Origin of the sequence: Thermococcus sp. ES12 (assembly GCF_012027515.1) — an archaeon.
Classification (GTDB): Archaea; Methanobacteriota_B; Thermococci; order Thermococcales; family Thermococcaceae; genus Thermococcus; species Thermococcus barossii.
In genome coordinates this window covers 1-57,513 of the sequence record NZ_SNUP01000003.1, presented here as the reverse complement: position 1 = coordinate 57,513, position 57,513 = coordinate 1, and the positions used below count along the sequence as shown (strand labels likewise).

At 55.1% G+C, this 57,513-nt stretch carries 49 protein-coding genes and 1 pseudogene (1 of these 50 only partly in view); 16 read left to right on the top strand and 34 right to left on the bottom strand.

Features of this window, described 5'->3' with window-relative positions; genetic code table 11:
- The 3 genes from E3E37_RS08175 to E3E37_RS08165 all read right to left on the bottom strand — a co-directional run.
- Positions 1-2,947: the 5' end (the start) of a right-handed parallel beta-helix repeat-containing protein gene (locus E3E37_RS08175; protein ID WP_167716510.1), read on the bottom strand. 9,230 nt of this gene lie to the left of the window's left edge; only the first 2,947 of its 12,177 coding nucleotides appear in the window; it begins with the start codon at positions 2,945-2,947; the stop codon falls past the left edge of the window.
- 223 nt (positions 2,948-3,170) lie between these two features.
- A complete protein-coding gene (locus E3E37_RS08170; protein WP_088864842.1) occupies positions 3,171-3,467 on the bottom strand; it encodes a DUF3216 domain-containing protein in 297 nt (98 codons plus the stop codon).
- Between the two features lie 11 nt (positions 3,468-3,478).
- Positions 3,479-4,237, bottom strand: coding sequence for a YchF/TatD family DNA exonuclease (locus tag E3E37_RS08165; protein WP_167716508.1), 759 nt, complete (start codon positions 4,235-4,237; stop codon positions 3,479-3,481).
- Positions 4,238-4,310: 73 nt separating this feature from the next.
- Here E3E37_RS08165 and E3E37_RS08160 point away from each other — a divergent pair, with 73 nt between their 5' ends.
- On the top strand, positions 4,311-5,285 hold the full coding sequence (locus E3E37_RS08160; protein WP_167716506.1) for a DUF835 domain-containing protein: 975 nt from the start codon (positions 4,311-4,313) through the stop codon (positions 5,283-5,285).
- Here E3E37_RS08160 and E3E37_RS08155 read toward each other — a convergent pair whose 3' ends face one another.
- The 5 genes from E3E37_RS08155 to E3E37_RS08135 form a co-directional block, all read right to left on the bottom strand.
- On the bottom strand, positions 5,286-5,531 hold the full coding sequence (locus E3E37_RS08155; RefSeq protein ID WP_088864839.1) for a DUF504 domain-containing protein: 246 nt from the start codon (positions 5,529-5,531) through the stop codon (positions 5,286-5,288).
- Complete coding sequence (locus E3E37_RS08150; RefSeq protein WP_167716504.1) at positions 5,531-6,250, bottom strand: MBL fold metallo-hydrolase; 720 nt, start codon at positions 6,248-6,250, stop codon at positions 5,531-5,533. Before E3E37_RS08150 ends, E3E37_RS08155 begins: the two co-directional genes overlap by 1 nt.
- A 99-nt stretch (positions 6,251-6,349) precedes the next feature.
- Positions 6,350-8,629 carry an ArsR family transcriptional regulator gene (locus E3E37_RS08145; RefSeq protein WP_371731706.1) on the bottom strand — a complete coding sequence of 760 codons (2,280 nt, stop codon included), beginning with the start codon at positions 8,627-8,629 and terminating at the stop codon, positions 6,350-6,352.
- A 53-nt stretch (positions 8,630-8,682) separates the two neighbouring features.
- Entirely contained in the window at positions 8,683-22,179 is a 13,497-nt protein-coding gene (locus E3E37_RS08140; RefSeq protein ID WP_240921956.1) for a CARDB domain-containing protein, read from the bottom strand.
- Complete coding sequence (locus E3E37_RS08135) at positions 22,176-22,355, bottom strand: hypothetical protein (protein WP_157723231.1); 180 nt, start codon at positions 22,353-22,355, stop codon at positions 22,176-22,178. The genes E3E37_RS08140 and E3E37_RS08135 overlap by 4 nt, the downstream gene beginning before the upstream one ends.
- Positions 22,356-22,472: 117 nt before the next feature.
- Between E3E37_RS08135 and E3E37_RS08130 the strand changes: the two genes are divergently transcribed.
- Positions 22,473-23,528, top strand: a complete 1,056-nt coding sequence (locus E3E37_RS08130) for a M20/M25/M40 family metallo-hydrolase (RefSeq protein ID WP_167716815.1) — start codon at positions 22,473-22,475, stop codon at positions 23,526-23,528.
- A 238-nt stretch (positions 23,529-23,766) separates the two neighbouring features.
- Here E3E37_RS08130 and E3E37_RS08125 read toward each other — a convergent pair whose 3' ends face one another.
- On the bottom strand, positions 23,767-26,544 hold the full coding sequence (locus E3E37_RS08125; protein WP_167716500.1) for a DEAD/DEAH box helicase: 2,778 nt from the start codon (positions 26,542-26,544) through the stop codon (positions 23,767-23,769).
- Between the two features lie 85 nt (positions 26,545-26,629).
- Here E3E37_RS08125 and E3E37_RS08120 point away from each other — a divergent pair, with 85 nt between their 5' ends.
- Entirely contained in the window at positions 26,630-28,108 is a 1,479-nt protein-coding gene (locus E3E37_RS08120; RefSeq protein ID WP_371731705.1) for an MFS transporter, read from the top strand.
- A 13-nt stretch (positions 28,109-28,121) separates the two neighbouring features.
- Here E3E37_RS08120 and E3E37_RS08115 read toward each other — a convergent pair whose 3' ends face one another.
- Positions 28,122-29,258: an iron-containing alcohol dehydrogenase gene (locus E3E37_RS08115; RefSeq protein ID WP_167716811.1), complete on the bottom strand. Its 1,137-nt coding sequence runs from the start codon at positions 29,256-29,258 to the stop codon at positions 28,122-28,124.
- 119 nt (positions 29,259-29,377) lie between these two features.
- On the opposite strand from E3E37_RS08115, the gene E3E37_RS08110 reads away from it, so the two are divergent.
- Positions 29,378-29,671: a hypothetical protein gene (locus E3E37_RS08110; protein ID WP_167716498.1), complete on the top strand. Its 294-nt coding sequence runs from the start codon at positions 29,378-29,380 to the stop codon at positions 29,669-29,671.
- Here E3E37_RS08110 and mtnA read toward each other — a convergent pair.
- On the bottom strand, positions 29,623-30,687 hold the full coding sequence (mtnA, locus tag E3E37_RS08105) for an S-methyl-5-thioribose-1-phosphate isomerase (protein WP_206204085.1): 1,065 nt from the start codon (positions 30,685-30,687) through the stop codon (positions 29,623-29,625). The genes E3E37_RS08110 and mtnA overlap by 49 nt on opposite strands.
- A 61-nt stretch (positions 30,688-30,748) precedes the next feature.
- On the opposite strand from mtnA, the gene E3E37_RS08100 reads away from it, so the two are divergent.
- A complete protein-coding gene (locus E3E37_RS08100; RefSeq protein WP_167716809.1) occupies positions 30,749-31,291 on the top strand; it encodes an NTPase in 543 nt (180 codons plus the stop codon).
- On the opposite strand, the gene E3E37_RS08095 is transcribed toward E3E37_RS08100, so the two are convergent.
- From E3E37_RS08095 to albA, 3 genes are all read right to left on the bottom strand, one after another.
- Positions 31,281-31,814: a cyclic nucleotide-binding/CBS domain-containing protein gene (locus E3E37_RS08095; protein ID WP_088864831.1), complete on the bottom strand. Its 534-nt coding sequence runs from the start codon at positions 31,812-31,814 to the stop codon at positions 31,281-31,283. The two genes, E3E37_RS08100 and E3E37_RS08095, sit on opposite strands and share 11 nt — an antisense overlap.
- 50 nt (positions 31,815-31,864) lie before the next feature.
- Positions 31,865-32,521, bottom strand: coding sequence for a transcriptional regulator (locus E3E37_RS08090; protein WP_167716494.1), 657 nt, complete (start codon positions 32,519-32,521; stop codon positions 31,865-31,867).
- Between the two features lie 110 nt (positions 32,522-32,631).
- Entirely contained in the window at positions 32,632-32,907 is a 276-nt protein-coding gene (gene albA, locus E3E37_RS08085; RefSeq protein WP_012571890.1) for a DNA-binding protein Alba, read from the bottom strand.
- Positions 32,908-33,099: 192 nt separating this feature from the next.
- Here albA and purB point away from each other — a divergent pair, with 192 nt between their 5' ends.
- Positions 33,100-34,455 (top strand): adenylosuccinate lyase, encoded by a 1,356-nt coding sequence (purB, locus tag E3E37_RS08080; protein WP_167716492.1) that lies wholly within the window; start codon positions 33,100-33,102, stop codon positions 34,453-34,455.
- A gap of 1,390 nt (positions 34,456-35,845) precedes the next feature.
- Here purB and E3E37_RS08075 read toward each other — a convergent pair.
- Positions 35,846-36,202, bottom strand: coding sequence for a DUF134 domain-containing protein (locus tag E3E37_RS08075; RefSeq protein WP_167716490.1), 357 nt, complete (start codon positions 36,200-36,202; stop codon positions 35,846-35,848).
- Between the two features lie 101 nt (positions 36,203-36,303).
- On the opposite strand from E3E37_RS08075, the gene E3E37_RS08070 reads away from it, so the two are divergent.
- A complete protein-coding gene (locus tag E3E37_RS08070; protein ID WP_167716807.1) occupies positions 36,304-36,762 on the top strand; it encodes a 6-carboxytetrahydropterin synthase in 459 nt (152 codons plus the stop codon).
- 69 nt (positions 36,763-36,831) lie between these two features.
- Positions 36,832-37,263 carry a chromate resistance protein ChrB domain-containing protein gene (locus E3E37_RS08065; protein ID WP_167716488.1) on the top strand — a complete coding sequence of 144 codons (432 nt, stop codon included), beginning with the start codon at positions 36,832-36,834 and terminating at the stop codon, positions 37,261-37,263.
- On the opposite strand, the gene E3E37_RS08060 is transcribed toward E3E37_RS08065, so the two are convergent.
- Positions 37,260-37,832 carry a hypothetical protein gene (locus E3E37_RS08060; RefSeq protein WP_167716486.1) on the bottom strand — a complete coding sequence of 191 codons (573 nt, stop codon included), beginning with the start codon at positions 37,830-37,832 and terminating at the stop codon, positions 37,260-37,262. The two genes, E3E37_RS08065 and E3E37_RS08060, sit on opposite strands and share 4 nt — an antisense overlap.
- A gap of 57 nt (positions 37,833-37,889) precedes the next feature.
- On the opposite strand from E3E37_RS08060, the gene E3E37_RS08055 reads away from it, so the two are divergent.
- Entirely contained in the window at positions 37,890-38,312 is a 423-nt protein-coding gene (locus E3E37_RS08055) for a PPC domain-containing DNA-binding protein (RefSeq protein ID WP_167716805.1), read from the top strand.
- Between the two features lie 10 nt (positions 38,313-38,322).
- On the opposite strand, the gene E3E37_RS08050 is transcribed toward E3E37_RS08055, so the two are convergent.
- The 5 genes from E3E37_RS08050 to E3E37_RS08030 all read right to left on the bottom strand — a co-directional run bounded on the left by E3E37_RS08050 (position 38,323) and on the right by E3E37_RS08030 (position 41,601).
- Positions 38,323-38,889, bottom strand: coding sequence for a DUF998 domain-containing protein (locus E3E37_RS08050; RefSeq protein WP_167716484.1), 567 nt, complete (start codon positions 38,887-38,889; stop codon positions 38,323-38,325).
- Between the two features lie 66 nt (positions 38,890-38,955).
- Positions 38,956-39,927 carry a hypothetical protein gene (locus tag E3E37_RS08045; RefSeq protein WP_240921955.1) on the bottom strand — a complete coding sequence of 324 codons (972 nt, stop codon included), beginning with the start codon at positions 39,925-39,927 and terminating at the stop codon, positions 38,956-38,958.
- Between the two features lie 256 nt (positions 39,928-40,183).
- The gene (locus E3E37_RS08040; RefSeq protein ID WP_167716480.1) at positions 40,184-40,645 is read right to left on the bottom strand and encodes a NifB/NifX family molybdenum-iron cluster-binding protein; all 462 of its coding nucleotides are present in this window, start codon (positions 40,643-40,645) and stop codon (positions 40,184-40,186) included.
- A 57-nt stretch (positions 40,646-40,702) separates the two neighbouring features.
- Positions 40,703-40,936, bottom strand: a complete 234-nt coding sequence (locus E3E37_RS08035; protein WP_167716478.1) for a hypothetical protein — start codon at positions 40,934-40,936, stop codon at positions 40,703-40,705.
- A gap of 53 nt (positions 40,937-40,989) precedes the next feature.
- Positions 40,990-41,601 (bottom strand): NifB/NifX family molybdenum-iron cluster-binding protein, encoded by a 612-nt coding sequence (locus E3E37_RS08030; RefSeq protein WP_167716476.1) that lies wholly within the window; start codon positions 41,599-41,601, stop codon positions 40,990-40,992.
- Positions 41,602-42,134: 533 nt separating this feature from the next.
- Between E3E37_RS08030 and E3E37_RS08025 the strand changes: the two genes are divergently transcribed.
- Positions 42,135-43,613, top strand: coding sequence for a sodium/proline symporter (locus E3E37_RS08025; RefSeq protein WP_167716474.1), 1,479 nt, complete (start codon positions 42,135-42,137; stop codon positions 43,611-43,613).
- A 14-nt stretch (positions 43,614-43,627) separates the two neighbouring features.
- On the opposite strand, the gene tsaA is transcribed toward E3E37_RS08025, so the two are convergent.
- Positions 43,628-44,116, bottom strand: a complete 489-nt coding sequence (gene tsaA / locus E3E37_RS08020) for a tRNA (N6-threonylcarbamoyladenosine(37)-N6)-methyltransferase TrmO (RefSeq protein WP_167716472.1) — start codon at positions 44,114-44,116, stop codon at positions 43,628-43,630.
- Positions 44,117-44,204: 88 nt separating this feature from the next.
- On the opposite strand from tsaA, the gene E3E37_RS08015 reads away from it, so the two are divergent.
- Positions 44,205-44,867 carry an MBL fold metallo-hydrolase gene (locus E3E37_RS08015; RefSeq protein WP_167716470.1) on the top strand — a complete coding sequence of 221 codons (663 nt, stop codon included), beginning with the start codon at positions 44,205-44,207 and terminating at the stop codon, positions 44,865-44,867.
- 276 nt (positions 44,868-45,143) lie between these two features.
- Here the strand turns inward: E3E37_RS08015 and E3E37_RS11770 are convergent.
- The 3 genes and pseudogenes from E3E37_RS11770 to E3E37_RS08000 form a co-directional block, all read right to left on the bottom strand.
- A pseudogene (locus tag E3E37_RS11770) lies at positions 45,144-45,281 on the bottom strand (DUF2250 domain-containing protein); the annotation flags it as partial.
- Positions 45,282-45,345: 64 nt separating this feature from the next.
- Complete coding sequence (locus tag E3E37_RS08005) at positions 45,346-45,582, bottom strand: hypothetical protein (protein WP_240921953.1); 237 nt, start codon at positions 45,580-45,582, stop codon at positions 45,346-45,348.
- Positions 45,583-45,703: 121 nt separating this feature from the next.
- A complete protein-coding gene (locus tag E3E37_RS08000) occupies positions 45,704-46,111 on the bottom strand; it encodes a NifB/NifX family molybdenum-iron cluster-binding protein (protein ID WP_167716803.1) in 408 nt (135 codons plus the stop codon).
- Between the two features lie 72 nt (positions 46,112-46,183).
- Here E3E37_RS08000 and E3E37_RS07995 point away from each other — a divergent pair, with 72 nt between their 5' ends.
- Both E3E37_RS07995 and E3E37_RS07990 read left to right on the top strand, forming a co-directional pair.
- Complete coding sequence (locus E3E37_RS07995; protein ID WP_167716468.1) at positions 46,184-47,053, top strand: P-loop NTPase; 870 nt, start codon at positions 46,184-46,186, stop codon at positions 47,051-47,053.
- A complete protein-coding gene (locus E3E37_RS07990; protein ID WP_167716466.1) occupies positions 47,053-47,940 on the top strand; it encodes a P-loop NTPase in 888 nt (295 codons plus the stop codon). Before E3E37_RS07995 ends, E3E37_RS07990 begins: the two co-directional genes overlap by 1 nt.
- On the opposite strand, the gene E3E37_RS07985 is transcribed toward E3E37_RS07990, so the two are convergent.
- Positions 47,918-48,802 carry a hypothetical protein gene (locus E3E37_RS07985; protein WP_167716464.1) on the bottom strand — a complete coding sequence of 295 codons (885 nt, stop codon included), beginning with the start codon at positions 48,800-48,802 and terminating at the stop codon, positions 47,918-47,920. The genes E3E37_RS07990 and E3E37_RS07985 overlap by 23 nt on opposite strands.
- Positions 48,803-48,911: 109 nt before the next feature.
- Here E3E37_RS07985 and pfdA point away from each other — a divergent pair, with 109 nt between their 5' ends.
- Together pfdA and E3E37_RS07975 are read left to right on the top strand one after the other, a co-directional pair.
- Positions 48,912-49,355 (top strand): prefoldin subunit alpha, encoded by a 444-nt coding sequence (gene pfdA, locus E3E37_RS07980; protein WP_167716462.1) that lies wholly within the window; start codon positions 48,912-48,914, stop codon positions 49,353-49,355.
- A 124-nt stretch (positions 49,356-49,479) separates the two neighbouring features.
- Complete coding sequence (locus E3E37_RS07975; RefSeq protein ID WP_167716460.1) at positions 49,480-50,331, top strand: hypothetical protein; 852 nt, start codon at positions 49,480-49,482, stop codon at positions 50,329-50,331.
- On the opposite strand, the gene E3E37_RS07970 is transcribed toward E3E37_RS07975, so the two are convergent.
- On the bottom strand, positions 50,326-51,252 hold the full coding sequence (locus tag E3E37_RS07970) for an SDR family oxidoreductase (RefSeq protein WP_167716459.1): 927 nt from the start codon (positions 51,250-51,252) through the stop codon (positions 50,326-50,328). The genes E3E37_RS07975 and E3E37_RS07970 overlap by 6 nt on opposite strands.
- Before the next feature lie 132 nt (positions 51,253-51,384).
- Here E3E37_RS07970 and E3E37_RS07965 point away from each other — a divergent pair, with 132 nt between their 5' ends.
- On the top strand, positions 51,385-52,404 hold the full coding sequence (locus tag E3E37_RS07965; RefSeq protein WP_167716457.1) for an adenylosuccinate synthetase: 1,020 nt from the start codon (positions 51,385-51,387) through the stop codon (positions 52,402-52,404).
- On the opposite strand, the gene E3E37_RS07960 is transcribed toward E3E37_RS07965, so the two are convergent.
- The 7 genes from E3E37_RS07960 to E3E37_RS07930 form a co-directional block, all read right to left on the bottom strand.
- Positions 52,352-53,191: an alpha/beta hydrolase gene (locus E3E37_RS07960; RefSeq protein WP_167716455.1), complete on the bottom strand. Its 840-nt coding sequence runs from the start codon at positions 53,189-53,191 to the stop codon at positions 52,352-52,354. The genes E3E37_RS07965 and E3E37_RS07960 overlap by 53 nt on opposite strands.
- Positions 53,192-53,256: 65 nt before the next feature.
- Complete coding sequence (locus E3E37_RS07955) at positions 53,257-53,913, bottom strand: hypothetical protein (protein ID WP_167716453.1); 657 nt, start codon at positions 53,911-53,913, stop codon at positions 53,257-53,259.
- Between the two features lie 2 nt (positions 53,914-53,915).
- Positions 53,916-54,209, bottom strand: coding sequence for an iron-sulfur cluster assembly protein (locus tag E3E37_RS07950; RefSeq protein WP_167716451.1), 294 nt, complete (start codon positions 54,207-54,209; stop codon positions 53,916-53,918).
- Positions 54,199-55,191, bottom strand: coding sequence for an ArsA family ATPase (locus tag E3E37_RS07945; RefSeq protein ID WP_167716449.1), 993 nt, complete (start codon positions 55,189-55,191; stop codon positions 54,199-54,201). Before E3E37_RS07945 ends, E3E37_RS07950 begins: the two co-directional genes overlap by 11 nt.
- Positions 55,192-55,201: 10 nt before the next feature.
- On the bottom strand, positions 55,202-55,435 hold the full coding sequence (locus E3E37_RS07940) for a hypothetical protein (protein WP_088865777.1): 234 nt from the start codon (positions 55,433-55,435) through the stop codon (positions 55,202-55,204).
- 72 nt (positions 55,436-55,507) lie between these two features.
- On the bottom strand, positions 55,508-57,208 hold the full coding sequence (locus tag E3E37_RS07935; protein WP_167716447.1) for a carbon starvation protein A: 1,701 nt from the start codon (positions 57,206-57,208) through the stop codon (positions 55,508-55,510).
- Positions 57,209-57,384: 176 nt separating this feature from the next.
- The coding region (locus E3E37_RS07930; RefSeq protein WP_167716445.1) for a biotin/lipoyl-containing protein at positions 57,385-57,513 on the bottom strand (129 nt) is incomplete at its 5' end.

Below are 57,513 nucleotides of genomic sequence, written 5' to 3'. Positions count from 1 at the left end.
TCACAATCTGACTCGCGGTTATGCTGAAAGTCACGGTATCGCCGACGTAGCTCTCGACAGGGCTTTCGGGGGAGTGGGAAACTATCTCCGGCGGCTCATAAAGCCGGAAGCACTCGGTTGGGGTCGAGTTCCAGTGCTCCAGGGAGTCCGATGCTTCTATGAACCAGCAGTAGAGACCCGGATCAAGCCCCTCGGTTGAAATCGTGAAGTTGCTCCATCCCTCGCTCCCCTCGAAGAAGGTATCGTCTATCCAGTCCCATGCCCCTCCCTCGGTTGCGTTCGTGACGAGCCTCGCGTAGCTGAGATGCGGGTCGCTCCAGAAGGCGTGAACGTGAAGCTCCCCTCCGGGCGGGATTCCAGCTTTGTCCTGCCCGACATCCGAGTATTCGGGTGCCTTCGTGTCAACCTCGAAGCTCCGTCCCTCGCTCGTTCCGTTGTTGCCAGCTAAGTCAGTTCCGTAGGCTTTGAAAGTGTGAATCCCGTCCAAAACGTCGGCCTCGTAGTACCAGCTCCTTCCGGAGCCGAGCATGGTGTGGTTTGCTCCATCGAACTCGATTATGGCCCCGCTCAGGTTCTCGTTCGAGGTGACGTTGATGACCACGTGGGAGTACCCGATGAGGGCACCATTCTCTGGAGTCGGCTCAACGAAGGTCAGAACCGGAGGCGTAACGTCGTTCTCCTCCTGGGCCAGCGGGGCAAAGATGCTGAACTGTGTCAGGTTCGCTTCGACAAGGTTCTTCGATGTGTCCAGGCTCCCTCCGCTCGTCCCATCGAGCGTCCAGCCCTCGTTGAAGCGCCATATCTGCAGGGTGTCCTCTCTGAGGCCTCCCAGCGATGAATCGTCGTAGTAAAGGCCCAGATGGAGCCAGGAATCGGCGTCTATCTCCAGGTACTCTCCAACGTCCCCGTAGCCCTCCGGGGGAGCGGGTCTGTTCTCCGGCGAAACACCCCTCAGGAGACAGTTTTCAGGGCAGACTATCTCGGTCTGTACTCCGTTTATCCTGTTTCCGCTCAGCGAGCCTTTGAACTCCCCGATAACGAGTATCGCCCACGCGTTCTCCTCCGACAGGTTGGTCGTCAGCCCGTTGTTGTCTATCGAGGAATCTTCCGCCAGATACAGGTAGAGCGCGTAGCCGGGGGTTTCTCCCACGCCGCTTATCGAGATCGTGTTGTCGTAAACCCATGCCGAGGAGTAGAACACCTCTATCCCATCGGCGCTGTCGCCCTCGGTTACAACGGTGTTCCCGTAAACGTCGCTTTCGCCGTCCGTCTCGTAGACGTAGATTCCGACCCCCTGGAAGCCCGAGACGCTCACCTCGTTGTTCCTGACCACGTGATTTCCACCGTAGCTGAGGTAGATTCCGTAGCGCTCGCTCTCTCCGGCCTCCCTTATGATGATATTGTTGTTCTCGACCGTGCAGTTCCCCACGTCATCGAGCCAGACCCCGATGTTGGAAACCGACGAGTCTATCTCAAACCCCCTCAGCGTGACGTTGTCCGAGCTCACGTAGAAGACCGGCTTTTTCCCGTTCTCCCATTCGGAGCCGTCGCCGGTTATGCGGGCATTTTCGCCCGTTTCCACCGTCAGGGGCTTGTCCACCTCGACGCTCTCCGGGTACGTCCCGGCGAGGACTATCACCGTCCCACCCTTGACGGCCCCGTCTATGCCGTCCTGGAGCGGGGTCTCGCTGGGGTTTAGCTCGCCTCCCTCGTACCACCAGCCGCTCTCGTTTACGTAGACGGTTTCGGCCGGTGTGAGCGTCGTTGCCGTGTCGTTCACCCAGGTGGTGTTCACGTTCCCGGAATAATCCCTCGTGAGGATTCCAATCGTATGGGTCTCCCCCGGTGACAGCTCGTCGAGCCACCACTCACCCTCGTCGGTCTCGCCCTGAAACTCCCCGTCGATGTAAACGAGGGCAGTCTCAAAGTCCTCATCCTCCGGGTTGTCCCACGTCCAGTGGATGTAGTCGGCCCCAACCTCGTGGGTAAGATTCCTAACCGTTCCCGGCGGGGTCGTGTCTTCCTCCTCCGCGTTCACGTAGAAGTTCACCTGAGCCATTCCTCTCTCGTCGCCGGCCAGGGCGTATACCACGAGGCGGTTCTCCCCGTTCGGCGCCGTTATGGTGGTGTTCGGGGTGAACGTCACGTTCTCTCCCCCGTTGAGCGAGTAGCGCCACTCATCAACCGGCTTGTTGGCGGTGACGTTCAGGTCTATCACGGACGTGTCGTACTCCCTTTCCTCCGGGGAAACGATGGTCACCTCAAGGGGCTCGTCCTCCGGAAGGGCCGGCTCGTACTCAACCGCGGCGTTGTCAAAGTACATGTGGGAGTAAAGGGGAGAACTCTCCCAGCCGCCAAGCACGAACTGGAACCTCGTCGTCCCGCTCATGCTGGTTGTGGAGATTGTTTTCACAAGAATCCCGCTTTCCCAGAACTCGAAGCGGTCCCTGTAAATTACGATTTTGAACGGAACGTAGTTCGTTGGAATCTCACGCGGTTCATCCTGGGAGGTGCCGTCGTACCGGTAGGATACCTTCGGCCCGTTCCAGCTTATGTAATGCACTCCCACGTATTTCCCTGTGTCAAGGTCCACGACGTGGACGAGCATCTCGGCGGTGTTGGGGTCGGTGAACTTCCAGTCCGCCTCGAAGGTTACCGAGCTCCAGTTATCCACGTCGATTTCCCTGCTTTTCAGGAGAGCGTGTCCCGAGTCCCAGCCCCCGTGGCCGTAGGTTACGACCTGAATCTCGCCGCTTGTCTCGGTGACGCTGTTCCCATCGCCCACCACCTCCGTGCTCCATCTCGCCGGATCGAGGCTGTTGTCGTTGAAGTCGTCCTGAAAAACGTACGTCCCCTGGGCCTGGACAACGTGGGAAACGCCGACGAAGCCCACGTTTAGGTAAGACGCTAAGAGGAGATATATCAAAAAGACCGTGAGTTTTCTCATGTCTTTTCCCTCCCGCGAAGAAGAGCCGGGGGCTGCGAGCGGGGGTGAAAATCCTAAAATCTTATTTGAGCCTGCAGTCCGAGGCTCTCCTTACATTATCGTATCATAGGCCTAACTACGCTCCCAAAGTATAATAAGCTTTTGGTGAATCTCCAAAATGTTAAAAAAGCTACAATAGGCGTCTTTTCCCCAGCAATGGCCAATAATGTGTATTTTGACGCAGTTACGTTTCATCCAAGATAGGAGCTCTCGGTTTCCTGAAGAGGACATCGAGCTCCTCTCTTCTCTGCCTGACCTTTTCAAGGAGGCTTCTCACCCTTTCGTCATCTGGATACTTTCTCATCAGGCTCACAAGGATGCCCTCGGCGAAGCCCAGGAGCGAGACCTCTATGAACTCCTTCCCCTTCTTGCTTTCGAGCCCCTCGTTGAGAGCCACGAACGAATCTATCCTTCCGACAAGGCCCGTCTCCCCGAGTTCTCCACACAGTTCCTTCAATTCTTCAATCTCAGGGACGTTCACACCGGCACCCCCTACAGCTTCAAACTGAAGAACCTCACGGTGTTTCCTTCGGTTATCCTTTCGACTTCCTCAAACTCCATGCCCTTAAGCTTTGCCACCTCCTCGATGGCAACGCGGACGTTGCATGGGATGTTCCTCCGCCCCCTTACGGGGCTCATGTAGGGGCTGTCAGTCTCGACGAGGAGGTGATCGACCTCGATGGCCTTCGCAACGGCCTTCACCTCTGGGATGAAAACTATTCCAGTGTTTATACCGATGGGGTGTCCGTTCTCGGCTATCTCCCTTGCCAGTTCAATGCTCCCTGCGAAGGAGTGGAAGTACGCCCTGGCCCCAACTTTCTGAACGAGCTCGAAGGCCTCTCTTTCCGCCTCCCTCGCGTGTATCACCACGGGCAATTCAAGTTCAACCGCCAGTTCGAGAAAGTGCCTGAAGATTGCCCTCTGGTTCTCTCTCTGCCTTTCGTTTTCAGCATAGTGGTAGTCGAGGCCTATCTCTCCCACCGCCACTATCTCATCCTTGTGTTCGAGGATGAAGTTCTCGACCTTTTCCACCTTCTCCCAGTTGCCCCTTCTGGCCTCGTTTGGGTGGTAGCCGAGCGTTGGAAAGACGAAGCCGAAGTGGGGCTTTAACAGCTCCCAGCTCTTCCAGACGTGGGCTTTGCGGTACTCTGTGATGGAATCCACGACTGCCCTGAGCTCCTTCCGACACTCTTCTATCACCTGTGGCGCGTCCTTTTTGTAGAACTCGAAATGAGCGTGTGCGTCAAGCATGTTTTTTCGCTTCATGGGATTATAGAAAAGCTTTTCCGTTGTTTGGATGACTATTTATCGGAGGTTAAAGCACATGGAAAACAAGGAGGGTTCTGCCATCAGCATGGACGGGATAGTGGAGGCGCTTAGGGATAAGTCTCCAAAGGAGCTTTTGAGCTATGCCATCTTCAATGAGGAAGAGGAGGCAAAATACTACGCCAAACTGGCTGAAAAGGCCAAGAGGGCCAGTATCAAAGCTCTGTTCATCAAAATGAGTGAAGACAGTAAGGGACACCGTGACTGGCTGTACAGGCTCTTCAAAAAGCTCTATCCTGATGAGGAACCCGTGAAGGTTGAGGCTCCCCCTGTGGAGGTTGCCCCTTTTTACCCGGAGTTTGAGAGCGTTGAGGACTACCTATCTGCCCTCAAGTACTGCATGGAAAGCGAGCTGTTTGCCAAGAAAACCTACGAGCTTCTGGCCAAGGTTGCAAGGGACGAGGATACGAAGGCATTCGCACTCAATCTGGCCGCGATGGAGGAGGACCATTATAACTCGATAAGAAAGATGTACGAACTCATGCTCTCCCTTGAGGAGAAGGAGATAACCCCCGAGAAACTTGAGCCTGGGGGATACCTCTTCACTGACGAGCTGAAGGCGAAGTACTTCCTAATAGACCTCCTGGAGAGCGGTGTTGAGCTGTCGGCGGTCATAAGAGAGAAGCCCGAGAAGTTCCTTGAAATGCTGGACGGCAGCAAGGTTAGCGTGGTGTGGATAACCAGGACCGAAGTTGACGGTTCCATACGCCCCGATAAGATACCTATGCTCAAGAAGATGTTCTGCAGATTCTTGGGCAAGACCTCAGAGGGCAGAGGTAAGGGCGCAGTTTTCCTCCAGAATCTCAGCTATCTCGCGCTTGAGCTCGGGTTCAAGAGCATGATGGACGTTGTGCTTTACCTGAAGGACTGTGCACTCTTGTACGATGGCTACATCCTGGCCACGGCAGTCAAAGAGGCCTTCAGCCCCCGCGAATGGGCCCTACTTACCTCGGAACTCAAGGAGGTCTCCTGATCAGAGCTTTCTGGTTTCCCACACTACCCTTCCATCCTTTCTGACCACCTTCAGAATACGGTGGTAGGGTATCTGGGCATCGCCGACGAAGAAGTAACCGTGCCCCAGTTCTATCATTCCCACGGGAATCTTCTTTATATCCCCGTAGGCCCCGCGATGTTCGATTACGATGTAGTAGTCCCCTTCGTCCTCCCTCGGGTCGTACTTTATCTTGGCCAGAACCTCCTTCACAGTCCCCTTTCGCATCAGAGCCACCCCAGTATCGAGTTGATATTCCCCCGCCAGTCCTTGATGACCCACCCGTGTCCGGGAAGTCCAAAGTCAACCTCGTATTCGAGGAGCTTTTCGAGGCTCTCCTGAAGTTTCCAGCCGTTTCCGGTCGGTAGATCCACCCTGCCCACGGTTCCCTTGAAGACCGTGTCGCCGGTGAACATAACCCTCGTCTCCCCGTCGTCCAGATAAAGGCACGCACTTCCCGCGGTGTGACCTGGGGTGTGAACCAGCTCAAGCTCCAGGGAACCCACTTTGAGCCTTTCTCCATCCCCCATGTGAAGGTCAACCCTCTGCGGCTCAAACTTTCTACCGTAGGAATAGGCCAGAATCACGTAGTCGTCTCCCTTCTCCAGCGTTTTTGCAGTAACCTCGTGGGCGGCGAAGAGAACCTCAATGCCCTTCCCCTTCAGCCAGTCCGCCAGGGTAGAGTTTCCGCCCACGTGGTCGAAGTGCTCGTGGGTGTTAAAGATTATCGCCCTCTTCACCTCCCTTAGATAGCCTTCTCTCTCCCAGATTTCAGCGTAGACGTGCCAGTTAACGCCGGTGCCAGTGTCTATGATGAGGGCCTCATCCCCATCCCTCACGAGGTAAACGTTGGAGTCCCAGCCGATTCCCCGGAGCATAACGATGTGGGGAGGAATCTCAACCGGCACTATCTCGCGGGGGAACTCCTCGATTGAGCTTATCCTCACGCTTTCACCTCCAGAAGGGGCTCGAGGGGGGACCGCCTCCTCATACGGGCGACCCGTCAGGAGGGGTTAAACTCTTCATCGCCCCAGAACAATTTCGCATCATTCTCTACTTAAGTTTAGCTCCTTAGGGAACTCAAAAACCCTTCCGAGTTCTTGAATGACGGCCTCAAAAAGCCAGGGATAATCCTGGAGGTGTTTTCTCCCCTCCTCCACGTAACCGGACCCGTCCTCTCCCTTCAAAAACTTTGCCGCTCCCATGAAGATGTAGCCCGCCCAAGCAAGGGGATAGCCAGTGCTGTGGGCAATTCTAATGAGCTCTCTGGCATCTTCCTCTGCCATATCTGCCTCACCGAGCCCTATCCATGATACGCATCTGTAGGCCAGAGCATCCACCGCCCTGCGGTAGTTCTTGATTCTCAGGAAGTACTCCACGGCCCGGTTTCCATAGGAAACGGCCTTCCAGTAGTTTCCAAGTATGTAGTGAGTCTTAGATAGCTCCATGTACGTAACGTGTTCGATAAAGGTCAGCCCGTAGGCTTTTGCTACCCTCAGGCCCTCCTCGTAGTATTTTATTCCCTCCTCAGGTTGCTCCAGGTCGAGGTATATGTCCCCTATGTGAAGGAGCACCAGCCCCTCGTCTTCCGGGCTTCTCCAGTGCTCCCGTGACACCTCTAGCTCCTTAAACGCACTCTTCAAAGCTTCTTCAAGGTTTCGGCGGTAGTACTCGTACTTCGTTTTCTCCATGTAATACCAGAGCCACACCTCTGGTTCCTGAAGGTTTTCGGCCAGCTCTCTCGTCTTCTGCAGGTACCTTCCCGCCATCTCCAGGTTCTCAAGCATGAGGAAGACGTCTGCCAAGGTGCTCACGACCTCGGCCTTGAAGAGGCCCTCGATTTTGTCCTCCACCTCCAGGAGGGTATCCCTGGCCTTCTGGAAGAATCCCGTGTTGAAGTAGATTATGCCCAGCTCTCCTCGGGCGTAGGGGTTATCCCCTGCCTGGGATAGTATCCTCCTGTATGTCTTCGGAAAGTCCCCCGGCAGGTGTTTGAACCTCCGGATTCGAAGCTCCACCAGTTCCCTTATCCTCCCGGTGGTCCCGGCCCTGAGGATGTATTCGAAGGCCTTCAGGAAGTCTCTGGGCGTGTTTTTTCGGAGGAGATACTCCGCATACTCCAGATAGTAGGTTCTGCTTTCGGGAGTTTCCTTCTCCCGGAGAAATCCCTTCAGCATGTCGTGGATGAAGTACTGCCTGCCCCGCCTCTCCACCAGCCCCTTTCTCAGCAGGGAGTGGAGAACGGAAAATGTGTTCCTTCCACCGTAAAGGGCTTTAATGGCCTCATATTCCAGGGGTCCTTCGAAGATGGAAAGCATCAGGAGCATCCTCTTTTCCTCTTCGGTCAGAGAGCGGTAAATCTCCGTGAAAAGAAACTCGAAGAGGTTCTCCCTGGCCTCTTCCGAGCTTTCCCCCGGACTTTCGAGCAGAAGGATAAGCGCCAGAGGATGCCCTCTGGTTATGCGGTAGATCTCGGCAAATTCGTCCACGGGGATTCCTTTTTTAATCTTTTTTGCCAGTTCGTAGGCCTCCTCGGGCTTTAGGCCGCCCAGGTTTATGTAGACTATCCCCTCGATGCCGAGGGGAGGTTTGACTCTCGATGCAACCGCGATGGTGCCCTTCTTCAGCCTTCCTGCCAGATAGGAGAGCATTCTCATGAGTGTCTCGTCCCGGCACTTGTGGAGGTCGTCTATTACGACAACACTTTCTGTCTCGTCAATTCCTTCGAGAATCAGCTCAAACAGCTCCTTTTCCTCTTTTCCACCGCCTCGAAGATACTCCATGAGGGCCCGATATCCCAGGGAGTTTAGGTAGAGGCTGAGCTGCCAGGCGAAGTATTCGAAGCTCTCCGAGCCGTTCATTGAGTACCAGAACGCTTCAGGAAAAGCCCTTGCAAGGAGGCTGGTCTTTCCGATTCCCGCAATTCCGTGAACAACCACCACCCTACCCCTTGCCCTTCTGAGAATCTCAACCTCATCGTGTCTCCCCACGAAAAAGCCCGTTTTTGGCACGTCTTCAAATGTTATGGGAAGCCTGTAGGATTCGGCCTCCTCAATCCCCACCCGAACTTCTCCCGGCAGGAAGTTGACCTTTACCTCGTTCACCCTGAGGGAGTAGATTCTAACGTTTCTGCCCCCCAGTCTGATCCACCTTCCCTCCACAAGTCCCAGCTTCTCCAGTTTTTTCAGTCTTCTCGACACGTCGCTCTCGCTCCTCTGGAGGAGCCTTGCCAGCTCCCTCGGATGGAATGACCCCGACCTCAGGAGGGAGAGTATCTGGAGATTCGTTTCGTTGGAGAGGGCCTTGAGCAGGGCAAGTGTATCCACACGCACCCCTCGCTGGGTTTTGTAAAAAAAGAAGTATAAATCCCTTCCGGGAATCAGGTGCAGCGCCTCACGATTTCGACCGCCTGTTTTTCAAGCAGATATGCCTTTCTCATGTATATGGCGTACCATATTGGGTTGTTTGGATAGTGACTTATTCCTCTGAGGTAATACTCCTCCGCCCGGGTATGGAGCTCATCGGCCTCCTCTAAGAAGGTTTCATTACACGTCTTTTCCCTAAGCTCGGTGAACTCTTCCCTGAGTTTCAGGTACCATCTCTGCCATGCAAAGCCTAGGAGTAGCCATGAATCGGTGGAGGCTCTCTGTACCACTACTCTTTCGAGCTCCACCTCGATGATGGGGTCGGAGTGTATGACAACGTAGAGGTATCCCCCGAGGATTCCGTAGTGGCCGGGTTTGCCCTCGTCGGCGGTGCCGAGTTCATAAGTTGTCCCGTTTTTCTCGATGGTAACCCTCACGACATCCATCCCGTTCAGCGGAAGCATCAGTACAGCGTAGCCCTGCCCCGTTGCCTCCACCCTGAACGTTCTTCTCTCATAAAGCCTGCCCGCTCTTCTGATGGTCTCCTCCCGGACTGAAATCTCCCCCCTGGTCATTCCGCTTCTTACCGCGAGCCAGGGCGTTTCCCAGAGACGTTCGTCTATGAGCACCCGCTTCCTGAGGGAGAATCCCAGGGAGACGGTCTCTCCTCCCAGTCCGAGTGTTATCCTCAGCAGTCCGTTCTGAACGATGGCCGCGCTTTCAAGTTCGCCAGGAATTGTGACTATCTCCGTCCCGTTGATTTCGGTAATCCTAACTGTGGTGTTGACGGTGAAGTTTACCCATTCAACGGCGGTGTTGTTCCATATGTCCCTTGCGATAACCACGAGCCGGTGCCTCCCGTCTCCTGCCGTTATCTCTGCCCGCCATGAGCCTTTGGCCTGGGTTAGGGCAACCGCTTCCCCGTCGAGCTCCGCCACCACCGACGCCACTGCCGTGGAGTCGTTGACGAACACAATCAGCTCGGTAACGTTGTGGTCGTAGGTTCTGTTCTCGGGATAGACTATTTTCACGAACGGAGGCTCCACGTCCCTCACGTTGGTTGCACTGCCGAAGAGGACAGCCCTCTGAATTACGAGCATGGTCGTCTCGTTGTGGTCAATCAGGCCCTTCACGATAGTCAAGCGGCGATAGGTGGCGTTTATCCAGCCGTTGCCGGAGCCGGGCAGGAGGTTCTCGGTGTGGTTGACGAGGCTCCAGTTGCCAGCTTTTACGCTCCACACCTCGTCGAGCCCGGTCTCTGGAACTTCAATCCCGCGAAGGGTCCTGTTGACCCATTCCTCGAAGTCCCTCTTAAAGGACTCCCACGATGTTGAGTTGTAGAATCCGAAGTCCCTTGTGTACTCAAGGGTCTCGTTTCTACGCAGGCTCACATTGGCGAAGACCTCTATCGTTTTAGTACTGCTTGAGCTGAGGTTGTAGGCGTCCCAGACAATTAACGTGACGTTGTAAACTCCTCCGTTGGCATAGACATGGGTAACGTTTGCTCCCCGACCAGTTGAGCCATCTCCAAAGTCCCAGAGATACTCGATTATGCCGTCAGGATCACTTGAATTGGCCTGGAAGCTCACCTCTAGATACTTGGCGCTCCACGTGAAGTTCACTGTAGGGGGCTCGTTTATTCTGAAGGTGACCGTCTCCGTGACGTTGTTGCTGACGTCCCACGCCTCGACGGTGAGGTTGTGGGTTCCGTAGTCGAGCACCAGCTCGGCGCTCCACGAGGAGTTGGTCGAGACGAGCCTCCCGTCAAGGTAGGCTTTCACCCCAACGAGGTCGTCATCGATTACGGTGTAGTTTATCCAGACCTGTCTGGAGTTGTAAACCCTCTCCTCCGGGCTCTCTATCGTAACTATGGGTGCTTTGGGGTTGAGGTAAATCCAGAGCGTTTCATTGGCCTGATTTCCGAAGTAATCCTCCGCATAGACAATAACCGTGTTGTTCCCCGGCCCAAGGGGTGGCATACCGCTCCAGACCGACACGTTGCCGTCCTTTAACAGGAGTGTCAGGTTTTCCCTGCCCCTGTCCGTCTCAACCCAGACCGTGACGTTGGTTTCGTCAATGACTGTAACGTTGAGAACCGGTATTCTCTCATAGACGCCGCTTTCAGGGGTTACCCGTATCGTCGGTGGCTCCTCATCGAGCCTGTGGCTTGCGTTCGCGAAGACCACTACCCTCTGAGTTACCCTTACGGTCGTGTAGTTCCATCCGGATATTCCTCTGATGGTGGCGTTTCTGGAGTAGATGGCTCTAATATCGCCCTCCCTTTCCCGAGGATTAAGGTTCTCGGAGCGGTTCGCGAGTGCCCAGTTGGAGACCTTTTCGTCGAGTATCCTTTCGAGCGTCAGCTCCGGGAGGGAGACGTTTTCCAGCACTTGTGTGGTCCAGTTATCGAAGTCCCTCACGAAGGGTTCCCAGGTTAGGGAATCGTAGAATCCAAAGTCCCTGCTGTACTCAAGGGTCTCGTTTTTACTCAGGCTCACGTTCCAGTAGGCCAACACCGTTGAGTTCTTTCCATCAACGGAGATTACGTGCTCACCCGCGCTAGTTATCTCGACCTGGAACGTTAGATTTCTCATTCCCCCTGCCTGAAGTGTTACCTCCTCAAACACCTCCGGCTGACCGTCGATGGAGATGCTGAGGTTGTAGGTGCCTGGGGCATCCCCAGCGTTGGCAACGCTGACGTTAACGGTGACGTTGAAGGGCACTATTCCCCACTCCGGAATAGTTCCCACTTCAACGACGAACCTCGGGCCCAGGTATACCCTGACGTTTCTTGTCATGGAGGAGCTGGAGTTTTCTCCGTCCCAGACGGTCAGAATGATCGTGTAGTTTCCAGCTTCTCTGAAAGTATAGCTCACCACCGGGCCTTCTAAGGTATCGTCGCCAATCCGCCAGAGGTACCTAACGATTCTGCCATCCGGGTCGTAGCTCAACGATGCGTCGAGGGTCACCGTTCTGTTGACGATGACGGGTTCGCTGAGACTCATCACCGGAACCGGCGGGCGATTGGCCTTCAGAACGTAGAATTCCGCTGTTCCAAGGTCCAGCAGGTGGAGGGTTCCGTTGTCAATCCACTGGGCCACTGGTTCTTTTCCATCGCTCCTCGTTGCCCTCGTGAACCCGCTGACTGGTATCGCCATGTAAATCCAGCCTGGGGACTTTACCAGAGGAATTACCTTTCTGAAGCCCCTTCCATACTCCTCCGTGAAGTTGACCTTCAGGACGGGATAGTCCTCCCCGTTGGAGTCGATTATCCTCTCTGGAACGGCGTCCCCATCATCGTCCACCAGGAAGTCCATCATCCCATCGTCGTTGGCGGTGTCGTTGAAAGCCCTGAAGAGGAAGTGTGTTCTCAGGGCCCTTATCAGGGACGTTTCGTTTCCACCCAGCTCGTCGCTGTGCTGGAAGGTGGCATTGTAGTAGACGAAATCTCCCGTTACCTCCGCGCTCATTATCCATGCCGCCGTTGAGCTTTCTCCGGGCTTTAGGTCTCCAAAGTTCACCGTTAGGCTGTTGGGGGCCACATTTCCATTGACGATGGTTCCGAGTAGCTTGAAGTCTATGTACACTCCCGGATAGTTGGAACGTTCTATCCTGGGCTGGGCCGATGCTATCCTCAGATTCTTGGCCTCTCCATACCCAACGTTTTTCACCCTTAACCCGAAGATGAAAGGCACCGGCTGCTCTATCTCCGGGGTGTACGGGTCATCGCCGTAGACCTTTCTTGGAATCATGTAGTCGAGCTCCAGCTGGGGAACCGGCTTAACCTCTATCACGGCCGGCCATGTCTCGAAGACAAGTCTGGAGTCGCCGAGCCTGGCGGTAACATTGGCCATGACGTAGTATCTCGTTCTGAACTCTCTCGCCGCCCCCACCTTGGGCACTATGAGCCACCTGAAGCTTGCCTCTCCCTTTGGTTTCAGCACTCCGTTGTTCAAACCGCTCCTCTCGTCGAGCCTCACGAAGAACCTCTCGCCTGCATCGTTGGCGTTATCGTCGAGGAAGACCAGGCTAACGTTGACGTCCTCCAGACTGTAGTTGGCGTTGGTGTTGGTGAACCTCAGTGAGGCTCTGAATGCCTGTCTCTCGAAGGTAAGTCTCTGTTCTATGGTTATGACCAGATCAACGCACATGTGAAGCGTGTTCTGCGCTTCCCCATCCCCGTCCTCCTGGAGGGGCTGGGATGGAAGGTCCCTCAGCGGGAGATTAACGCAGATTTTCCTCTCTCCCGTGTCGGAGAGCTTGGTTTCAATACCACAAGCCGGACATGACTGGGCCGTTGGTTGTGATGTCTGCGACGTGGAATTCTCTGGTCTCGGAAGACCCTCGCACGTGAACCTTCCAACGCTGGTCTCCCCTAGGACACCGCCTCTTGAAACGCCCCCGGCTCCGCCTCCGTCGTATCCGGTGAAGTAGGCCGTGCGTATGAGCTGGATTGGCTTCATCTCCCCGACGTTCGGCGGACTGCAGTTGTTGCGAAGCAGGCAGATGGCGCAGTTCATTCCGGCCTCGGCTATCATCGGCGTGTAATCATCGACGAGCTTCACTATCAGGTTGATCATCTCGACTATCCACAGGTTCTCGGCCTTCTCCTTGAGTTCCGATATGAGCCCGCCGGTTAGCTTGTCCGCAAGTTTCTCCGCTTCCTCCCAGCTCACTTGAACGTTTCCGTTCTGCACGTTGACGGTGCTCATGACCTCAGGGTACATCGGAGCGACGTCTGAGGGCATCACAAACCCGACGACCTGGCCCTTCTCGTCGAGTATCAAGTCGAACTCAATCCCCTTGGTGGAGAGATAGTTCTCAAGGTACTTCTCACCGTACTTTGCCAGGGCGGTCTTTCCAATCTCCAGAAGAGTTCCTTTGAACTTCTGGAGGGTTTTCTCGTAGTTCTTTATGTTCTCATCGGTGGGGTTCATGCTCATCTGGTAGTATGCCTCATATAGCTCCTTCAAAGCTTCAAGCGCCTTGTCCCCGGAGTCTTTGGCTATCTCGTTGTTCTCAAGCAGGTCTCCCAGCTTGTCGCTCAGCTTCTCAAAGAGTATGTGCGCACCTATGTTTAGCAGGCTCTTCCAGCAACCGTCGCAGGTTGGCTTGACTATCAACCTGTGCACTTTCTGCGCCCTTAAGGTTATCTTTCCAGCTTCCTCAACGCAAACAACGCCCGCTTTGAGGGTAAAGACCTTGGTCTCGTGGAGGCACGGGTTTATGGGCGGCGAGCGCTGGTAGTAAACCCTCACCACGTAGGGCACTGTCACGGTTTCTCCAGGCTTCAGCTCGTCTATCCTGTCCACCATAAACTCTACATCTATGTAGTGGCTTCCACCGCTCTCGAAGGTGATGTTGAAGACCGATACGTAGCGGTGGGTGTTCCTGATGATCAGTTGCCCCCGGAACTCTACCATCCCCAGCTCCGCCAGCTTTTCATAGTCTATGTAAACCTCAAGATCTCCGCCGTATGTTTTTATCTCCGGGGCGGGGACGTAGGTGGTGTAGCCAATCTCGTGCTTTATGATGTAGACGTCCTCTATGGTTACAGGCACGACCTCCCATTCAACCTCCAGCACCGAGGGCATGAGCACCACGGTTAGGTTCCTCTCCAGCCCTGCCTCTATGATAACCTTCCTGCTTGAGGTGTAGTGGCTCTCCTCACCCACTATGAGCGTGTATTCTCCGATTGGAACGTCGGTGAAGAGCACCGTTCCGTTTTCGTCCGTCTTCCCCTCAAAATGGGCGTATCCGTTGTAGAGTGTAACCTCGGCTTTTTCCAGCTTTGTGGCATTGGGATCCATGACGACGACCCTGAGGGAGCCCCTGGCGTTTGGAGTCACAGTTATCCTGATCGGAACATAAACGTCCCTGTAATTTGAGGAAGATATCCTTATGCTTCCCTCGAACGTCCCGGTTAGGTTCTCAGGGGGAGCTATGTAAAGGCCTATGACCCCTGATTTTCCGGCTTCAAGCCCGGTGAATGCCGAAACAATCTTTACCCATTCTATGGACGAGACGACGCTGACGTTCCTGAGCTCTTCGAACCCCGTGTTCTTTACCGTTATCGTCCTGCTCACACTCTCGTTGGTCAAAAGCCCCACATCGAGGCTGAGGGGTTCGAGTTCTATCCTCGGAGTGGGTGGAAGGACGTTAACCCTCACGGTGAGGTTCTTCTCCACCTCAATCCCCAGCTGGACGGCTCTGAAGGTTATCACCATGGTTCCGTTAACCGCGCTCTGGCTGGAAAGACCGATCTTCAGGCGGTTGCGACCGCTTTTCAGCTCTATCCTCCGTGGAACGGTAACGTTGTAGGCCTCCGGGGCGCTGACATCAACCGAGACGTTCGAGTCGAGCCAGTGGTTGATTATCTCCACCTCAATTTCCCCGCTGAACTCCCGGGTAACCGTGAGGTCATATACATCGGGAACCAGGGTTAGGCCGACTATGTCAAACTCCCCGTCCCTCTCCGGGGCAACGACAGCCGGATGGGTCGCACTCACGATGAAGTGCCCGTATTCTCCTCCCAACGGCCGGAACGTGAGGTTGAAGCGTCCCGTTCCATCGGTGACCACATAGTATTCCCTCACGAAGTCGCCGCGGAGGACGCTGACCTTGACCGGAACGTTGGCAAGGGGGCCGCTTGAATTGTAGGCAAAGCCCTCGATGAGAACATCCTCTCCGACCTTGAAGACCGGCTTAACCGTGACGTTGGCGTTGTAGGTTGGCTCCGTGGTTTCTGCCACGATGCTCCTTCCGAACGTTCCCACATCGGTAAAGACGGTGGCGTTTATGAGAACCCGCGAGGCGTTCTGGGGCACCGTGTACTCGAAGGGGAGCTCCACCGAGAGGTTTGGTGGGAGGAGAAGCCCGACACTCCGCCTCATCCCGAGCACTTCAACATCCAAAACCCTCAGCGGTGCCGTGCCGGTGTTCCTGAAGGTGACGTAAACCTTTGCCCTGGCCCCACGTACGAAGTTCTCCGTGGACACCATAACCGGACTCGTTACCGGGTCTCTGATCTCAACCTCCATCGCTGCTGACAGGTATCCCAGACGGAAGGTCAGATTTTGAAGCCCTCTCCCCCGCGGAACGACACGGTAGCGGAGAATTGCCTCCTCACCTGGAGGAATGGCTGGGAGAGCTCCAATGGCTTCGCCTGTAATGTTTCCCAGCCTCAGAGTGGCCTTGGAGGTGTCGAGCGGTCTGGAACCGTGGTTCTTCAACCTGACCTCCACGAGCCCGGGAAGGCCAGTTTCAAGCTTTTGGGGGAGGATTACTGGGGCCTCGGCCTCTTCAGGAATCACCGGAAGGACGGCCAAAGTTGCGGACCCGTTGATGGTCAGGGAAGCCCTAAGCGAGCCGAGGCCCTGTGGAACTACGACCTCAAAGTTCTCGGTGCCGTTCCCAGGGATGAGACCAACGTTTCTGATGATACCCTCGATGATGTTTCCAAAGACGTCCACCAGCTCAAGCCTCAGCGTTCCGTTGGCTGGTCCATCCAGGTTCTCGATATTCACCCTGACCTCAGTTGGATACCCCACGACCATCCTCTCGGTCTCTATTCCAAGCCTCACGGGGAACGCCTGAACCGGTTCGCTCTCGAAGCCCATGAAATCAACCGCCGTTACGCTGTAGTTGAGGCTTCCCCTGAGGACGTCCCTGAAGGCCGTAACCTCCACCGGTTCCTCGTTGAGCCTCTTCCCGTCCACGTAAACGTAGTGCCCGGCGATGTCCGAATCCCCGCTTGGGAGCCAGCTCAGCTCCACGTACTTTCCTTCCATCCTCAGCGTAAGGCCCGACGGCGGATGGGGAACGCCGTTGACCATGAACCAGGCTGAATATCTCGCCTTGTTACCTGCCCTGTCCACCGCAAAGACCTCAAGGAGATAACTCCCGTCGGCTTTTATTTCCCCACCATGGAACTCTCTCCCGTTAACGGTTACCCTGTAATCCAGCAGGTTCTCGTCGGAGACGTTGATCGCCGGCACCACGCTCCCGTTGTAGAGGGTGCCGTTGGTGATGTTGCTGGAAATCACCGGTGCCTTCCTGTCAAGGACGAAGTTCCACGAGTACTCCATCGAGTTGCCGGCCCTGTCCGCGGCGGTGAGAATTACCGTGTAGTTCCCGTCTAGAAGGGGTGTTGAGTTCCTGAAGACCAACCATCCCCACGAGGCCTCGCTTGAGCCCTCAACTGGAACGCCCTCGCGGTAAATACTCAACCGGCTTCTTTCAAGGTCAACTCCAGAGCCTTCATCGCTCAGAAGGACACCGATGAGTGCCTCGTTGGTGAAGCTTCCGTTGGCTGGGTAGGGGGTAACCACTGACGGGGGAGTCTCATCGTCTATGAAGACCGAAACGTTGGCCTCGTTGTTGTCCTCCCTCAACTCGGTTATCCTGTTGTAGGGGTCAACCACAGCTCTGAGAACGTAGCTCCCGTAGCGGGCTTTCCAGGAATTCTCGAAGTAAATGGTCCTCACTCCCTCCGATGGGAGCCCGTTGAGCCTTTTGACGCCAATAACGGTGGGGTTGGCATAGACGACCACGTAGAACGGCAACAGGGTGGTGTTCCCCCTGTTTGCAACCGTTACGGTGAAGCTCATGCTCTCCCCCGCTATCCTCCCGCCGGAGTAGCTGAAGCTTAAGACGCTCAAATCCGGCGCCGGAACGACGACCGGAACGCTCAGGGCATTGTTGCCCTCGTCCCATTCCCGTATGACGTTGTACGGATCAGCGACCGCGGTAACGTTGTATCTCCCCGGTTCTGCCTTCCAAGGTACCGTGGCGTTTAGCTCCTCCCCCGGCATAAGGCTTTCAACGTACACGCTTCCGAGGTTTCTCCCGTTTTCGCGGATTACCACCTGGAACGCTCCCGTCTCGTGGTCTCCCTCGTTCCTTATGAGAACCGTCGCGTTTGCAGTCTCTCCGGAGTACCTTGGGTTTCCGGGGAAGAAGGAGATAACCCTCAGGTCCGGGGCGCTGACGTGAACGGCCACCGAGAGTTCGTTGTTGTCCTCGCTGGCCTCGACAACGGTGTTGTGCTGATCCGCCACGGCCGTTATGATGGAATCACCCGGGTAGGGCCTGACTGCTATTCCAACCCTCTTTGAATCCCCCGCAGGAAGAGAATCAACCCATGCTCCCCCGAGGTATTTATCGTCCTGGTACACCGCCACGAAGAAGGGCCTTTCGATGTCCTGGATGCCGGAGTTCCGCAGGGTAACGTTGACCGTGAAGAGTGCATTGGCGTGCATCTCGGGAACCGACAGCCCTTCGACCTCAATGTCTGGGAGCTCAATGGTGACGTTGGTCTTCACGATGTTGTTGTCCTCGTCAGTTTCTGGAATCAAGTTGCCGTCGTCAACCACCAGCCAGACTTCGTGCATTCCCCCTGTATCAAGGCGCCATCTCAGGGCTTTCTCCGAGGTCTCACCCGAGAGAAGCTCCGGAACCCAGACACGGGCTTTCAGTGAGCCATCAACGTACATGGCAAGATAGAAGCCCCTGTAGGTGTCCCCACCGGAGTTCGTCACGTTCACCGTGAATGCCAAGTATCCGCTTGCCAGTTCACGCCTCTCCCACCTGTATGAGACTATGGAAAGCTCTGGAGGCTCTACGTTGTAGATTCCAGAGACCCAGTTGTTCGTTTCGTTCGTTTCGGCTATTTCGTTCCTTGGGTCAACTCCCACGGATACCTTCAGTTCTCCGGTTCTATCAACGTACCAGCGCCTGCTGAGAATCCTCGTCTCGTTTGCACCGATGCCGTAGACGGTTTCATAGTAAATCCTCCCGCTCAGGTTGAAGAGCACGTTGAAAGGTCTGTATATGCCCTCCCCGAGATTTCTGAGTGTGACGTTAACATCCACCCACCTTCCAAAGGCCGGCTTCCCAACGCTCAGGTTGCTCAGCTCGAAGTCCGGGGTTCCGACGCTTCCCAGGTCAACGGTGAGGTTGTTGTTGGTCTCGTTGGCCTCCGGCAGGTAGTTGTAGTAATCCGCCACCACCCTGAGGGTCAGGTTCCCAGGCTCTGCGCCGTACCAGACCCACCTGAACTCCCGCGTCTCGTTTTCCCGGAAGGTGTAGCCGTAGGGATAAGGATAGGCGGTACCGTACGTCAGCCTGGTGCTCCCGTTCCATATCTCAACCCGGGTTGTGAATGATTTCTCAAAGGCCTGGCCGAGGTTCTTCAGGTAAACCTTGAAGGTTACCCTCTCGCCCGAGGTGAAGTTGTAGGGCTCCCATGTCACGCCAACCGGAGTCACGTCGGGCATCCCGAACTCAGCGGTCGTGACGGTGGCATTGTTGTTGTCTTTCCTCCCCTCTATCCACTCGTTACTGTAGTCGAGTGCTATCGTTAGGTTGTGTTTCCCGGGTTCGGGCCTGTAGTAGAGGGTTACCTCCTTGGTCTCGTTCTTTCCGAGGTTGTAGAATCCGGTGAATTCATCCACCCTGCCATCGACAAGCAGGGCAATTATCAGATGTCCCTTAAATTCTCCCCCGAGGTTTGTGACGTTGACCTCGATTTCATACTGGTGGTAAAGGTACGCACTGCCGTTGAGAACCTCATCCGGAATCGAATAGTTGGCTATCGCGAAATCCGGCTTATCCAGCTCCAGCAGGAGGGTGGCATTGTTGTTGTCCTCGTTGCTCTCCACCCACCGGTTCGCCTCGTCTATGACGCCGAAGAGGATGTTTCTGCCCCCGTTGAACTTGAGGTAGGGTCTTATCTCGGCCGTCCCGTTGGGCGCCAGAACGAGGTTGCTTATCCATGTCCCTCCGGTTATCCTCCTCCCGTCCTCGTATTCAATTCCGTATTTCACGGGCAGGGAGGTTCCTTTAAGGGAGAGGGTCGCGTTCCCGGTGTTCCTCACGGTGTAGTTGACCCGCACGTAGCTCCCGGCTGAAACCTCCGGCGGGTGTATCTCCACCACCAGGTCGGGATAGCCGGTTGAGACGTTCACGGCCAGCCAGTTGTCGGATTTGGATGTTTCATTGACGTTTGAATAGACACTTGCGTTCACAAGCCCTCCTGGAGCCTGTATAATTATCGTTCCTAGCTTAGTTATCGTTTCGTTGCTTCCGAAAAGATTCCTGATGTAGTAGTATCTTGAACGCCCCCCAATGGAAACCTTGAGCGTTAGCGGAAAGCGCGTGCCGTTGTAGGGTGCCCCGATGTTCCTCACCGTGACGTTTACCGGGACGTAGCCGACGGTGTTTTCGGGGAGGGACACGGCTTCAACCTTAAAGTTTGGCAGGGGGACGTCCAGTTCGTATGAAAAGCCGTTGTTTGACTCGTTAGTCTCCGTTATCCTGTTGGAGGAATCGGCCTTGAAATAGAGGGTAACGTTCCCGGCGTTGGCGTAGATTTCCATCTCCACGGTCTTTTCTTCGCCCTTCGAAAGCCCTCCAGGAACGTATATTGTGCTCGTACCGAGGCCCCCGTAAGCCTTGACGTAGAACCCGCTGGTGAAGCTCTCACCGAGGTTCTTGAGCATCACGTTGAAGACGGCCGGGCTTCCTGCTATCCCGTCAAAGCTCACCAGTTCAACGTTCGTTATCGTTATATCGGGCCCCCTCACAAGGACCCTCTCAGTTAGCTCGTTGTTGTCCTCCCTAAGCTCGGCTATCACGTTGTATGGATCGACCGCGACGGTGAGGTTGACCCATCCTATCGCCGAAGGTGACCACCTCAGACCGATTTCAGTGGTTCCGTTTATCTCCACGTATTCCCAGTCTTCATCGCGGCCGTTCTCGTAGAGCCTAACCCCAACAATCCCGGCGTAGCAGCCTCCCAGGTTGTCCAGGGTAACGTTTACCTGGTAAGATTTCCCGGTCGTTACGTTTGAGGGAATCTCCACCCCAACCACGGTGAAGTCAGGCATTTCAATGCTCACGGAAAGCTCGACACTCACGGAGTTGTCATCCTCACTGGACTCATCGACCCGGTCGTAAGGGTCAACCTCTATACGAACCCCGGTTATGTTCCCTGGTGCCACCACGGGCTCCAGCAGAACCTCGGCCGTTTTTCCCGCAGGCAGGAAGGGTATGAAGGCCCAGGATGGTGACATGGTCCCGTCGCTGTACATGAGTGCCCCCATCACCTCCACGTTGCTCCAGTTCAGCGACCCATCGTTGGTCACGTTGACCCTTATCATCGCCGGGGAGCCGGAGCAGTGGGGCACCTTGACGGAGTAATTGGCTATCCTGAAGTTCGGCAACGGGAAGGAGTACTCTCCAAGGTGGGCCCTGTTGTCGCTCAGGTTTGTATCTCCCATAACATCTATCTCAAGGCTCAGGTTGTAGCTCCCGCCCTGGGCAAGCCAGTGGAGGCCCCCTGCCAGACCCTCCGCCTGGGGATTCCAGATGTGGTGTTCCAGCTCCACTTCCCCGTTCTTTAGGAGCCTCACCGTCACAGGCTCCGGATGCCTTGAAGTTGTCTTCACCGTGAAATTTACCTCGACGAATTCACCGGGGGTTACATTGCCGATGCTGACGTTTTCTATCCAGTAGTTGCCGGGCCAGAGCCACAGCTCAGCAAAGTTGTTCGAGCGGTCGACGTCGTTTAGTGTCCCTTCCAAGTCAGCGAAAATGCGCACGTATCCCTCGTCCACCGGCGAAGTGACCGAGACGCTACGGGTTTCGTTCTCCCCCATGGGTGGAATCTGAACTTTCAGAACCGTCGGGGTTACTTGGGGGAGGTTCACGGAGTAGCTTTTTCCTTCCTCAGGCTCAATCTCCCTGGATTCGAGCGAGACCCTTGAGAAGTATCCCGCCTTGCCGTAGCTTAGAGGGGCCCTGAGACGGCCGTAGCTCCATACGAGCGTCCCGTTGGAAAGTATGAGCAGCTGAAAGTTGATGGGGTAGTTCTCCGAGTCGTACTCGTCCCATGTTGAGCCGAACCACTCAATCACGACACCGTTTTCTATTCTGGCCACGAGCAGATAGCCGTCCTCGGTTTCGAGGTCCTCATCGAGACCCGCCACGAAGTCCCTCCTGCTTTCGGAGAGGAAATCCCATACCTCGTAATCCCCCTCGGAGATGGTGTCCTCGTATTCCGCCATCAGCTCCACGTAGCCGTTGGTGCTGACCGAGAGTTTTTTCACGGGAATGCCGAAGAAGTTCAGCTCAAAGGGGAGTTCGTATATTATGTAGCCATCGTCGTCCCTTAGCACAACGCTGCCGTTAACGACTTCCCCCGACGAGACCTCACGCGAATTCTCAAGCATCCTGCTCGTGTTGAGCCATGTGAAGGGAACCTCTCCTGGCTCCGGAGGACTGATGGGACCAACGAACGAGAACGTGAGGTTGAATGAACTGCTCGGCCCCCCTTCATTCTCGATGGGGACGGAAACGATTATTTTCCCGTTCTCCACGGTATACCTTGGATTCGAAACGGCTATATCTGGAGGCCCCGCCTGGGCGAAGACTCCCTCATGGAGCACGAGGTTGGGGGGCAGTAGGGAGCCGAGAAGAATCATCAGGACAACAAGGCCGAGCCTTCTCATGGCCGGCCACCCCCTAAGCTCTTGGATATCTGAAGCATGAGAAAGTCTTCCTCCGCCTTCAAGACCATTAGAATGGTCCTCCTGTCAAGACCGGTTTCCCTGGCTATGAACTCGACGAGCTCTCCGGTTATCGTCCTCACAGCGGAACGGTCGGCGATGGACCCACCACTAACCATCGGGCATCCCCGTTAATATTCCGTCCTCATCATACATATCGGCTGGGTTTGAGGAAATGCATCAAACCCGGGGAGCCTTTATAAGCACCGCAGCCAATTGAAAGTTAGGTGACCCAAATGAAGACCGAGAGAGCGAAGGAGATACTCCTCCAGCTTTTGAAGATACCTTCTCCCTCCGGCCAGGAGGACAGGATAATGCTCCACATCATGGAGTTCCTGCACAGGCTCGACTACGACGTGAGGATAGAGAGCGACGGCGAGATAATAGACTTGGTTGTAAACCCCGACGCTGACCTCTTCTACGAGGTGCACGTGGACACAATACCCATCCGCGCCGAGCCCTTCGTGAGGGGCAACATAATCTATGGAACTGGTTCGAGCGACATAAAGGGCGGGGCGGCGGCAATACTCCTGATGCTGGAGAACCTCCGCAGGGAAGGGAAGGAACTCAACGTCGGTATCGTTTTCGTCAGCGACGAGGAGCTGGGCGGCCGCGGGAGTGCGCTCTTCATGGAGAGGTATAAACCAAAGATGGCGGTAGTGCTTGAGCCGACCGACCTGGAGGTCCACATAGCCCACGCAGGCAACATCGAGGCCTACTTCGAGGTGGACGGTAAAGAGGCCCACGGTGCCTGCCCCGAGAGCGGGGTAAACGCGATAGAGGAGACCTACAAGATGCTGGAGGAGATGAAGAGGCTCGAGCCCTTCAAGGCCAGGGGCGAGTTCTTCGACCCGCACATCGGAATCCAGGAGCTGGTCTGCGAGAACCCGGTCTACCTAATCCCCGCCCTCTGCAGGGGAAGGCTTGAGGCGAGGCTTCTGCCCGAACAGGAGGTAGAGGACATACTCGACCTGCTCGACCCGATATTCGACGAGTACACGCTGAAGTACGAGTACACCGAGATATGGGACGGCTACCGGCTGGAGCCGGACGAGGAGATAGTCCAGCTCGCCAGGAAGGCGATGGATGTTACCGACATAGACGAGTTCGGCGGGATGAGGAGCTGGACCGATGCCATAAACTTCATGTACAACGGAACCAGAACCATAGTCTTCGGCCCCGGCAACCTCGACATCTCCCACACCAAGAACGAGCACATCGACGTGAGGGACGTGGTTACCGCCAGCGAGTTCCTGAAGGCACTGAACGAGATTTATGGAAAGAGCGGGTGAACTTTCTCTTTTCCCCTTTTAAGGAAGGGCCCCCACCAGTAACTGGTGGGGGGTTAAGGGTACCAAAAACCCCGGAAAGTGGGACCCTTTCTTGCATGGAACCGCTACTTTGGCATTGAGAAGCCAGCCCATGAAACTTCATATTTCCGACGCGTAGTCATGAAATCAAAAAGACGTCAAGGGCATCAAGAAGCTGGGAGGTTAACTACCCGGCGGCGCCCGAGCATTGGCGCGGCCCTCATGAGTCCTCTTCACCACCTTCTTCCTTCTCCTTCCTATCCACCCAGAAGCGCCTCGTCCTTATGAACTGCCTCTCACGCTCCATGAGTGCGACGAGGAGTGCCTCGCCCCGGTACTGCGCCAGAAGCCTCGCCGCAGTGTCCGGCCCGGTTCCGTAGCTTGCCAAAGCTAAAATCGCCTCGAAGCCGTAGGAATCCACGAGGTCCGCAGCTTTCAGCAGCTTCCTGTAGGTTCTCTCCTCCCCCCTCTCCAGCGGCTTCCCATGGCGAACCTTCTCAAGAACCGGCAGAAACTCCTCCGCGTCTATCGGATGCGCAACCGCGAGCATCTTCGAGCCGCAGCGCGGGCACTGTCTTAGCTTTATGTTTTGAAGCCTCGCTACCCTCGTCCTCGAGTGCCACCCGCAGTTGGTGCAAACTAAAACGACCTCGTGGTCTAGCAGTCTCTTCCTGAACAGCTCTATCAGCTCGTCCCTCTCCAGCGTCCCGCTCAGCAGGAACTCGCCGCCGACGGTCATGTTCAGCCGGGCAAGCGTTGAAGGCTCCTTCCTGAGAACCGTTTTCACCCTCATCGTGCCCCTCTTGAGCATCTCAAGGACGAGCTCGCCCTTCTTCACGTCAACCTTGTCGTGGTAGAGCTCGTTCAAGGTCTCTCGCTCAATCACCGTTCCCTCGAAGAGCCTCTCGATCCTCCTTATCTTCGCGTCCCTCCTCAAAGCGCCAAAGCGCTTCGCCACGTTCAGCATTCTCCATCTGTATGCATGGGAATCTCTCAGAGCGCGGGAGACTATGAACTCAAGGCTTTCTGGCTCTTGGTAGAGGTAGCGCTTCACCTCCTCAGGGTTCAGCTGGAAGGGCGTCTTGAAGACCACCGCATGCCCCTGGCTCCTCACGGAGAAGACCCTGCCGTAGCGCAGGATGAGGAGCGAGTGGACGAGCCGCCCGAGGGCCTCGTTTGCCCTGTTTCCAAAGTCCGCGTGGATTACCAGCGCTTCCGGCGTGCTCTCGACGACGATGTCGCGGTCGGTGGAGAAGGGCTCGCCCCTGATCTCGTCAAACGCCCTTCTCAGCTCCTTTTCGCTGAACTCCACCTCCTCAAGGAGCCCCTTCGCCTTCTTGAAGTCAAAGGCCAGCTCCCTCTTCAGCCTGCCGACGTCGAGGGCAACGCTGAATGGAACGGGGATCATCTCGCCCTCCCAGCTCGGTATCGCGCTCTCCAGGCTCTTGCTCTCGCGGACCTTCAAAAGCCTCGCCTCGTCGTCGATCTTGAGCACGATCCAGCTCCGGCCGTTCATGACAAACTCCATGCCCTCCTCCAGGTCCATCACGAAGCTCTCATCGAGCCTTCCAATGACGTGCCCGCTCCCCGCGTCGAAAACCCTCCACGAGACTTCGTCAGGAATCGTTGAGAGGTTCTCGTAGTAGTACTGGAACGCGCCGCGGCGGAGATAGAGAAGGTTTTTCTCCTCGTCGTAGCCCATGAGTCTCGCGTCCTCTAGAACTCCCAGGACGTCGAGGTAGTCGCTCCAGCTCAAATCCCTGTAAACGTAGGCCCGCTTCGCTATCTCGTAGGGCCTCTCGCGAGGGAGGCGTTTGTACTCGATGAGCAGGCCGACGACGAAGTGGGCCAGAACGTCCAGCCCGCCCATCGGCTCGACCGCCTCAAATCTGCCCTCAAGGGCGTGCTTCGCTATGACGAGGCTCTGGAGGTAGTCCTCAACGTTGGAGGTTATGATGTAGCCCTCGCTGACTTCACCTATCCGGTGTTTGGCCCGACCGACGCGCTGGACGAGCCGGTTCACTTGGCGCGGGCTCATGTACTGGATTACAATGTCAACGTCACCTATGTCTATGCCCAGCTCCATAGAGGACGTGCAGATCAGCGCTTTAATTCTGCCCTCCTTGAGGGCCTTTTCGGCCTTAATTCTGGCTTCCCTCGAAAGCGAGCCGTGGTGAACCTCAACGGGCTTCCCCCAGGCCTTGAGGCGGTGCGCCAGAATCTCTGCGAACTGCCGCGTGTTGGTGAATATCAAAGCTTTCCCGTGCTCCTCGACGACTCCCCACAGGGCCCTCAGCCTCGCCGCTATCTCGGGCGAGACGCTCAGCTCCCGGGCGAGGTCGAGGTCCCTCCCATCTGGCCTCGGGTAGAGAACGTGGAAGCGGTAGTTCTTCCTCCAGTTCGGCTTGACTATGACGTCCGCCTTCAGCCACTCCTTGACTTCCTCCTCGTTGCCTACCGTTGCGGTCATGCCTATTCTCCTGAAGTCGGCAATTTCGGCAAGTCTTTCAAGGTTCAGGAGGAGCTGTGCTCCCCTTTTGTTGTCCACCAGCTCCGCTATCTCATCGACGATGACGAACTTCACGTTCTCGAGGTGCTTCCTGAGGGATTTGACCGTCAGGATAACCCCCAGCGTCTCAGGGGTGATTATGAGCATCTGAGGCGGGTTCTTCGTCTGCTTTGCCTTCCGGTAGGCTGAAGTGTCGCTGTGCCTCACCTCGACGGTTATTCCCAGCTTCTTTCCCCACCATTCCAGCCTCTCAAGCAGATCCCTGTTGAGGGCCTTGAGCGGTGCGATGTAGAGCGCAGAAATCGGCTTAAGTCCCCCTTCAAGGATTTCATTGAAGACGGGCAGAACAGCTGCCTCGGTCTTCCCCGAGCCGGTGGGGGCTATTATCAGGACGCCCTTTCCGGAGCTAACCTCCCTGAACGCGTCCTGCTGGAGCCTGTTGAGCCTTCCGAAGCGCTCCCTAATGGCCTTTCTGAGGAGGGGGTGCATGGTGAAAAATGGGGTACGTGGTTTATAAGCCCAACCACCATTAGATTTATAAACGATATATCGTCCGATACATCGGTGATAGAAAGTGGAGGTCACGAGGAATACCGAGACCTACGATATGGCCTATGCAAAGCGGGCGATGCTGGTGGTCGTTATCCTGCCGCTTCTCGTCATGTACACGGAGGCGATGCTGACCCCCGCACTGCCGACGATACAGAAGGAGTTCGGAATAAACCCCAACGACGTCAGCTGGGTGCTGACGATATACCTCCTCGTCGGGACTGTGAGCGCGGCAATCCTCGGCAAGCTCGGGGATATGTACGGCAAGAAGAAGATGTTCCTCGTCGCTCTGGGCTTCTACACGCTGGGGGTTATACTCAACGGCTTCGCGCCGAGCTTCGAGTGGCTCCTCGTCTCGCGCGGGATTCAGGGCCTCGGGATGGCAATATTCCCGCTCGCCTTCAGCCTCGTCCGCGAGGAGTTCCCGCCCGAGATGGTGCCCCAGGTTCAGGGAATGATAAGCGCGATGTTCGGCGTCGGTATGGTCATCGCTCTTCCCCTTGGCGCGTACGTAACCCAGAACTTCGGCTGGCGCTGGACGTACCACTCGGCGGCACCGTTTGCTGTCATCATGTTCATCCTTGCGTGGAGAATCCTCCGCGAGAGCCGCTACGTGAACCCCGGAAAGCTCGACTGGCCTGGTGCACTCTTCCTGGTCTGGGCTGTTGTTCCCGCCCTGGTTGCCGTTACGCGCGCCCCGAACGTTGGCTGGCAGGCGGGGCAGACGCTTGCGCTCTTTGGGGTGTCCATTGTTGGGGTCGTCCTCCTCTACCTCTGGGAGAAGCGGGCGGACAATCCGTTGATTCCGCTCGACATAATATCCTCCCGGAACCCCGCGATAGTGAACCTCGGCATAATGTTCGCGGCCTTTGGCATCTCGATGATGAGCCAGGCAAACACCTACATCTTTCAGATGAAGCCGCCCTACGGCTTCGGCAAGACTATACTCGAAAGCGGCCTGCTCATGACTCCCATGGCCGGCGTTATGCTGGTCATAGCGCCGCTCGCCGGCAAACTGATGCCCAGGATAGGTGCAAAGCCCCTCGCGGTAACCGGTGCCCTGACGGCAAGCGCCGGTCTGGCGTTGCTCTCCCAGTACGCCACGCAGCTATCCCTCACCCAGTTCGTGGCCCTCATAACGGTCGTTGGGGCCGGAATAACTCTGATGAACGTCTCCTTCATCAACGTGCTGGTGTTCTCTGTCCCGCCGAGGGTCATGGGAGTGGCGACCGGAGCGAACAGTCTGTTCAGAAACTTCGGCTCCACCTGGGGGCCGGCCATAGCGGGAACCGTCATGAGCACCTACTACATACTCGTGCACATTCCCGAGGTGCCGGTGCCGATAAAGATACCGACGGAGAAGGCCTACGAGGTGCTTTTCGGCACTTCGGCGCTCGTCTACCTCTTCCTCGCCCTTCTGAGCCTTGCCATCGTCGAGGTCATGAAGGGCGGGAAGATACACGAGGTTGAAAACGGTGGAGAAAAGGAGATAACCGTTGGCTGATTCTTTTTCCCTTTTATTCTCCCCTGTAGGCCCTCAGGTAGAGCTCCCGTATCTCCTCCGGCTTTGGCTCGACGGGGTTGAAGACAACGAGCCCGTCGCGGTAGGCCTTCTCGGCCATCTCCTCGACCCTGCTCACGAAAGTTTCATCGTCCACCAGTTCACCCAGCTCCGGGACACCGAGCATCCCGTTAAGCTCCCGTACTATCTCCACGAGGTCTCTGGCCGTCGAGAAGCCAAGCTCCCTCGCTATCTCCGCGTAGCGTTTCCTTGCATAATCACTGCGCTCCATGTTGAACTCCATCACGTAGGGCAGGAATATCGCGTTGAGGAGTCCATGCGGGCCAATCCACGCCGCCTTGTGGCTCATGGCATGACAAAGACCGAGGCGTGCGTTGAGAAACGCTATACCTGCCATCGTTGCTGCGTAGTGAACCCTCGCCCTTGCCTCGTCATCGCCCTTCACCGAGAGCGGCAGCCACTTATAGACGGTCTTTATCGCCTTAATCGCCATGGCGTCGCTGAATGGATTCGCCACCTTTGTCGTGTAGGCTTCTATTCCATGAACGAGGACGTCAAGGCCGGAATTGCGTGCCACCTCTGCCGGCATAGTCCTCGGCAGTCGCGGGTCAAGTATGGCAACGTCGGGCGCTATCTCCGGGGTCACGATGTTGTACTTAGCGTCGCCCTTCTTCAGGACGCTCGCCCCGGAGACCTCGCTTCCAGCTCCACTCGTCGAGGGAATCGCTATCAGCGGTGTTCTGAGCTTGGGAACGGGCTTGGGCTTTGAAAAGCGGTCTATGAAGGCTATCTCCTCAAAGTTCAGCTCGGGAGCGTCGTAGAAGACCTTCAGGGCTTTGGTCGTGTCAATGACGCTTCCGCCGCCGAGGGCTATCAGCAGATCGGGCTCGAAATCCCTCACCTTCGGAAGGAACTCCTCTATGACCTCGACGCTAGGTTCCGCCGGAAGTCCAGCTATCGAAAAGACCTCCGCCCCGGCCTCTCTTACGTAGTCCTCGGCCTCCTTCAGGAAGCCGTGCCTCTTCATCGAGCGTGAAGAGAGTATGAGAACGCGCTCGTACCCTCTGGCCTCCTTTGAGAGCCTTCGCAGGCTTCCCTCACCCTCGATGATTTTGGTTTTCAGCCAGAACATGAGCACCACCAAGGAAACCTATGCCCGAAGGCTTTTAACATTCTCGGCCGGCTTAACTCCTGGTTTGGAACCTCGTGGTTGGAGAAACGCTTTAATTATGAATCTAGATTCAACTATCGATGCTCGTGAAAGGTAAGATCGTTGGAGAGAAGGCCACGGTGCCCTTTGAGGTTCACAAAGATAAAGACGGCATTGAGGTTAGGGTTGATTTTCCCGACGAAGAGTTCCGCTATTCGGTTGACTGCAACTGCCTTGAGCCCCTGGAGGTTCTTGGCCTCCTACTGCCATCATTTGAGGAGAATCTCGGTGAAATTCGGGGTGTTTTCGTTGAAGAGGTAGTTGAAGAAACGGAAGGGAAGAGGGGTCATTCCCTCCTGAAGAGCCTGCGCAGGTTCCTCTCGAAGGGTGGATAGACGACGCCGCGGTCTGTAATTATCCCCGTGAGGTACTTGTGCGGCGTCACGTCAAATGCTGGGTTGTAAACGTCAACATCCGGGGCTATCTTACAGCCACCGCAGGTTAAAACCTCCTCCTTCTTCCGCTCTTCGATGGGTATCTCCTTTCCGCTCTTCATGCTCATGTCTATGGTCGAGAGGGGTGCCACAGTGAAGAAAGGTATCCCATGCTCCTTGGCGAGAACCGCGAGGGTGTAGGTTCCTATCTTGTTGGCGAAGTCGCCGTTGGCCACTATCCTGTCGGCGCCGATGATGATAGCATCGACCTTCCCCTGCTGCATGACAAAGCCGGCCATGTTGTCGGCTATGAGCTTAAGCGGTATGCCATCGTAGTGGTACTCCCACGCGGAAAGCCTCGCGCCCTGGAGGACGGGCCTCGTCTCGTCCACCCAGAGGAGCTTCAGCGTTCCGTCCCTGTGCATTACCCTCAGGACGGCTCCAACCGTTCCGAGCTGGACCGTTGCCAAGCTGCCAGCGTTGCAGTGGGTCAGGACGTTGCCCTCGGGAAGGGCCTCGGCACCGTAGTGGCCCATCCTGAGGTTGGCCTCGACGTCCTCGTCCGCTATCCTCTGCGCCTCGGCGACAATCATGCGCTTAATCTCGTCGAGTGGGTCTTCAAGGTGCTCCTCGACGAGCTTCTTCACCCTGTTGAGCGCCCAGAAGAGGTTCACAGCGGTTGGCCGGGTGTTCTTAAGCCTGTTGTACGCCCGGTAAAATCCATCCATGAACTCATCCTTGGTTTTGGCTTTTGAAGTGTCGGCGTAGAGGGCCAGGCCGAAGGCTGCTGCCGCACCTATGGCAGGAGCGCCGCGGACCTTCATGGTGATTATTGCATCGGCAACTTCATCGACGGTTCTCAGCTCAATCATGCGAAACTCCCTTGGCAGAAGGGTCTGGTCTATCATGATGACCTTCCCGCGCTCATAGCGCACACTCCTGGGGAGCCTCGTGAGTTCCTCGGCCTTATACCTCATCTCCACAGCCACCACCCCAAAGGGTTTAAGGGAGGAGCTTAAATCTCCTTCGGTGGTTGAAATGATGCTGAGGATATTCGTTACCGGCCCGGCGGGAGTCGGAAAGACGACGCTGGTGGAAAGGGTCGCGAGGGAAGCCGACCGCTGGGGCTACCTCGTCGGTGGAATGATCACAAGAGAGGTGCGGAGGGGTGGAAGGCGTGTGGGCTTCAGGATTACTGCCCTCGACACCGGAGAGGAGGGAACCCTGGCCAGCGTTAGAGGGACCTCGCACCTCCCGGGCGTTCCCTTCGGGAAGTACGTCGTCCACGTTGACGAGCTTGAGCGGGTCGGCGTTTCGGCGATAAGGCGCGCCCTTGTTGAGGCGGACCTGATAGTCATAGACGAGATCGGCCCGATGGAGTACAAGAGCGACGAGTTTGTTAGGGTCATCGGCGAGGTTCTGAAGTCCGAGAAACCGCTGTTGGCGGTCGTCCACAGGAAGATGGCCGATAAATTCCGCCCCCTTGGAAAGCTCTACACGCTGAGTGTCGAGAACAGGAACAGGGCCTTCGCTGAGGTGCTCGATGAAGTTATGAAAGAACTGAAGGGAGTCAGAGGTTGAGGCTGTCCTTGCAGCTCTCACAGATCCACTTCTCGCCGCCCTCGATGTAGACCTTGTAGAGGGGACCGTACTGGCCGCAGAGTTCGCAGATGCCGTAGACCTCCGTTTCTTCGCTGGTCTCCTCCTCGCTTCCACCGGAGTACGTGTTGAGCGCAGCGAGAAGGTCCGCGGCGGTGACGAAGCCTATCGGCCTTCCGAGCCTGGTAACGAGGAGTCTTCTTATACCCTTGTCCATCATCTTGTCAATCGCGTCCTGAACCTCGTAGTCGTCCTCGATGGTTATCGGGTTCTTCGTCATAACCTCCTCGACCTTGACGGTCTTGGGGTCTCTCCCCTTCGCAACGACCTTATCGAGTATGTCGCGGTCGGTTATTATTCCAACGATTTCGTCGTCTTTAACAACAACCGCGCTTCCCACCTTGTTCTTTGAGAGAATCCTGGCGACCCTGTGGACGGTGTCGTCCGGCTTGACGATGACTGCCTTTCTCTTAACCACTTGTCCCACGGCTATCCTAGGTGCCATTTTATCACCTCGCCAACCGGGGGTTGGGAGAGAAACTTAAAAAGCTTTCTTCAAGTGCGGCGTCTCAGGAGATACGAAACGAGGAGAAACGTTAAGACGAAGGCCACAACGGCAAGAATTGCAGGGGTAGCCGAATTCCACGCGGTTGGAGCGGCGGAGGGGGTTGCCGAAGTCGTTGTCTGAAACACCGCGCCGGTACTCGTGTTGGTGGCCATCGGCACAAGGGCCTTTTCCGGCGTTGACATCACCGTTACGTTGTCCAGCTCATAGGATACGTTGGTCCCGGTTTCCACCATTGGCGTCAGCATACGGTTTGAGACCGCGTAAACTCCCGCCGAGATCAATCCTGCTATGGCCAGGCTTATGACGTGGAGTCTCTCAAAGCCCAGCACGGCCTTCTTCTTCACCTTGGCGACGCTTTTCCTTGGAAGCAGGAGGATGGGCCTGTTGGAAGCTCGATAAAGCTTGACCTCCTGAAGTCTCTTCCCGTACTTCTTTCCAGCCACCTCGATGAGACCAACTTTTAGCATCTTGTCTATGTGGTATGAGACGGTGGAAATCGGAAGGTTCAGTTCACGCGATATCTCGCTTATAGAGAGCGCCCGGTCTTCCACCAAGTGGAGGATGGCTATCGCTTTTTCATTCATCAGGATCTGAGCAAGCTCCTTCGCCCTCTCGTCGTGGATGTCTATCGTTTCATAGTCCAAGCGGCGCCACCTGGGAAGAATAGGGCACGGACGTATTAAAGCTTTTCACAGCTTCAAGCCTGCTTGAAGTCATCAGAAGGGCGTGAGAGTAAAAGGAAAGGAAGCTAAATTCACGGCTTCTCGAGGATGATCTCGATGGTCGAGGTGTTGGCGGTCCTGCCGTCGGCAGTCGGGAGCTCCTCGGTACCGATCTTGATCTCTTTGACCCTGACCTCTGGGAGGAACCTGTTCCTGACGATCTCGGCGACGTCGACGGCCCTGCTGATGGCCCTACCGCGAGCCTTGACGCTGACCTCCTTAGCGCCCTCGTTGAACTGGGTTATCACGGCGAGGACGTAGTTCATAACCGGCTTCTTTCCGATGTAGACGACATGCTCCTCTGCCATCTTTGGCACCTCCGGAATTTTGTCGTTAACCTGTCGTGAGATTTTGGTTAAATACTTTTCGGTATTTCCGCGGCTTTATTGGACAATCCTGTGGCTTTAACGGATTAATTGAATGTTCATGCATGCTCCTGCAAGTTTGTGTCAAAGCGAAAGATTTTAAGGTTCAAAAATTGCCATAGACCTGGTGATAATATGGCCGTTCACCCGATCGATTACCGTTATGGGAGCGAGGAAATGAGGCGCATCTGGGACGAGGAGAACAAGCTTCAAAAGCTTCTCGATGTCGAGGCAGCACTCGCGAGGGCCCACGCGAAGGTGGGCAATATTCCGGAAGAAAGTGCACGGGTCATCTCCGAGAGGGCAAACACAGCGTGGGTTAAGCTCGGGCGCGTCAAAGAAATAGAAGCGGAGATACACCACGACATAATGGCCGTCGTCAAGGCTCTAAGCGAGGTCTGCGGTGAACACGGGAAGTACGTCCACCTGGGTGCCACTTCCAACGATATAATTGACACTGCCAACGCGCTCCTCATAAAGGAGAGTCTTGAGATAGTGGAGAAGGACTTGAAGGAGCTTCGCTCCATACTCAAACGTCTCGCCCGGGAGCACAAGTATACCGTCTGCATCGGCAGGACGCACGGCCAGCACGCGGTTCCAACCACCTACGGCATGAAGTTTGCCATATGGCTCGATGAGATACAGAGGCACATAGACAGGCTAGAGGAGCTGAAGGAAAGGGTTTTAGTCGGCCAGATGAGCGGTGCCGTTGGAACTATGGCCAGCTTCGGGGAGAAGGGCCTTGAGATACAGCGCCTCGTTATGGAAGACCTCGGCCTAAAGCCGGCCAGAATAAGCAACCAGATAATCCAGCGCGACGTCTACGCTGAACTTATGATGGTTCTGGCTCTCATTGCCTCGACACTCGACAAGATGGCTCTCGAAATCAGGAACCTCCAGAGGACGGAGATACTTGAGATCAGCGAGCCCTTTGGGAAAAAGCAGGTCGGCTCTTCGACCATGCCCCACAAGAGGAACCCAATAAGGAGTGAGAAAGTGAGCGGGCTCGCAAGGATTCTCTACTCAAACGTCTTCCCTGCCCTGCTCAACAATCCCCTCTGGCATGAGAGGGATCTCACCAACTCCTCCGTTGAGCGTGTTATCCTTCCAGAGAGCTTTGTCCTGCTCGATGAGATGCTGAAGAGCATGAAGAAAGTCCTTGCCGGCCTGGAGTTCTTCCCGGAGAACATCAGGAGGAACCTGTACATGACCAACAACCTTATCATGGCTGAGCCGCTGATGTTGAAGCTGACTGAGAGGGGCATGGGGAGGCAGGAAGCCCATGAACTCGTTAGAGGGCTTGCCATGAAAGCGTTTGAAGAGAATAGGGACCTGATAGAGGTGGCCGGGGAGAACGAAGACGTTAAAAAGTTCCTAAGTGAGAATGATTTCGAAAGCCTGAAGCCGGAGAACTATGTGGGAATGGCTCCACGGATAGTCGACAACGTAATCGCATGGATAGAGGAGAAAGAGAAAAAAGAAGGCCTTTGAGCCCTCTTTTTCCTTACCTGGGGCCCGTATTCTTTTTTCATACTCCCCGCCTTGTGGTGCAAATTGATCCTCAGATTTTTGGGTGAGAGTTTACTTTAATAGATAGTATTATATACGTCCAAAATCCAAAAGTTAAATTTAATGTTGTTTTGTACTATTAAATTTGCTTAATATAACGGGTTTAAAAACTACTAATAATAATGTTGAATTTTGATTATTTGTCACCACGATATAAAGTAATTTCCAACAAAATGTCCATCACTGTGCATGAGTACGTGGTGAGGACACCCGTCATTTCTGGCTACATGCCTTTGTTCCCCTCACAACCCCTGAGAATAACCTGCGTGAAGTTCGTTGTTCAAAGTATCCCAGACTCCCAAAAGTTTTCTGTGAGATCGGGCTTTTAGGAACCAAAAATTGGTTACAATTGAAGGTAGTGTAAACTGATCAGGCTGCAGATCTCTCAGGTAGTTGCATTGGAGACATTGACTTGAGGACGGTGGTGCAGAGTCCTGTTAGGCCCTGTGAGGGTGTGGGGAGCTGACTCTCACGGCGCCCCGTGTGCCCAAGTGGAACATTTAAAATCACGTTGTCGCTACAGCATACCTAGTTCCTCCTCTAAATGTCATGGCAGGGGACATCAGGATCATTTGGATTGCCTCTGGTGGGAGTTTAAATGTTCATAAGTGTCCACGAATTTTGGATATAATGTACCTTATATCCAAAACTTATGCACATAACTGTATATTAAAACAGGTAAGATAATGGCGCGCAGGGCGTTGCAGTTTTCTGGTTGAGCCGCTCCACATCAGGGCGTTCCCCACGTGAGCGGATGCTTGGGTGCCGAATGTGCCATCTCTGCGCTCTGAGTGAGGTACCTCTATCAAGAGGCTACCCCTACTACGCCTTCCTTTTCTACCCTTTATGGGCTGAACACGCTTATCTCAAACTGCACCATCTTTAATTGTAATCGGATATTGGTGTTAAGATAACCCGATCTTTTGACCATTATTCCAGGTTCTTGGGTAGATAGTGTCCAGCTTGTGGCATCTGGCTAACACGTCTTAATGTGTACTTTTGGCCAATAATTCTTCTGCACAATGGTAAATTTTTTGAAATTTTTACGCTTTTAAATCGTATTGATTAAGCAATAATTTTTAGTGTATATATTGAACTTGTACATTAAATCAAAATTTTAAAATTTCAATAAGTTTAAGTCGCATTTTAAAATATTTTAAGAATATATCTTTTTTATCACGTAAAATCTAACTGAAAATTTTGAGAGAACCTCCCAACGAGAATTAGTCTTACCTAAAAAATAAAACGACCAAGAAACAAGTCAAATGACCCAATAATCAACAAATAACAGATTTTTTCAAAAATTTAACCCTTACAGCTCTTCTTCGCCAGCATTTTTTGGGATCTCGTTTCCCTGAGGTAGGATTATCAGTTCCCTTCCTTCAACCAGCATTTGTGCAACCTTCTTTCTGGCCGAGCTCAAAGCCCTCCAGACTGTCCCCCTTGAGACACCCATCTTTTTCCCCGCCTCTTCCTGGGTTAGCCCCTCATAGTCCACCAACCGAAGGGCCTCAAATTCCTCATACGTCATGAAAATCGGCGGTTTTGGCTGTCCTACCTGGGGTAGGGCAGGATAGAAATGCCTAACTTGGGGAATAAACCCAATCATGCGCATCTTCCTTCTTCTACCCCTGCCTCGGCCCCATCCTGGTCCCATTCCCATCGGCATGGCTATCAAAACCGGTACGGCGGTTTGCTTTATAGACTTTCTCCCTTCCGACCCAGTAACTGTTATAACCTGTGCTCCCCAAACGTAGCCTGGTGAGAGAAATGGCGTTCCGCATGGTTGAGAGAAAGATTGGCTGGCACAAGGACTTCGACAGCTCGCACTTCTTGGTTCTTCCCTACGAGAGCAAATGCCTCCGGATACACGGGCACACGTACAATGTCGACGTCGAAATATGGGGCGAACTCAACGAGAACGGAATGATATTCGACTTCAACCACCTGAGCAACCTCATCAAGCTCCTCGACCATCGCATCCTTGTGAGCGGAGACTGGGTCGTTGAGAGACGTGATGAAACGCTTGTTATCGAGAAAAATGGTAAGCGGCTGGAACTGCCCAAGAACGAGGCTGTTGTACTCGACAGGCCGAACGTTACCGCTGAGTACATAGCGGAGTGGTTCGCCGAAAGAATAGCGGAGAAGGCAGGGGACAACGTGAGGCGCATAAAGGTTAGAATCTGGGAAGACCCCAGGAGCTATGCGGAGGTAACCCTGGAGCGGTGACTTTCTGCCCCCAATTAATTTTCGAAACCCGTAAATAGAAAGACGTTGATTCCCCTTTGAGGCGATTTTATGAAGTGGGTTACCCGTGAACACGTCCACGTTGACCGTGTGGCGTGTCCCTGGCTTATAAAGCGCTTTATCGACCCTGAGGCGGAGTTTATTTTTGTGCCCCGGGATACAGATCCTTCGACGATAACCGAGGGGATACCCTTTGACTTTAAGGGCGTCAAGCTCGGTCACCACGACGGAAAATGCTCCTTCGACGCTTTCATTGAGAAGTACAACATAACCGATCCGGCTGTTCTGAAGATTGCCGAAATTGTTCGGGAAGCCGACACGCACGTGGAGAACCCTCAACCCCTTTCAGTGGCTCTGGACATCCTCGCGAGGGGTTACCGGATGATATGCAGGGACGACTACGAGACCCTTGAGAAGGAGTTCTACCTATACGACGCCATGTACGCCCACTTCAAGAAGCAGATTGAGGAGGGAAAGGCTTAGCAGCCCTTCTCCCTTTTTTCGGAAAGCGTTCCGTTGATTCCGCATTTTCTGTAAACCTCCTCAAGCATTTCTCTGGCCTTCTTCTTAAGTTCGCTGAAATACTCCCCTCCAAAGGTTTCCTCCGCTTCAATCGTTAGCAGGTAGGCGGTTTTCATGTATGCTGCGCTCAATTCGCAGTCGGACCTTTCCGCGATCTTGCCTGCTATGTCCACGAGATATCCCACGAACGAGTGAAGGAGCCTTCTGTAGTCGTTCTTGAAGTTGTTTTCATTGAGCCAGCCCTTAAGGGTCAGGAAAATCTTGAACGCGGGTACCTCTACGCTTTCGTCTCCATAGCGACGGTATCTGATGAGGAGGTACTGGAATATTGAGATCAGAAACCTTCCAACGTCTGCCTTCGTCCCGCCGTTTTTCTCAACAAACTCCTCAAACTCTCTCAGACCGGTTTTTCCACTATCGAGGAAGGCCATCAGCAGGGCCCCGTAGGGAGTCGAGTACTGGGAGAAGTCAACCTCTTTAAATTCCGGAATTTCTGGGAAGATACGCATTATTGCTCTTTTTGTGTCCATGTTTCTCACCCAAAACCGTTAAATCGGGCGAGGCTTATTAGTTTTGAGGTGAGTGCCGTGAGGTTTTCGAGGGGCAGGAATTTTCTGTTCAGGGTCCCCGAAGGGGAGGAGCTTCTGGGGTTCATAAACGAGTTCGCGAGAAAAAACAACGTTCTGATCGGGACTGTCAGTGCCATTGGAAGTTTGAAGAACCCGAAAATCGGTTACTTTGACGAGGACGCTGGAGAGTACAAGGTCATCGAGCTGACCGGCACATACGAACTGGTGTCCCTCGCAGGAAACGTAAGCGTAAAGGACGGCGAGCCTTTCGCCCATATCCACGTTGCCCTAGGAGACTCCGACGGTATGTTGTACGGAGGGCATCTCATTGAGGCTGAGGTTTTCGTGGCCGAGGTGTTCATGCAGGAGCTTCTGGGTGAGCTTCTTGAGAGAAAGCCCCAGGAAAACGGCCTGAGCCTATGGGACGCGGTGGAACTTTGATTTTTTGTCCTTATTTATCCTTGAAAAACTTCATCCACATCAGCATGTAGTGCCAGGTCAGTATCGCAAAAATCCCGATGAACTCAGCAATGGCAACGCCGCTGAAGGCACCGAACGCCCATCGGGCAAGGAGCACCTCGATCGCGAAGAGTAATACCGTGAAAATCCCAAAGCGCCGGTCTCCTTCGAACCACATACCCGCCCCTGCCATCAAAAATCCCAAACTTCCCGCGGCGAAGAAGCCCCAGCTGACCTCATAGTGCGGTCCGGTCCCCTCCGGAAAGACGGCTATCCCCGCGAGGAAGAATAGGCCGAGCATGAAAACGCCGACTCCAAGCTTGGAGATGGGATTTTTAACCTCCTTGAAAAGACCCATCACATAGTAAATCGCGAGGATTGCGGATATTAAGAGCGGAACGTTCATCACCCAGCTGTGGGGCAGGCCGACCTTTCCCAGGTCGCTTATTGCGTTGTCCGTGAGACTCCACCAGGAGCGGTTTATGATGATAGCCGCCGCTATCCCCGATAGGGCTATGATGGGTGAAGTGATGCCTGCCCAGAGCTGGCTCTTTCTCATGGCTCCCGCCCTCCGTGGTGGCCGTTACCTTTCTCGGCGCCATCGTATAAAAACCTCCTGGCCTCGTTATGAGGCGAGTGTCCATCTTGTGCTCTTCACGAGGCTCATGACTGCAACGAGGCTCGCAAAGGCCCAGAGAACCAGGATGATGGCAACGCCGAGCCCTGGCAGTACGAAAGTTTTGATTGATGTGAATATAACCGCGAAGGAGGTGAAGATTCCGGCCAGTGTTGTCAGTCGCTTAAGCCCGGGCTGGCATTTCAGGGAGGCAATATCTCCTTCATTTCGCGACTTTTTGAGGGCGCGGTAAAGCAGCAGAAGCGTGACCGCGTAGAGCAGCCATATTGGAACCTGGGCGGCAAATCCAGGAAGGGCTTCCCGCCTCAACAGGGAGCCGAAGATGATGTAGTATGCCAGGAGGGCGAGAAACAGAGGCTTAAGCTCCCGTGATGAGGGGAGGAGCTCCTTCATGTCATAGCGTCCACCTTCAAAACGTTTCAGCCACAGGTAGATCAGGAGGAGCAGAAATGCCGAGGAGGAAATGGTGGAGAGGAACGAATGGAGCGGCGAAGGAGCGTTTGAGGCTTCAATGATGCCGAGGATCACTGCCGTGAGATAGGGATGTTTGAGCACGGCACCGGGGAGCAGCCTCCTTCTGGAAGTCAGGAGCTCTGCGATGCCGACGGGAATCATGAATGACATGAAGGGATGCCAGAAGAGCACCACGACGAGGACCTCGAAGATTCCGACGCCGCCGATCTTGAGGAAGGAGCCCCACTCCGGGTTCCACACAACTTTGGTTATGTATGCCTCATAGAGGCCGAAGAGGATTCCTGCCAAGTATAGGGTTTCGAACCTGGGCTTTCCAAAGCGGTAAACAATTCCAGCGAGAACCAGTGTGTGGAGGCCGTAGAGCGGGAGAAGGGATATTATCCCCCAAAGTGTGAAGTACGGGTAGAGGTACGAGGCTACGGTGACCTCGGCGAAGAAGACGGAGAGCAAAGCTAGGAGAAACCAGAAGAAGTACCTATGCCTCATCCGTCCGTCCTCAGGGTATCCCACAAGGGCACTTACCGGGCGCATGGTTCACCAACTATTACTCTCTCCCCTTTTCACGAGCGAGGGCATCTGACCTCTTAAGGGTAACCTGGTCGGGAAAAGGACCGCGCATGGACTCCACCATAGTTTTTTCTTCATATTGGAGTATTTTAGGATTTTGGTCTGTGGGAGTCAGAATTTGCCCTCTGGAGGCTCAGATGTTGAAAGCGTGTAGAAGACGAAAGAATGAAAAAGCTCACCAGTTGCCACCGCCTCTACCCATGCCTCTTCCGCGTCCCATGCCACGTCCCATACCTCTGCCTCTTCCCCTTCCATATCCTGCTCCCGGTCCAGCTCCTCCTCCTTCGGGGCCAAAGACTGCCTGGGTGAGCTCGCCCCTCAGAAAAGCCTCAACTGCCTCCCTGACGGTCATCGTGGCCGGCGCAGATACCATCCTTATGCCAGCAGCTTGGAGTACTCCCGAGGAGTTGGGCCCGAACTGACCCGCTATGACGACATCCGCCCCCTGATCAATGCAGAATTGCGCTGCCGTAACTCCAGCTCCCCTCGGCTGGCTGTAGCCGAGGTTCTGGACCACTTGAACGTTAACGATCTGCCCGTTCTCCACATCGACTACCGTGAAAGTGGGGGTTCTTCCGAAGGCCTGGTTAACTCTGTCGTCGAGACCGCCTTTTATGCTTGAAACTATAATCCTCATTGCACATCACCTCCACGAAGAATTAGGAGAACCGAACTTAAAAAAGTTTGCATAAGCTCAAAATGGTCCTCCCCAACCCCAGAAGCGGGGTCTCAGGAGCGACCGCAGGATTAAAAGGGCCACGAGGCCGAGAGCGTACGGGGCGGCAACTATGAAGAGCTTGACCAGAAAGTACAGAATTCCGATGAGGAAGAGCAGGTCGATTAGACCGTAGGCCCCGCCAAATGGAGAGAACCCGTATCGGGTGCCGCCTCCAAATCTGCCGTAGCCCCTTCCCATTCCGCGTGGCATCGCATGTTCCTCCGTGCATTATCAACAGTTCATGCTGAGTAAAAAGAAAGAAGTCACCACCAGCCGTAAAGCCAGCGAAGGGTTCTTCTGCTGGGCTGGCCAGTCCATGGACAGTAGCCAAGCCTTGCTCCCCAGCCTCTGCCGCCTCTCCCCCACCCGCGTCCGAAGCCTCTTCCACGTCCCCATCCGCGGGCCCAGCCTCTGCCCCAGCCTGGGCCGTAGCCGTAGGTGGGGTAGGCCGGGTAAGCCGGCGCCGCTGGATACGGCCCGTAGACCGGTGCGGGAGCTGTTGCAGTTGCTGGAGCGGGCGGCACTGGGGTTGTGAACTGACCAACGCTTCCGCTGGTGACAGCCTTTATGGCCTCCTCAACAGGGGTCCCCGGGGCGACCTGGTACAGCCTTATGCCTGCAGCCTGTATCGCGCCGAGCGCGTTCGGGCCGACCTGCGGTGCTATTATCGCTTCAACGCCCTCGTTGATCAGGGTCTGAACCGCCATCGGTCCGGCTCCGCCCCCGGTCATCGCGGCACCGTTCTGGATTACCTTGCTGTTGGTGACGTTGCCGTTTTCGTCAACGTCCACTATGAGGAAAGCTGGTGCCCTGGCAAAGACCGGGGCAACGGTGTCTTCAAGCCCTCCACCATTGGTGGGTATCGCGATCCTCATATCGACCACCTCATTTTCTTTCTATTATTTTGTGCATATGCACAACATTTAAAGTTTTCGGTGGACCTAATTGAATTTGTTCCTACAGCTTGAAATCTGATATCAAAACTGGAACTGACGATATCCGCTCATACTCGTTTATTTCCCGGTAGTATTTTTGCTGGTTTCGTTCGCTTTTTTAGCATATTTAGGACTCGCTAAAACCTTAGATAAGGCTAATCTAATACCTGCGTCGTTAGTTTGTCATAAACAACTCTAAAATTGCGTCTTTTTTTCTCGATTGAATTGACATTAATGGTCGTTGTTGGACCATAATGTTTATATAGTGCCATCTAAAACATTACATGTATTTCATTTGATATTATTTGCAAGATTTGATATTATTTGCAAGTTTGGGTGGGTTCGTGACCTTTAGATGGGGGTGCAAAAATGGACGGTTGGGCAAAGTTCGTGCTGCTGGTTCTGCCGGTGCTGATAGTACTGGCTTCAGTGGCCGTGTACTACATATCCGCCCCTGTGAAGGGGGTGAAGGCATGAGCAATGCATACGAGCTTCTCAAGGAACCAGCTGCTATGGCAGCGTTTCTATTCACCCTACTGCTGCCAATATTCGTGGGATTCTATGCGATGAAAAGGACCAAAACGGAGGAGGACTTCTTCGTAGGCGGCAGGGCGATGGACAAGATAACGGTTGCCCTCTCGGCGGTTTCTTCCGGCAGGTCAAGCTGGCTCGTGTTAGGCCTCAGTGGAATGGCCTACAAGATGGGTACAGCTGCCGTTTGGGCAGCAGCCGGATACATCACCGTCGAGATGCTCCAGTTCGTCTACATGGGAATGCGCCTGAGGCGTTTCTCAGAGAAGTTCAACGCGATTACGGTTCCCGACTACTTCGAGGCCCGCTTTAGGGACACCGCCAAGCTCGTTAGGCTGGTGGTTTCAGTAATCATAGTCATCTTCCTCACCTCGTACGTCGGTGCGCAGTTCAATGCAGGCGCTAAAACTCTCAGCGCTTCTCTGGGAATCAGCCTCTTCTGGGGTCTGCTGATATCGGTTTTCATGATAGTCATCTACATGGTGCTTGGAGGATTCGTGGCGGTTGCCTACAACGACGTCATTAGGGCAGTTATAATGATCGTTGGTCTCACCGTCCTGCCTGTCGTTGCAGTCGCCCATGTTGGCGGCCTTGATATGGTTCTCGACACCCTCAAGGCCCTCGATCCAAAGCTCGTTGACCCGTGGGCATTTGGTGCAGGTGTTGTCATTGGCTTCCTGGGAATCGGTCTCGGTTCACCGGGTCAGCCCCACATACTCGTCCGTTACATGTCAATCGATGACCCGGACAGACTGAGGCAGTCCACAGTAATCGGAACCTTCTGGAACGTCGTCATGGCATGGGGTGCCGTCTTCATAGGTCTTGCAGGAAGGGCCCTCTATCCTGAAGTTAGCATGCTCCCCAACGAGAGCGCTGAGATGATTTACCCGCTGCTCAGTGCCCAGTTCTTCGGCCCGGTTCTCTACGGAATCCTTATGGGTGGAATCTTTGCTGCCATACTCTCAACGGCCGATTCCCAGCTTCTCGTCGTCTCCTCCACCATCGTCAAGGACTTCTACCAAGAGGTTGTTAGGAAGGGCGAACCCCTCGCCGAGGAAGTTGCCCTCAAGATAAGCAGGGTAACAGTCTTCGTCATAGGCCTCCTCGCAGCGATTCTGGCGTACTTTGCGAAGGACATAATATTCTGGTTTGTGCTCTTCGCCTGGGGCGGCCTTGGAGCCTCAATAGGTCCGACCCTGCTCCTCTCACTCTACTGGAAGCGGACGACCAAGTGGGGCGTCATAGCGGGAATGGTCGTTGGAACACTGACCACCATTATCTGGAAGCTCTACCTCAAGGCAAGCACCGGCATCTATGAGCTCGTTCCAGCGTTCCTCTTTGCCCTGCTGGCGACGGTAATAGTCAGCCTCCTCACCAAGCCCCCGGAGGACGTCGACAGAATAATGGCCGCCATGGAATGATTAACTCCCTCTTTTTATTTTCCAACGAATCTGCCGTCATCCCTGGCCTCTGGAAGCTTGTGAACGTTTTGCTCCAGCCATCCGATCCTTTCGACCTCCCTTATGTCAAACTCGGGAACATAGGGTTTTATGTCGAGCAGGGGCGTGCCATCGACGATGTCGATATCTTCAACATGGAGCACGTTCCCCTCGACACGGATGAGTCTGACAATGGAGATGCCTATCGGGTTCGGTCTGCTCGGTGCCCTCGTGGCGAAGACGCCGTGCTCTTCCTCGTCCATGTAGGGTTTAACCAAGAGCTTTCCCGGCTTCGCAAGGTGGAAGTGGTAGAGCAGGATGATGTGGGAGAAACCCTCTATGCCCTTGAGTCCCGGAACGTACTCTGGAAAGACCTCGACGGTTCCTCTAACGCCCCTTGCCGCGGAGGGCTGTATGGGAACGCCCTTCGGCTCTCTGAACGGGCTGTGGATGATTCCGATGAAGCGATACGTGACCCCCTTCATGCGACCCCCTGTAATGATTGAGGGGAGGGACTTTAAAACCCTTCCAGCGGTAGTTTTTTTTAGCGTCCCGCCAAAGGAAGGGGGTAGTATGCGGCTCCTCATCCTGAACGACAACGTGCCCTCGAAGGGGCTCCTCAACGACTGGGGCTGGAGCGTTCTGGTTGAGGGAAAGGACCGATTTATTTTTGATGCCGACACGTGGCCCGAGGTTCTCTCACACAACTCTAAATCACTGGGAGTTTCTCTGAAAGGCATTGACTTTGTCGTCCTCAGCCACTGGCACTACGACCACTACGGGGGCCTTTCCCTCGTGGGCAAGCTGAACCCCGGGATTCCCCTCTACGCTCCACCCGGAAACTGGGTCCTTGCGTTGCGGTGGGGATTCAGGGCCGTGGAGGTCCTGGACGCTGGAAGGATCGCTGACGGCGTCTGGACTTCCGGGCCTTTGGGTGGATTTGAACAGGCAGTTGGAGTGGAGACCTCCTCCGGTTTCGTCGTTATCGTTGGCTGTTCCCATCCCGGCGTTGACAGGCTCACCAGAGCGGTGCTCGATGTTTCGGGCCATGGGAAGGCCCACCTGGTAATCGGCGGCTTTCACTACCCTACCCAGACAGCTCTCGATAGATTGGCAAGAATGGCCGAGTTCATAGCCCCGGCCCACTGCTCCGGAGAGGAGGCGAAAGCGTACGTGAGAAAAAAGTACCCGGACAAGTTTGTGGGAGTTAGGACTGGGAGCGTGATCGAGCTTTAAACGCCCAAGAACTCCCACAGTCTCTTGAAGAACTCGGTCTTCCTCCCCCTTTCCCGTGAGGAAATGAAGAACCTTCAGCTCCTCGGCGGTTTCGTCGTCTATCCCAACCCTTCGGTTGGCCTCCTGTATGTTCTTGGACTCCGCGAGAGCTTTAACGACCCTCCAGCCGTCGGGAAGGAGGGAGTTGAAGTATTCCTTCAGCCAGCTCCCATCAACAGAACGAACCAGCAGTTCTCCCTCGCGGGAGAGGCGGTAGTAGGTGTGGTGCTTGTGAATCTCGAAGGCCTTCTTGAAGCGCGCCTTACTCCGCTTTATCGCGCTTCCGGGATCGCGCTCTATCAGGCCGATTTCGAGGAGGTCGCTGATGGCGTCGTTGATTAGCTCCAGGGGGAGGCCGCTAACTTTGGCCATCATCTTCGCGTAGTCAACGCCCGCCCTCTTCAGGTGGGCCAGGACGTAGAGGTGAACCGGGAGAAGTTCAAAGCCTCGGTAGGAACCTGGGCGTTCTCTCCGAGTATTGTCTCCACTCATCTCCGAACCTCTCCTCCAGGGCTTTCTCCTCATCGCCTATAAACCTCACCACCGCGAGCCAGTAGAGCAGGGGCAGGGCAAGCATGAAGCCGTCGATGAGGAGCGAGAAGCCCGGGAGGATAAGGAAGCCCCATACGACTTGGAGGTAGCAGAGGAGCCAGAGCACGAGCCCAAAGGGAAGCATTGTGGCCCCGAGTCGTGGGCATGAAAAGTTGATCTCGACTTCCCGTTTAGAACGAGTGCAGCGGCCGCGTAGGGGAAGGTGAAGAGAAAAATCTTGGGGACTATCCCCAAAACCTCATCGCTCACTCCTCTATCGGCGGTTTCTCGGCCTTCTTCGCCTGAACCTGCTCCCAGAGTTCGTCGAAGTTTTCAACAACGCGCTGAAGGGCCACCTTTAAATCCCTCGTCCTCGTGAAGAAGGCCACCTTGTTGGTCTTGTCGCGGATCCTCAAAAAGTTCGGCCCCATTCTGAAGGCGGCCAGGACATCGACGTCCAGGAGCTGGCTAACAACTGCCTTGAACTTCCTCGGGTCGCCGTGGCCCTCGTCCTCCTCCTCGAAGTCCTTGGCCCTGTTGTGCCTCTTCTCAAGTAACTTAACGCTTCCGTCCTCGCAGACCTCGTAGATCGCGAAGAACTCGGAGTCGCCGTAGTGTGCATCTATGAGCTTCTCGTCGTTCTCCATTCCAAAGGCAACCTTCAGGCGCCTCATGAGCATCACCGTTTTGAGCGTATGCACAAAGCTTAAAAGCTTTTAGGCTGGCCTAATTCTGGAGGTGAGAGCTTGCAGATAGCGGTGAGTGGTGGGAAGGGAGGAACCGGAAAGTCAACGGTCGCGATAAACCTCGCGATAGCACTTGGAGAGCACTACGATCTGGCCCTGGCCGATCTCGACGTTGAGGCTCCCAACGACCACCTTCTCCTGGGCGTGGAGCTGGCCAACGAGGAGCCGGTGGAGCTCTTCATGCCCAGGTTTGACTATTCGAAGTGCACCCGGTGCAGGAAGTGCGCGGAGGTCTGCGAGGAGCACGCGATAATAACCATGCGCGATGGGACGCCCTTCCTGATGCCGAACCTCTGCTCCGGCTGCGCCGCCTGTGAGATAGTCTGCCCGGTTCCCGGAGCGATTCTGCCGGGTAAGAAGCTAATGGGGCACACCTACCTTACCGAGACGCCCTACGGCTTCCCGCTCGTTACGGGAAGGCTCCTCGAAGGGGAGGAGAGGGCGATGCCGATAGTTTCGAGGGCGAAGAAGCGCGCCCAGGCCCTCGGGAAGGAGCTTCTCCTGGTGGACACCGCGGCCGGAACGAGCAACACGGTGTCGAAGGCCCTTGAGGACTCAAGACTCATCATAGCCGTCACGGAGCCGACGCCCCTCGGGATCCACGACGGCGAGCTGATACTCAGGCTGGCGAAGCTGATGGACATTCCCGCGATGGTCGTAGTGAACCGCTCCGACCTCGGCGACGTTGGCAGGGTGCGCGAGATAGCGGAGAGGTACGGGGCGGAAGTGATAGCCGAGATCCCCTACAGCGAGAACATCATAAGGAGCTACGTTGAGGGGAAGCCGATAGTCCTGAGTGACTATCCCGAGGCCGGGATTTTCAGGGAGATCGCTTCCAGGGTCGTCGAGTTCCTCGGAGGTGGTGAGTGATGCAGCTGGTCATAGCGAGCGGCAAGGGCGGCGTTGGAAAGAGCACCGTCACCGCTTCGCTCCTCTACCTGCTGAAGGACGAGTACCGTTTCGTTGCCGTTGATGCCGATGCGGACGCGCCGAACCTCGACCTGCTCCTCGGCGTCGAGCGCTGGGAGGAGGAGAGGGAGCTGATAGGCGCAAAGGTGGCGAGGATAAACACCGAGAGCTGCATAAGGTGCGGCATCTGCCAGGAGCGCTGCCCCTACGACTGCATCAAGGTCATCGACGGCGACTACGTGGTGAGCGAGCTGACCTGCGAGGGCTGCAACGTCTGCGGCCTGGTCTGCCCGGTTCCAGGGACGATAACGCTGGAGGAGGTCCGCTCCGGCGTGGTGAGGAAGACAACCACCCGCTACGGCTTCCCGTTGATCTCGGCCCAGCTTGACGTCGGCAGGCCCAACAGTGGAAAGCTCGTCACCGAGGAGAAGGAGTGGGCGAAAAAGCTCATGGGCGAGCTTGGCCTGGGGCACATGATAGTGGACAGCGCCGCTGGAATAGGCTGTCAGGTCATAGCGAGCATCGGCGGGGCCGATTTAACGATACTCGTTGCCGAGCCGACCCCTGCTTCACTCAGCGACGTCCAGAGGGCCTACAGGGTCGTTCAGCACTTCAGGCAGCCGGCTTATCTCATCATCAACAAGGCCGACCTCAACCCCGGCTTCACCGCCCTGAGGGAGTGGGCGGAGAGCGAGGGAATTCCGATACTCGGCGAGATACCCTACGACAGGGCCATTCCGAGGAGCATGAGCATGCTCAAGCCCTTCGTCGAGGCCTTCCCCGACTCAAAGGCGGCTGATGCGATGAGGGAGATAGCGGAGAGGGTCAGGGAAGAGATACTCCGCTGACCTCGCAGTTCATCGGGGCTTCCCTTTTCCCCCATATTGTCTCCAGCTCGAACCTGACGCACAGCGGCGGCCTATCTTCTCCCCCGTAGGTCGTGGTGAAGGCCAGCGCAAAAGCGCCGTACGGCCAGGTGGCGTTGAAGCCCGTGGAGTCCAGGCCACCGTATGCTTTGGGGAAGGATAGGCGCTTGGAGTTCTCGTCGGTTTCGTTGCAGGTCATTATCGTTCCGCTTTCTGGCCAGCACTGCCAGAGGAGGGTAGATGTGGAGCTTTCAATGCTCCAGGAGGGCGGGTAGATTACGGTGACGTCATCGATACCCTTAACGGTCTCGGGGTTGGCGAGGTAGTAGACCACGAGAACACCCTTGCCGTCCATCTCGGAGTAAACCCACCCTCCGAGGAAGTCGAAGGTATCGTTGTCAAGGAACAGGTCCCTGGGAGGGTAGACGATGAAGCGGTCGTCGGGGCTTTCCGTTGGAACCCACTCAGAGCGGACGCTGGACTCGCGACTGCCGTTCTCGTCGAACTCCAAGTAAAAGTACTCCGAGTACGCCCTGAGCTTCCCCTGTTCAGCCAGATATCTCACGATGGCGAGGGGATAGTTGGGGTCGAGGGAGTTGTTGAACGCTTTAACGAGAACGTTGCCGAGGCTCCTCGGGCTGTAAACCTTTTCGGCGTAGCCCTTTATGGTGCCGTTTTGCACGTACGGGCAGATCTGGTAGCTGACATGGTAGTTGGTCTTGGGTGGCTCTGATACCACCAATTTGCAGTCTCCATTCTCGCTTAGATATTCACTTATGGAGTAAGCGGTTCCTATTACCGCCACTATGATCATCGCGGCGAGAAGGATCCTCCCCAGGTTCATTCCATCACCGCTTTTTCTTTGATACTAGATTAAATAACTTTTTCGTTTCTTGGGTAATTGAGACCCAAACCTTAAAAGCCCCCAGGAGTAGTCCCTCCGGTGGTGTGAAATGGCCGAGATGAACGAGCAGCTTGAAAGGCTCGCTTACGAGTACCAGCTCCTTCAGGCACAGGCACAGCTCCTGGCCCAGAACCTTGAACTGCTCACCCTCGGGAGGAACGAGTTCCAGGCGGTTAAGGAGACGCTGGAGGAACTCAAGAAGGTCGAGGAGGAAAAGCCGGAGATCCTAGTGCCGATTGGCGCGGGCTCCTTCCTGAAGGCCCACATAGACGACAAGGAGAACGCGATAGTCAGCGTTGGGGCAGGCTATGCCATCGAAAAGAACCTCGACGACGCGGTGAGATATCTTGAAGAGCGCATAAAGGAGTACGACGAGGCGATAGCGAAGACCCAGGAGGCGCTTAGGAAGCTTGAGGGGCAGCTGGGTGAGCTTGCCCAGAAGGCGCAGGAGCTTCAGCAGAGGCAGGCCATGGGTTTCAGTGTGAAAAAGTGAACGAATCGGTCTTGGCCTTTCAGGATTACAATGACCCCCGGGAATTCTTGCCATAAATTTGGGGGACTTTTATACATTTTTCGGGAGATACGTTTAAATTTACTTATGAACATAAGCCAATGGGATGAAGGTGAGGCGTCACCAAGCCATCGTTCTATTGGTTTCAGCGGTCCTGCTCCTTGCAACCTTTGGGTTAGCGGTTCCTGGTATTACCGTTGCGGTTCAGGATTTGGGAAGTGGCTCGGGCGAGCTCTTCAGTCCCGTTTCGACAGGAACAATATGTGCCCCCTACGCTTTATACTTCTACGCTTTTGGAGACTGGTATGGTCCGTACTACCTTTCTGGAATTACAGAGGTTTATCCCGGCAACTTCACGAATGACCTATACTCCGGAACAAACGTTTCTGCCACAGTTTACATTGACTCGACTTTGGAATCCTCGGGAATACGTACCCTTAACTCATCATTGCCTGCGGGTTATTATACTATCGTTCAGATCGACCCCTCCATTGACTACACTCACGTTTTAACTGGTGAATTCCGTGTTACTGTCCAGCCTCCTGAATACACAACTGCCTCCTCGGGCAGTATCTCCCTTACCCTGCAGAAGCTCGGAAATGGGATTCCCACTGGGGAGTACAGGGACTATCTAGTTCTTTACCGTGACCTTGGATGGTATCAGATATACGTGGTGGTCAGGTGTTACCAACTGGTATTCGTCCCGGACTCCCTTATGGGAGGGGGGATTGCTGCTATAGTCCCGCTTCTTCTGTCTGACGACGGGGCTATTTCATTGGAGGAATATGAAACGCTTCGTATTCCGGACTTGGAAGAGAGGTCCCCCAGAAGATGTCCCGACCTGAAGAACCTCCGGCAAGTGGTTATTAGATCCCCCTATCTCAAGAAGATCATTGATGAGATTACCCAGGAGATAGAGAGAAAGCTCATTGAGGCCAAAACAGAGAATGAATCATAAATTTTTCACTAGGGAGTACCACTCCACAGTCTTCTTTAGCCCATTCTCCAGACCCCACTCCGGCTCGAAGCCGAGGCGCCTGATTTCGCTGATGTCGGCCAGGCTGTGCCTTATATCGCCCGGTCTCGGCTTGTCGAAGATTATTGAGCTTGTGGCGCCGGTTATCTCGATTATCTTCATCGCTAGCTCAAGGATGGTCGTCTGTCTGCCGGTTGCAACGTTGAAAACCTTCCCGTTGCTCTTCCTGCTCTCGGCGGCCAGTATGTTTGCCTTAACGACGTCCTTCACGTAGATGAAGTCCCTCGTCTGCTTGCCGTCTCCGAAGATAACGAGCGGCTCGTTTTTCAGGGCCCGGTTAATGAATATGCTTATGACACCCGCGTACTGGTTGGCGCTCTGTCTCGGACCGAAGACATTGAAGTAGCGGAGCGCGACCGTCGGAACTCCGTAAAGCTCGTTGAAGACCCGCAGGTATTCCTCTGCGGTTGCTTTGGTCACGCCGTAGGGCGAAAGCGGCCTCGGCCTCTCGGATTCCTTCAGCGGCAGGTTTGGGTTGTCTCCGTAGATTGCGGCGGAGGAGGCAAAAATCAGCTTTCCATGGCCTTCTAAAAGGGCCTTTAAAATGTTGAGCGTACCGATGACGTTGACTTCCTCGGTGAAAATGGGATCTCGGACACTCTCAATGACGCTCACCTGGGCCGCCTCGTGGAAGACGTAATCTGCGTGGCTTATCAGCTCGGCTATCGCGCTGTAGTCCCTTATGTCCGCCTGCACGAACTTAACGGCAGGTGGAACGTTCTCCCTCCTCCCGGTGTAAAGGTTGTCAATGACTATGACTTCGTTCTCCCTGCTGAGCTCCCAGGCGATGTGGGAACCTATGAAACCCGCTCCTCCGGTGACGACTATCAGCTTGTTCCTCATCGCTACCCCCGTAGGTAGTGTTTGCCACGGGTTTTAACCTTTTACCGGCCTGCTGCCCAATCTTTTGACATGTTTATGCCAAATTCGAAACCGTTATAAGCCCCCTATTGACTTAAACCTGGGTAAGGAGCCATGCCGAGCTACGTCGTTGTTGGTGGTCAGTGGGGGGACGAGGGCAAGGGGTCCGTCATCGCGTACCTTGCCCTGAAGGATGAGCCTGAGGTCATAGCGCGCGGCGGTGTCGGGACGAACGCCGGCCACAGCGTTTTTATAAACGGGAAGAAGTACGCTGTCAGGCAGCTTCCCACCGCGTTCATTCAGAGGAAGGCCAGGCTTCTCGTTGGGGCGGGAGTTCTGGTCGATCCGGAGGTTTTCTTCCACGAACTTGAGCACCTCAAGGACTTCAAAGTCGCTGAAAGAGTTGGCATCGACTACCGATGCGCCATAATCGAAGACGAGCACAAGAAACTTGACAGGAGAAACAGCCACCTCCACGACAAGATAGGCACCACGGGAAGCGGCTGTGGGCCGGCCAACGCGGATAGGGTGATGAGAAAAGCAAGGCTCGCAAAGGACGTAAAGGAGCTTGAGCCGTACCTGACGGATGTCGCCGCCGAGGTAAACGATGCCTTGGATGACGGCAAACTTGTTCTGGTTGAGGGAACCCAGGGCTTTGGGCTGAGCCTCTACTATGGCACCTACCCCTACGTCACCTCGAAGGACACGACCGCTTCCGCCATAGCGAGCGACGTGGGAATCGGGCCGACCAGGGTGGACGATGTTGTAGTGGTCTTCAAGAGCTTCCCGACGAGGGTCGGTGCGGGGCCTTTCCCAACGGAGATGGACCAGGAAGAGGCCGAGAGGATGGGTCTCGTCGAATACGGCACGGTCACCGGGAGGAGAAGAAGGGTGGGCTGGTTCGACTTCGAGTTCGCCCGCTACTCCGCGAGGCTCAACGGCGCGACGATGCTCGCTCTTACAATGCTCGACAAGTACGACAAAGAAGCCTTCGGCGTTACCGACTATGACAAGCTGCCAAGGAAGGCGAAGGAGTTCATAGAAGAGATAGAAGAAAGGGTCGGCGTTCCCATTGGCATAATCAAGACAGGCCCTGAGCTTGAGCACGTGATTGATAGGAGAGATACCCTCTGATTTCCTTTTCTTCCCCTGCGTGTGCTACGAACCACTCAACTATCGTCCTGTGGAACTCGTCCGCCCACTCCGGGTCCTCAAATATCTCGTGATAGGCGCCGTTAAATTCCCTCAGCGCTTTGTCCTCTACGACAAGTCCCTCGAAAAGCCGCCTCGCCCCTTCGGGAGGTGTTATCACGTCGCCCGTTCCGACGAGGAGGAGTACAGGAACCCTGATTTTTCCGGCCTCTCTGTGCGCCAGCTCCATGTTCTCGAAGATGCTCCTTCCGAGCTTTGCGGAAATCCTGTCGTGAACGAGGGGATCACTGATATAGCGCTTTACCGCCTCGGGGTTCCTGGAGAGAAGGTTGGGGTCGAGCCCGTTGGAGAGAGTTATCCCGGGCGCAACCTTCCCGAGGAACTTCGCGAGGGCCACCATGAATGAGGGAGTCTTTGGGCTCCTGGCGAGGGCCGGCGAGGAAGCGATTACTCCACGTATTTTATCTGGCCTCGTCTCCGCGTACCTTATAACTGTCAAGCCACCGAGGCTGTGGCCGAAAAGGAAGGGCTTTTCGCCTATCTCGCCGATTATAGAGTCGATTATCTCCATGGCCTCCTCGACGCTGGTGTGCCCCCTCTTGCCCGGGCTCTTTCCATGGCCGGGCCAGTCGAAGGTGTAAACGGCGAAGCCTGCCTCGTTGAGCATTGAAATAAGCCTGTCGTACCTTCCGCTGTGCTCGCCGAGGCCGTGAACCAGAATCACCCAGCCGAGTTTCGGCTCACCGAACCTGGCTTTGTAGACATCCATACCACCCACCGCCCTGGAAAATGAGTAAAAGAAAGATTTAACGTTTTCTCTAAATGCAAAAAGGCTCATGAGGAGAACGGGCTCTCCTTGAGCCTCTCGTTGACGAAGCGGATTATCCGCGCGACGTCCTCGCTTATCGTGTCCGGCTCGGGCTTCATCTGGATGTAGAGGACGTTGGTGCTCGGTGTAAGGGAGACGTGCTTGACGTTCTGGGGTTTGGACATGCCCTCGATGAGGGCCTTCAGGTTCTCCACGTCGCGCTTCTTCTCGTAGAGGGCCTCGTACTTCTTGCCGGCGATTTCAATTATCTCCTTCTTCAGGAACTCCTCGTTCTCTATCTTGGGTTTCATGCGGTAGTATCCCTTCTGTATCAGATGGGCCTCGTGCTTTATGTCGTTGAATGGTCTCACGACAATGAAGAGCTTGTCGTGTCTGCTCGTTAGGAGGGCTATCGGGAAGTAGAGGATGCTCTGCCTGGGCAGGAGGGTGAGGGTGTACTCGAACTTCTTGATGTTGTCCCTGTTCACCTTGTAGTAGGCGCGGAAGCCGATGTAGCCGCCGAGCCACACGTACTCCTTGTCCTCGGGCTTGACTACGTCTTCTATCGAGCGGAGGTAGTGCTGCATTATCCGGAGGTTGAGCTGTCTGCCCTTGAAGAACTGGATCGACGAGATGGCCGCGAGAACCATTACCGCAAGGATAAATCCGGACGTTATCTCCATGATTAGACCACCTCAATCGGGTAGTACCGCTGCAAAGTCATGTCATCAACTATCTCAAAGTACCCCAGCTTGTCCCCTAAAACCTTTACCATGTCCTCGATGATCCTAGCCTGAAGGGGCCAGTTGACGGCCATGGAAAAGGGGGTCTGAGGGGTGCTCCTCGCGAAGGCCACGTATATCGTTGTGACGTCCTCTTCCACGATTACCTTGGTGACGAGGCCCTCGCTGACTATGTCCATCTCCGTGAAGGGGTTCTTCACCTCCCGGAGCAGCTCCAGTATCTCCTCAGCCCTCAAGGATTAAACCTCCAAGCCTTTCGAGCCATTCCATGCCCCTCGGTTCCTCGGCGAACATGGGTATCTTTATGACCTCAACGCCCTTGAACTTCTTTCCTATCTCCTCCAGAACCTTTTCTTGGGCTTCGAGCTTGACTTTCAGCGCTGGAATCTCCTCCCTCAGCGTTATGACCTTGTTGACGACTATCAGGTTGAAGGGCACCTTGAACTTCCTCAGGCTCTCGTGGGCCCTCTCCGTCTCGTAGAGGGGAAGCATCTCGGGATTCATCACCGCTATGACGCTCGTCTTGTCGGGGTCGGTTAGAACCTTCTCGACGAACTCAACTTCCTCCCGATAGGCCTTGAGTTCCTTCATGACTGCATCTTCTTCCTCGTCCTTGGGCAGAGTGAACTCCTCGCCGTCAACGACGAACTTCTGGTCGCCCTGTATCTTCGCTATGGCACGCCTTCTCTCGAGTATTTTGCGCCTTATCTCGATGAGCTTGTCGGCCCAGATGAGGGAAATCCTCGGCAGCGCGAGAACGCGGAGCGTTAACCCGGTGGGAGGTGTGTCAAAGACTATGACGTCCCATTCATCCCCTTCGGCCAGTATTTCCCTTATCGCCTCCAGCGTCGCGTACTCCTCTATGCCCGGTGAGAAGCTGAGCACCTCGAAGTATTTCTCCAGGTTTATGACGGTGAGGTAACGGTACATGTGCTTGAGGTTCTTCTCAAGGTGCTTGAGGTAGTCCTTAATGAGCTTCTCCATATCCAGCTCGCTGGCGTATAGGTTATCGGCGAGCTTCTTTGGCTTGTCCTTGAGCTTGACCATGAAGACGTCGCCCAGGTTGTGGGCAGGGTCGAGTGACACTATAAGCGTCCTGTAGCCTTTTTTTGATAGCGCCACTGCCAGGGCGGCGCTCGTGGTGGTCTTTCCGACCCCGCCCTTGCCTATAACGAACACTGTCCTGAAGCCTTTCTTCGGAATGAGGAACTCCCTCATTGTTCTCACCTCAGTCTATGTCAAACATCCCCGCTACCTCGGCGAAGACATCGTCCAGGTCAACCGCACGCTGGTTCATCACCTTAATCTCCCGGACCATGTGGGGCATCAGCCTTATGACGAGCGTCGTTGGTGGAGAGGGTATTCCGACGAAGGCCCCCATCAGGACGAGGGCGAAGACGTTTTCCAGCTCCCTCAGCTCGAACTCAATGTACTCCGTGGATTGATGCCTGAACGATTCCATGAATCCCCTGAGAAAATGCTTTACCGGTTCCAATGCTTCCACCTCCAAAAGCGAAAGAAAGAAGGAAAGGGTTCAAGCGGCCGCGTACTCCTCTGCCGGTCTCTTCCAGGCTCCGTACCAGTCAAAGACCAGGAGCAGGTTGAGGAGCAGGCCGACGACGGTGATGAGGCTGACCCAGAACCCTGGCCTGATGACGACGAGGAACCAGACGAGGGCCGCTGTAACTGTGATCCACAGGAACAGCGCTGGAATGACGACCGCCCACTTCCAGGCGCCCGCGGGTCTCTGAACCTTCGCCACCCACAGCGATGCCGTCATCATTGCGATGCTCGCGAGCATCTGGTTCATACCGCTGAAGGCCGGCCAGATGATGAGCCAGCTTCCGCCCCAGGCCATGTAGATACCAAAGGCGACGAGGATTATTGAAGCTATCCACTTGTTCTTGAGTATCTCCGGCCCGTGAACCATCTCCATAATCTCCTGCCAGGCAAAGCGACCGAGCCTCGTTGCGGTGTCGAGGGTCGTCAGCGCGAATGCCGAGACCCAGAGGCTGGCGAAGACGGCGCCGGTCTTGAAGGGTATTCCGAAGGCATCCTGCAGACCGTAGGCGTAGCTCTTGGCGAAGATTCCGACCTTTATTCCGTGCTTAACGACCTGAATGGCGTACTGCTGTCCCCAGTTGTTGTAGTCAACGGGGATGTTCATGCTCTGGAAGACCTGGAGGCCGTATATGGCTATCGAGGCGATGACGATGGTTGAGAGGAAGCCCTCGGTGAACATACCTCCGTAGCCGACCATGAGGCCGTGAAGCTCGTTGTCAAGCTGCTTGCTGGTCGTTCCTGAGCCGACGATGGAGTGGAACCCGCTCAGTGCTCCGCACGCGATGACCAGTGGTATGGTCGGCCAGAACGGTGATGGCTGCCCGCCGACGACGTTGGCGCTCCAGGTGGTGAAAGCCGGGGCTGTGAAGGTTCCGATTCCCTTAACGCCGACCACGATGAAGGCCAGGCCACCGAGGATAAGGCCGAACCAGAGGATGTAGGCGTTGAGGTAGTCCCTCGGCTGTAGCAGAATCCAGACCGGCAGGGACGAGGCAACGATGATGTAGAGTCCGAGGACTATGTACCAGGTCTGCTTGCTGGCCACTATCGGGAACTGGAATCCGAGCCACACGGCGATAATGAGGAGCACCAGGCCGATTATCGTTCCCAGCTTGAAGTCTATCTGCACCTTGTAGAGCAGCCATCCGAGTATCACGGCGACACCGAGGAAGAGCAGCGAGGCCGTTGCAGCCTCAGGAGTGCCGACGAATATTCCGCTGATGACTGCCGCAAAGGCCGCTATGACGAGCACCAGCGCGAACCAGACGTACAGCTCGAAGGCCATGCTCGTTCTCTTGCTCATGAGCTTTCCTGCAATCCACTGGACGGACTTACCATCGTAGCGAACCGATGACATCAGTGCGAGATAGTCGTGGACGGCACCGATGAAGACGTTGCCGAACCAGACCCACAGGAGTCCGGGCAGCCATCCCCATGCCATTGCCACGGCTGGGCCGACTATTGGCCCCGCACCTGCTATTGAAGCGAAGTGGTGGCCGTAGAGAACGAGTGGGTGTGCTGGAACGTAGTCAACGCCGTCGTAGAGCTTGTGTGCCGGGGTTGGCCTGTTGGGGTCGGCCCTGACGACCTTGCTCTGAAGGCTTCTACCGTATGTCATATATAGCCCAACGTATATCGCCGCTGCTATCAGGATTATTACAGCGGAGTTCATGGTTGCACCCCCATGCGGGTTTTCGGCCTAATGTAGGTTTGTGTCCATATAAATGCTTTTCGGCAAAAGGCTGAAATTTTTTCGTTTTTAAACTGAACGTTTAAAACCTCGTTGCGCTTCGGCGAGAAGAGTTTTTGTGCTGGAAGTTGGAAAAAAGAGGGCCTAAAAAGGCAGTTTTACCCGAGTTCTATTAGTGCTTGTCCGGTGTCGACGGTGTCGCCTTCTTTGACGAGGATTTTCTTGACTACTCCATCCTTTGGTGCTGGGATTTCATTCTCCATTTTCATTGCTTCGAGGATGAGTAG

Coding starts and splice junctions, on each gene's coding strand:
- mtnA (WP_206204085.1), bottom strand. CDS start 30,687: ATGAGGTATAAGGCCGAGGAACTCACGAGGCTCCCCAGGAGTGTGCGC.
- E3E37_RS07985 (WP_167716464.1), bottom strand. CDS start 48,802: ATGAACCTGGGGAGGATCCTTCTCGCCGCGATGATCATAGTGGCGGTA.
- purB (WP_167716492.1), top strand. CDS start 33,100: ATGGCCGTTCACCCGATCGATTACCGTTATGGGAGCGAGGAAATGAGG.
- E3E37_RS07965 (WP_167716457.1), top strand. CDS start 51,385: ATGCCGAGCTACGTCGTTGTTGGTGGTCAGTGGGGGGACGAGGGCAAG.
- E3E37_RS08035 (WP_167716478.1), bottom strand. CDS start 40,936: ATGCCACGCGGAATGGGAAGGGGCTACGGCAGATTTGGAGGCGGCACC.
- E3E37_RS08030 (WP_167716476.1), bottom strand. CDS start 41,601: ATGAGGATCGCGATACCCACCAATGGTGGAGGGCTTGAAGACACCGTT.
- E3E37_RS08135 (WP_157723231.1), bottom strand. CDS start 22,355: ATGGTTAGTGGTGGGTCCATCGCCGACCGTTCCGCTGTGAGGACGATA.
- E3E37_RS08140 (WP_240921956.1), bottom strand. CDS start 22,179: ATGAGAAGGCTCGGCCTTGTTGTCCTGATGATTCTTCTCGGCTCCCTA.
- E3E37_RS07955 (WP_167716453.1), bottom strand. CDS start 53,913: ATGGAGATAACGTCCGGATTTATCCTTGCGGTAATGGTTCTCGCGGCC.
- E3E37_RS08075 (WP_167716490.1), bottom strand. CDS start 36,202: ATGCCGATGGGAATGGGACCAGGATGGGGCCGAGGCAGGGGTAGAAGA.
- E3E37_RS07990 (WP_167716466.1), top strand. CDS start 47,053: ATGCAGCTGGTCATAGCGAGCGGCAAGGGCGGCGTTGGAAAGAGCACC.
- pfdA (WP_167716462.1), top strand. CDS start 48,912: ATGGCCGAGATGAACGAGCAGCTTGAAAGGCTCGCTTACGAGTACCAG.
- E3E37_RS08070 (WP_167716807.1), top strand. CDS start 36,304: ATGGCGTTCCGCATGGTTGAGAGAAAGATTGGCTGGCACAAGGACTTC.
- E3E37_RS08095 (WP_088864831.1), bottom strand. CDS start 31,814: ATGGCACCTAGGATAGCCGTGGGACAAGTGGTTAAGAGAAAGGCAGTC.
- E3E37_RS08015 (WP_167716470.1), top strand. CDS start 44,205: ATGCGGCTCCTCATCCTGAACGACAACGTGCCCTCGAAGGGGCTCCTC.
- tsaA (WP_167716472.1), bottom strand. CDS start 44,116: ATGAAGGGGGTCACGTATCGCTTCATCGGAATCATCCACAGCCCGTTC.
- E3E37_RS07935 (WP_167716447.1), bottom strand. CDS start 57,208: ATGAACTCCGCTGTAATAATCCTGATAGCAGCGGCGATATACGTTGGG.
- E3E37_RS08050 (WP_167716484.1), bottom strand. CDS start 38,889: ATGAGAAAGAGCCAGCTCTGGGCAGGCATCACTTCACCCATCATAGCC.
- E3E37_RS08100 (WP_167716809.1), top strand. CDS start 30,749: ATGATGCTGAGGATATTCGTTACCGGCCCGGCGGGAGTCGGAAAGACG.
- E3E37_RS08110 (WP_167716498.1), top strand. CDS start 29,378: ATGCTCGTGAAAGGTAAGATCGTTGGAGAGAAGGCCACGGTGCCCTTT.
- E3E37_RS07975 (WP_167716460.1), top strand. CDS start 49,480: ATGAAGGTGAGGCGTCACCAAGCCATCGTTCTATTGGTTTCAGCGGTC.
- E3E37_RS08165 (WP_167716508.1), bottom strand. CDS start 4,237: ATGCTTGACGCACACGCTCATTTCGAGTTCTACAAAAAGGACGCGCCA.
- E3E37_RS08025 (WP_167716474.1), top strand. CDS start 42,135: ATGAGCAATGCATACGAGCTTCTCAAGGAACCAGCTGCTATGGCAGCG.
- E3E37_RS08115 (WP_167716811.1), bottom strand. CDS start 29,258: ATGTTCTGGCTGAAAACCAAAATCATCGAGGGTGAGGGAAGCCTGCGA.
- E3E37_RS07970 (WP_167716459.1), bottom strand. CDS start 51,252: ATGAGGAACAAGCTGATAGTCGTCACCGGAGGAGCGGGTTTCATAGGT.
- E3E37_RS08065 (WP_167716488.1), top strand. CDS start 36,832: ATGAAGTGGGTTACCCGTGAACACGTCCACGTTGACCGTGTGGCGTGT.
- E3E37_RS08005 (WP_240921953.1), bottom strand. CDS start 45,582: ATGCTTCCCTTTGGGCTCGTGCTCTGGCTCCTCTGCTACCTCCAAGTC.
- E3E37_RS08130 (WP_167716815.1), top strand. CDS start 22,473: ATGAAGACCGAGAGAGCGAAGGAGATACTCCTCCAGCTTTTGAAGATA.
- albA (WP_012571890.1), bottom strand. CDS start 32,907: ATGGCAGAGGAGCATGTCGTCTACATCGGAAAGAAGCCGGTTATGAAC.
- E3E37_RS08000 (WP_167716803.1), bottom strand. CDS start 46,111: ATGAGGCGCCTGAAGGTTGCCTTTGGAATGGAGAACGACGAGAAGCTC.
- E3E37_RS07940 (WP_088865777.1), bottom strand. CDS start 55,435: ATGGAATCGTTCAGGCATCAATCCACGGAGTACATTGAGTTCGAGCTG.
- E3E37_RS07960 (WP_167716455.1), bottom strand. CDS start 53,191: ATGGATGTCTACAAAGCCAGGTTCGGTGAGCCGAAACTCGGCTGGGTG.
- E3E37_RS08160 (WP_167716506.1), top strand. CDS start 4,311: ATGGAAAACAAGGAGGGTTCTGCCATCAGCATGGACGGGATAGTGGAG.
- E3E37_RS08045 (WP_240921955.1), bottom strand. CDS start 39,927: ATGAGGCATAGGTACTTCTTCTGGTTTCTCCTAGCTTTGCTCTCCGTC.
- E3E37_RS08155 (WP_088864839.1), bottom strand. CDS start 5,531: ATGCGAAAGGGGACTGTGAAGGAGGTTCTGGCCAAGATAAAGTACGAC.
- E3E37_RS08125 (WP_167716500.1), bottom strand. CDS start 26,544: ATGCACCCCCTCCTCAGAAAGGCCATTAGGGAGCGCTTCGGAAGGCTC.
- E3E37_RS08040 (WP_167716480.1), bottom strand. CDS start 40,645: ATGAGGATTATAGTTTCAAGCATAAAAGGCGGTCTCGACGACAGAGTT.
- E3E37_RS08060 (WP_167716486.1), bottom strand. CDS start 37,832: ATGGACACAAAAAGAGCAATAATGCGTATCTTCCCAGAAATTCCGGAA.
- E3E37_RS07945 (WP_167716449.1), bottom strand. CDS start 55,191: ATGAGGGAGTTCCTCATTCCGAAGAAAGGCTTCAGGACAGTGTTCGTT.